Raw genomic sequence first — 57671 nt, 5'->3', positions numbered from 1 at the left:
ATCCGTGGAATTTGGACGCAGTGCCGGGTGGCTCTTCCGGTGGTTCAGCTGCAGCGGTAGCCGCACGCTTGGCCCCGATCGCTACAGGGACGGACACGGGTGGCTCCATTCGCCAGCCCGCCGCCCTGTGCGGCATAACGGGCCTGAAACCGACCTACGGGCGTGTTTCCCGTTACGGGATGATTGCTTTTGCTTCCAGTCTGGACCAAGCCGGTCCCATGGCACGCAGTGCTGAAGACGCCGCTTTGTTATTAACGGCGATGGCGGGGTTTGATACCCGAGACTCCACCAGTGTGGATCAGGCGGTGCCGGACTACAGTCAATCGTTGAACGATTCCATAGACGGGTTAACCATTGGCCTGCCCAAAGAGCATTTTGGTGAAGGTCTGGATTCCCAAGTTGAGCACGCCGTGCAAACTGCAGTGAAGCAATACGAATCCATGGGCGCCAAAGTGGTGGAGATATCTTTACCCAATACGGCTTTGTCCATTCCCACCTACTATGTGGTCGCGCCGGCCGAGTGTTCCTCCAATCTATCCCGCTTTGACGGAGTTCGGTTCGGCTACCGTTGTGAAAATCCTAAAGATCTGGAAGATTTCTACAAGCGCAGCCGTGGTGAAGGATTCGGCGAAGAAGTGAAGCGCCGTATCATGATAGGTACATATGCTTTATCGGCCGGTTATTACGATGCTTATTATCTAAAAGCACAAAAACTGCGGCGCTTGATCAGTGAAGATTTTAAGCAGGCATTTAAGCATGTGGATGTAATCATGGGGCCCACCACGCCCACACCGGCCTTTAATCTGGGTGAGAAAACCGATGACCCGGTCACCATGTATTTAAACGATATATATACCATTGCAGTGAATATGGCCGGGTTACCGGGTATGTCTATTCCTGCCGGCTTCGCCAACGGACGCCCGGTGGGATTGCAGATCATCGGTGATTATTTCTCAGAAGCGAGGCTTTTAAATGTGGCCCATCGGTTTCAATTGGAAACGGACTGGCATCAACGCATGCCGGCGGGTTTTGAATAAAACCGATTAGCCGCAAAAACAATAGCCGACAACAATTGAAAAGCGAAACGAATCTAAGAAGGGTATAACAATGCAATGGGAAGTGGTCATTGGCTTGGAAATTCACGCGCAGCTCGCCACCAAAAGTAAAATATTTTCCGGTGCGTCCACTGCCTACGGCGCACAACCCAACACGCAGGCCTGTGCAGTGGATCTGGGTTTGCCGGGGGTGTTGCCGGTATTAAATACCGAAGCGGTACGCATGGCGGCCAAGTTTGGTCTGGCCATTGGCGCCAAGGTGGCGCCGCGGTCGGTGTTTGCACGTAAAAACTATTTTTATCCCGATTTACCGAAGGGCTATCAAATCAGCCAATATGAGTTGCCCATTGTGGACGGTGGTCATATTGATATCGAACTGGAGGACGGTAGCGTCAAAACCATCGGTGTCACACGAGCCCATTTGGAAGAAGACGCGGGTAAGTCCTTACACGAGGACTTTCATGGCTTGACGGGTATTGATTTAAACCGGGCCGGCACTCCCTTACTGGAAATTGTTTCCGAGCCGGACATGCGATCCGCCGCCGAAGCTGTAGCCTACATGAAAAAAATTCATTCCCTGGTGCAATATTTGGAAATCTGCGATGGCAATATGCAGGAAGGCTCATTCCGTTGCGATGCCAATGTTTCGATTCGACCCAAAGGTCAAAAAGAATTTGGTACCCGAACCGAGTTAAAGAATATCAACTCCTTTCGCTTTGTTGAAAAAGCCATCAACTACGAGATTGAGCGTCAGATCGAACTGATCGAAGGTGGCGGCGTAGTCGTGCAACAAACCCGTCTGTACGATCCGGATGCGGATGTCACTCGGAAGATGCGTGAGAAAGAAGAAGCCAACGACTATCGTTACTTTCCCGACCCGGATCTATTACCCGTAGAGGTTAGTGAAGACTATTTACAGCAAGTCAAAGCAACCTTGCCCGAGTTGCCCGATGAAAAGAAAAACCGTTATATGGAACAACTGGGCTTGAGCGCCTATGACGCCGGGGTGATTACCGCCGGCCTGGCGCTGGCGAATTACTTTGAGGCGGTGGTTAAGGAAACCGACGAACCGAAGTTGTCGGCCAACTGGATCATCAGTGATTTAACCGGTGCATTAAACAAAAATAATCTCAGTATTCAGGACAGTCCGGTAAGTGCGCCTATGCTCAGTAGTATGATTCTAAAGATCAAGCAAGGCGATATCACTGGCAAAATGGCCAAACAGGTATTTCAGGCACTTTGGGATGGCGAAGGGGATGTGGACACCATTATTGAAAAACGCGGTTTGAAAGTGGCTGATTCCTCAGAGGTGGAAAAAATCATTGACGATATTATTGCCGCCAATCCCGGCCAGGTGGAGCAATATCGATCCGGCAAAGACAAACTGTTTGGCTTTTTCGTGGGTCAGGCCATGAAAGCGACCAAGGGGCAGGCTGATCCCCAGCAGGTTAACGAGTTGCTCAAGAAAAAGCTCTCCGGCGAATAGAGAAAGCCCTAAAATCAATGGGATGCTGTTGATTTGCTATAGTACATTTGTACTAGGGCCTTAGTTGTGTATAAAAACCGCTTTTTTCTGTGTACAGTTAAAATGTCCATGCAGAGCTTGCTGAATAACTCTGACCTGTGATTGTCTGGGTAGCTGAGACGAAAGAGGATAAACCGTTGAAAATTTTAGTTGCCGATGACCATGTATTGATCCGCGAGGGAATTCGCAACACCCTCCAGGAGATCTCCGCAGACGTTGCCATTACAGAAGCCGGTAATGGCAAAGAGGTTTTGGAGGCTCTACAGTCGTCGCCCGCATTTGATATTGTGTTGCTGGATCTGTACATGCCGGAGACAGACGGCTTTGAACTGTTGGGTCAGCTTGCAGAGAGTTATCCGGATACGCCGGTGGTAATTTTATCCGCATCCAATAAGAAATCCGATATGCGTCGTGCCTTGGATCGAGGTGCGTTCGGTTTCATACCTAAAACCACTCCACACGATGTTATGCTTAACGCCATCAAGTTGGTGATGTCCGGTGGTGTTTATGTGCCCCCCGATCTGATGAAAGCCGATGACGACGAAGACGAAGCAGAAGAAAACGCCACCAAGATCGATGACCACGAATTAAAAGAAACGCTCACGGATCGTCAATTTGACGTATTGGTACTGTTGGCCAAGGGAAAGCAAAATAAGGAAATCGCTCGCGCGCTGGGGGTGTCTCAGCATACGGTAAAAATTCACGTGACTGCTGTTTTTAAAGCACTGGGAGTGAATAATCGAACTCAGGCGGTGATTGCGGCCCAAAAGATGGGTTTGGCGGTTTAGCGGCTTTTCAGCTTTCATGCTATCTTAGCGCCTTTACGAATAATGGTTTGCGCCGGTGCCTATCAATGTTCCTCATAAGAAAGACCTCATGCCCTGCAAGTTGTTCGGTGAAAAATTATGTAGGAAACCAGTTCAGTCGGTGGCTGCTGGGAATGACTCTGGGGTTTTCCCAGGGGGCCATAGCCAACGAATTCAGCGAGGATGATTTTTTAGCGGATATACCCGTGGTGGTTTCGGCCAGTCGTCTATCGCAACCTAAGTCTGATTCTCCCGCATCGATTACCATCATCAATCGTGAAATCATCGACGCTTCCGGTGCGGTGGAGTTGGTGGATATTTTGCGATTAATCCCAGGGTTTCAAGTGGCACATGTCAGTGGTAACAGCTTTGCTGTCACTTATCATGGTCTTTCATTTGGCTTTCCCCGAAAGTTTCAAGTCATGGTGGACGGACGTTCCGTGTATCGACCCCTTTTATCCAATGTGGACTGGGCCAATTTGGGTGTGGCCTTGGAAAACGTGGATCGCATTGAGGTGGTACGAGGGCCGAACGCACCGGCCTATGGTTCCAACGCTTTTTTGGGCTCTATAAACATTGTAACGCGTCAGGCCTTTGAGGATCACGGTAGTTTGTTTAAAGTGATCCGCGGAACCCAGAGGACCGATAATGTGTTAATGCGTCATTCTGATAGTTTGGGTGATTTGGATTATCGAGTAACGGTCAGATCGCAGCGCGATGAAGGGTTTAACGCGGTGGTGGATGATAAAACCGTGAAGGACGTGGATATTCGCGGACAGTATACTCGCAGTCAACGGAATTTATTGGACTGGAGTCTGGGCTATGTGCATGGTCAGTTAGGTCTGGGGTTTGAAAATAACCCACTGGACCCGGCGCGAGAGAAGGATGTTAGAAGTTCTCATGCGCATTTACGTTGGACTCGAACTCAATCCAATACGGATGAGTTTTTCGTACAATTGTTTTATAACCGGCATGAGCAAAGGGATGAGTACACCGTGGATACCGCCGTTCTGGGTTTGCCAAGCGAGCTGGTTAATGTCGGTCAGCAGGATGGTTTGGCGGACCGAACCGAGTTGGAGGCGCAACACAATATTCGTCCTTTTGCCGGAATGCGGTTTGCCTGGGGTGGCAGCATGCGCCGCGATCGCATTAAAGGCCAATATATTTTGGACAAGGAAGGTTATATCAGCGCCCGCAGCGCCAATGTATTTTTTAACGGTGAGTGGCAATTGTGGGATCCTGTCTTGTTGAATTTTGGGTACATGGTAGAACAGTCCGACCATCGACGTCGTTTTAATTCACCACGTCTGGCATTAAATTACAAATTGAATTCCAATCATACGTTTCGTGTGAGTGGCTCACGGGCGCATCGAGCGCCATCTTTATTCGAAGCCAACCATCGTTGGGTAATCAGAGATAGCGCAGGGTCTGCCTATGTGCTCTATGCCAGCGATCCCAATTTACAACCGGAAAAGATTATTTCTTTAGAGGCGGCGTATCTGGCTGAACTGCCGCAATGGAATATTACCTTTGATATGAAGTTATTTAAGGAGGAACTGCGTAATCTGATTCTCGCACCGGAGGATTCCGGCGGGACTAAGGTATGGTCCAATAATGGTTACGCGGATACGGAGGGGGTGGAGTTTCAACTGGGGTACCAGCCCTGGTCACGGTTCAAAGTGGGCTTGCAGTATTCCTATGCTAAAACCCGCGGTGTTTTGATGAGTAAAATAAACCCGAATGTGGTCACTGATGCTGCCGACAATGTACCTAGGCATACCTTGAGTTTCAATCTGAGACACGATTTGAATTCAAACTGGTGGGGCAGTCTCAGTTTTTATCACGTATCCGATATGGAATGGGAAGGAGATGGTGACTACATAGATGGGTATTCGCGCTGGGATGCGCAGATCGTCAAAAAGCTGCGGTTCGGACTGGATTCCTCAAGTGCCCGTTTTATTATCCACAACGTCCTGGATGATGAATATGCAGAGTTCAGGAAGGAGAATACCTTTGGCCGACGTTTTTACATTAAGTTCAGTGCGGACTTCTAGTTCGTAGCGCCGGTGCGGCTATGGTCTTTTCACGCCTGATTCCTTGTTGCGTTTTAGTTTCCGGATTGTTTTTATCCGGCGCCATTTTTTTTGCGCACGCAGAGGAGCCGGGCAACGCAACCGTTCATGTGGTGTTTAGCAGCAATTCCAGTTCTTATGAGCGAGTGAAAGACGGGTTTGTTCGGGGTGTTCAAGACGGCAGCGCAGCCAAAATTCGCTATTACACATTGAGTGATATGGCGTCGTTAAGTCAGTCATTGGCTGTGCGTGACCTGGTAATTACAGTGGGTGTTAATGCCGCGGAGGTTGTGCTGGGTTCTGATTTGGCCGCTGCCGGTATTCTTTGTGTGTTTATTCCTAAGACCGCTTTTGAGTCTTTGGTACGTGCAGATCCGGCAAAACGTATATCCGCCATCTACCTCGACCAACCGTTTGAGCGGCAATTAAGTTTAGGGCGGCATTTATTGCCTCAGGCGACAACGGTGGGAGTCGCCTTTGGTGCTGTTTCTTCAGCGCGGCAGTCGGAAGTAGCACAGGCAGCACGTCAATTGAATTTGGAGTTACAGTCGGTTCACATTGGTCCGGGCAACTTCGTAAAGCAGATTCGGCCTTTGTTAAAGAGCAGTGATGTTTTTCTTGCTATACCCGATCCGCAAGTCAACTCGCCACGCCAGGCTAAATGGTTGCTCTATTCCGCCTATCGGCAAAAGGTGCCCGTGTTGGGGTTTTCTAAAGCCTATGTCACTGCCGGGGCTTTAGCCGCCGTATTCAGTACACCAGAGCAGATTGGTAAGCACTCCGCGGAATTGGCGCAGGCATTTCTCATTGGAGAATCTTGGTCCGAGTCCGTGTTTCCCAAATACTACAGTGTGGAGGTAAATCATTCGGTCGCTCGGTCTCTGGGAATAAAAATACCCGTAGGTATAGATGAGCCGGGGGTAAACAGTTATGAATAAATACCTGTTTAAGAAAATGGGTATCCGTTCCCGAGTATTGACGCTGGCCATATTCCCCGTGTTATTGATAGCCGTGTCCATGGCCTACTACACAGCAATAGAACGTTTCTCCGATTCCGAGCGGTACTTACGCTTGCGGGGCCAGGCATTGGTGAAACACTTGGCCTCAGCTGGTGAATTTGGTTTGTATTCGGGGAACAATAAAATGCTGCAAAGCTTGCTGGACTCCTCGGCACGGGACGCCGATGTGGAAAAGTTAGTGGTCTTTGATGCAGCCAATAAGGTGGTGGCACAAGCGGCGGGGGCGGCGGTTTCGAATGGTACATCTGATAGTCCATTTCACTACAGTCAGATCGTGTTTGAATCGGGAATTGATGTGACTGATTACGAATCGGACCTGTTTGCCGTTGCGCCGAAAACGGGGCAACCCCTGGGGAAAGTATTGGTGGTGATGTCTCCCGTGCATGTGCATCAGGAGCAACGGCAAATCCTGGTGAATTCGGTCATGTTGGTTTTATTTGGCTTAGGTGTCAGCGTGTTTTTGGCCTTATGGGTGGGTAACAGTGTTATTCGTCCCATCATGAATCTGTCCGCTGGTGAGAAACGCTTACGCAGTGGTGATTTTTGCGTCAGAGTGGAAGAGAGTTCCGGTGGCGAGTTGGGCGCTCTGGAATCCGGTTTCAATGCTTTGGCGGTCGCCTTGCAAGAGGCAACCCAGGATTTACAGCAACAGGTGGCCAAGGCCACTGAAGCCTTAACTCATACCGTGGCGCAATTGGAGCAACGTAATGTGGAACTGGACTCCGCCAGGAACGATGCCTTGTCGGCCAGTAAAGCCAAAGCGGATTTCCTTGCTAAAATGAGTCACGAAATACGCACGCCCATGAATGCGGTGTTGGGTTTTACCCGCTTGTTGCATAGGACTCAGCAGACGCCTGATCAGTGGGAATATACCCGCACGATTCAAAGAGCGGCACTACAACTGCTAACGGTTATTGACGATGTACTGAGTTTTTCGCGGTTGGAATCCGGTGCTATAGAGCTGGAGTCCGTCCCCTTTGAACTAACAGGCGTGTTGGAAGATGTTGTCAGTATGCTCAGCGCTACCGCGCACGATAAAAAGCTGGAATTGGTGTTGTTGGTACATTCGGACGTGCCTCGATATATCTTGGGTGATCCCGCTCGCATAAGCCAAATACTCACCAATCTGGTGAATAATGCGATTAAGTTTACTGAACAAGGCAGTGTTGTGGTGCAGGCAGAGCTGGAGTCAGAAAGCACGGATGGGCAAAAGGGTAACTTTAAGATCGCGGTATTGGATACCGGCATTGGCATAGACAGCGCTAATCTGGAACAGTTGTTTAAGGAGTTTTCCCAAGCGGATTCGTCCATTTCCAGAAAATTTGGGGGAACCGGTTTAGGCTTAACTATCGCGCGACGTTTTGTTGAAATGATGAACGGAACCATGGGGGTGGACAGCGTCCTGGGTGAAGGCAGTCGGTTTTGGTTTACACTGCCGTTTGAGGCGGTACAACCGGAGCGGGAGGATAGTTACGCAGAGGCCCAGCCTCTGCAGGGTAAGAATGTGATCATCTACGACGACCATTCTTTTTCCCGTCGTACCCTGAGAAACAATTTGATCTTTTTAGGGGCCGGTGTGTTCGTGGCACGTGATCAAAGTCATCTGCAAAAAATACTGGCAATGCAAGGGTCGACATGCGATCTGACTATGATTGGGTTGAGTAATGAGGAATTACATCAAGAGGAGTTATACCAAAATCATGATGTTGCTGCTACGAACAGCTTAATTGCACAAGTCCGGGCCGGTTTTTCCGGTCCGGTGGTGGTGTTAGCGAACCGCTCCGGAGATGAGCTGTTGTCTTGTGCGGGTTATGGTGGAGAAACGTTGTGTTTGTCCAAGCCGGTACGTCGGGACCGCATGCGCAGAGTGATCTCCAAATTGCTGGGAACTAGGTCGGATCCTCAAGTCAGTTTTCAGGATGACGGCGGAACGCTATCACTGGATGGTTTAAAAGTGCTGGTGGTGGAAGATAACCCCTTTAACCGAGACCTGATTCTGACTTTGTTGCGAGGCCAGAGTATTGAACCCGTTTTGGTGGATAACGGCTTGAAAGCGGTGGATGCTGCTGAAGCCCGGCTATTTGATGTTATTTTTATGGATATCCACCTACCGGGCATTGATGGGGTGGAAGCTGTTAAACGCATCAAAGCCGGAAAAGGCATTAACGAACAAACCCCGGTGGTGGCTTTAACCGCGGATGTATTTGCGGATTCGGAACAGAAACTGGCGCAAATGGGTTTTGAGGATGTTTTGTTAAAACCCATTATAGAAGAGCAGTTGTGGAATGTGTTGCTGGGCATAAAAAAAGGGTTGAACCCCAATGGTGTTGATCAATCAGAGCAAGAAGCGCAAAGTTCTCCTGCCACTCAATCGGCGGCAGTGGCTCAGGGTATGGAAAACAAGCTTACCGCGGAGTTGCAGCGACTGGGGCAATTATTACGAGCGGCATGTGACAAGCGCGATCCATTGCAGCTAAAGGATTATGTGCATCAGCTAAAAGGTGTGGCCGGTTATTTCGGTTTGCAAAGCATGACGGTATTGGCGACTCAAATGGAGGGGGCGCAGGGGGATTGGGATCAATTCCTGGGTTTGTTGGAGGAATTTGAACGCCACCTTGATTGAATGGATACGCAGGGTGAAACCCGTCTTTACGACGCGTCACGCGTTTCATCACCGGCATCAACAGCGGATTGCATTTTAATTTGATTTCTACCGTTCACTTTTGCTTGATACATGGCCTTATCGGAATGGAACAGTAAATAGGTAAGTGCTTTGTCAGAGGGAAGGTCTAACTTGGCGATGGCGACGCCGATGCTGGCGGTCAAAGGAATGATCAGGTCTTTATAGTGTACCTCGTGGGCTTCTATGGATTCTCGTATTTTCTCTGCGAGCACCATTCCGCCATTGTTCATTTCAGTACTACTCAGAATAAAAAACTCTTCACCACCGATACGAAAGACATAGTCGTTGGCGCGGGATATGTCACGTAACAGCTGGGCTACTTGGGTCAGGCATTGGTCGCCGCCCAAGTGGCCATAGCGGTCGTTGATTTGTTTGAAGTGATCCAAGTCCAGCAGGATACCGGTTAAATACTGCTTCTCCCGCTGTGCCTGACTTAATACCTTGGGGAACACCTCCTGTAAATAGCGGCGATTATATAAGGAAGTCAACGCATCGGTGATGGCGGATTCTTCCAGTTCTTTATGGATTCTATCGATTTCCGCCTGTTTGTGACGCAACGCAGCCAGCATTTCCACAAACATATTGGATAGCTCGCCGATTTCGTTTTTTAGGACAGATTTGTCCATATTAGGGAATTCACCTTTAGCGACAGCCTTAGTCATGCGCATGAGTTGATTCAAGGGCGAAGAAAAGTTTCTAAAAATGGCCAAGCCCATACCAAACACTGCCAAACTACCGGCGAAAATCACCAAAAGTACGAATCGAGTGAGACGGCCCAGTCCTTCCAACAAATCTTGTTCGGAGACACCATACCAGATTTGAGGTGCGGTACTGACCATTCTTGGTCCAATACGATTGACTCGGTAGACGTTGCCATCCACATGGGCTCTACCTTTTTCGTCTGTAACAAAGCGTTTGTTTATTGCTTGCTTTAGACTGCTGATTAATACTTTTTCCTGTTCCACCAGGAATAAGAAACCGCCACTGCGTTCACGAATATTTTCCAGCCAACGGTTGTTTAACAAATGGGTTAAGGCTACCAATCCCAGGCTGGTATTTTGATAAATGACCGGTGCCCACGATACCAACTCCATACCGTTGGCTCCATTGTAATAAAACACTTCTTCATTGGAGTTTTGACTGTGTTTGATCAAAGCCGGTGCCAGGGTGGAGTTTTTATTCCCTGAGATGATCTCGCCGGAATTACTGATGATAAGATGGTTTTCCACAGGTAACCATCCGAACTGTCGTTTGTAGAGCGTTTCCAGTGCCGAGGAGTCTGTACCCACTTTGGCAATCATGAACAAATATTCTTTAACTCGAATATCGTCTCGCACAATCTCCGTATAGTGCACCAACTCCTTTTCTTCCAGTTCCAGATTGGCTTGTAACACTTGCGCGGTAGCGTTTGCGCTTTCTTCTGCCTGTGTGAGGATAACTCCGCGTGTATAAATATAAGTTAACGATAGGGTGCCTGTCAGAAAAACCAACAGCCCTATGGTATAGATGGTCAGGCGAAATCGATAAGTGTGAATCATACCTTTAAACGGGTTCTCAGCGACCCTGGATTTTCCTACGGGTCCAGAGCTACCAGCCCTGCCGGAGCTTTATTAAACGGTAGTAAATTGTATTGTTTGGCAACCTGTTTGAATGCCGCACCGGTCTGGGCGCTTTTTATCAGCTTTACTACATCCGGTGATGGTTTGGCATCTGTAACCGCAGACAAACGACGAAAAAACGGATATTTTCCATTACGCAGATTCTCGGCGGTGGGAGCGATCCCGTCCACAGTGAGAACCTTTATTTTGTCGCTTTTCTTAAATTTCCAGGTGGAACCGGTGTGGCCGATAGCGCTTTTAAAATCGCTGACCCTTTGAACCATGGCGGCAGCGCTTTTCACATTGAGACGTTCCTGGCGGAATTGATCGGCATCAGGGAGTATGGTTTTCCAATGACCGGGGCGATCTTTGCAATGTAACCGGGTGACCACAACAATCGGGGTATCCGAGCCACCGATTTGTTTCCAATTGATAATGTCGCCCCGAAATACGGCTTGTACCTGTTTTTTGGTGATGTTCTTAACCGGATTATTGGAGTTGGTTAAAATCAGAATAGGTTCGTATGCCAGGGGATACACTTTGAGATTATTTTTGCTGATTTCCTCGGGGGATAAGGGGCAGCAGACGAAACCAAAGGTTTCCCGGGTAGGGCTATTTTGTTTGGCTGCCTTAATGCCTGCATTACAACCGACTCCCAGCATGGAGTTTTCGCCAAAGAGAATAATGTCTCGGCCAGTGGCCTTTTCCAGTTCAGGTTTTAACGCATCAAACACGATCCACGCAAAATGTGCTCCGGCCCCCATTAATGGGGTTTTATCAGTATTGCTATTGGCGCTGCCGGTGAACAGTAAGACTGCACAGATAGTAATAATACTGATAACGTAGGAATACCTGGTTTTCATCCTAGTGTGCCCTTAACAGTAATGATTTTATTTGATACTGCGGTGTTTGAATGATGGTGTTATAAACGGAATTATCGGTCCACATTTGCGAAACCTTTAATCCTATGTTATTGAAATGTACAATATTTTTTTGAAGACAAAATTCTTGGAAAAAGCGGTAAACAGTAGTCGATTGGAGGTTCGACGTTTTATTTGCAGACCGGGCAGGCGGGGTCTTTACGAAGTTTAATGCTACGCCATTCCATGGTGAACGCGTCCAATACTAATAAACGACCGTTTAGGTCTTGGCCCATATTTAGTAATACTTTAATGGTTTCAGTGGCTTGGATGCTGCCAATAATTCCGGTTAGCGGCGCTAAAACGCCTGTTTCGCTGCAGCGTTGTTCTAGTTCGGCATCTTCTACTTTGTACAGACAACGATAGCAAGGGCCTTCACCATCATTTCGAAATACAGTTACCTGTCCCTCCATCCGAATAGCCGCACCGGAGATTAGGGCAGTCCGGGTTTGTACGCATAGGCGATTCAGCAGAAAACGGGTTTCAAAATTGTCGCTGGCATCCACAACAGCATCCACCTGGGTAATGAGGTCGTGTAATTCCTCCGGGCTGAGTTTGTGTCCGTGTAAATGCAGTTTAACCTCAGGATTCAAAGCCTTGAGAGTTTTTGCGGCGGACTGGGTTTTGGGTTCACCCAGGCGTTCGCTGGTGTGAAGTAGCTGCCGTTGCAAATTACTCAAATCCACCGTATCAAAATCGCATAAATCCAACTGTCCTACACCGGCGGCGGCCAAATACATAGCAGCCGGAGAGCCCAGGCCGCCCATGCCAATAATGGCCACACGGGATTCCAGCAAGGTGGTTTGGCCCTGGAATTCCAGTTGCGGCAGCATAATCTGGCGCGCATAGCGCAATAGCTGTTCGTCATTCATAGTGATTAGAGTAAGTGGTTTACATCCTTGCGGCCCAGTGTATCAAGCTTTTAGTTGTAATTCCTATAATAAGGCGGTCGTTCGTCACGGCAACCGTGCTCCCGGTTGGCGTATTTACTGGTGAATATTTCTGTCGTGGATTTGGAATCGGAATGGTCATAGCCTAAGTTGGCCAGTTGGGTTTCCTCACAGTAATAAATCAGTGCCCGGCGAATTTTATTGAAAAGGCTGTTGTCCAGATGGTAGCCCACTTCCCTAAGAGCTTCTTCCAAGGCGCGCAAGGTGACATATTTTATATTGTATTCAATATGGAGCAGACGATTACTGAGAGGGCGTACTTGGGTAATTCCGGGTACATCCAGCAGCAACATTGCCGCTGACTTGGCCTGGTCCGAGTCCGGATGTATCGGGCAGAAAGGAATATCCCTTCTTTTTAACAATTCATCGTTCAGTATACCCATACATTTAGCATACTATCCGGGCAGGAATTATCAAGCCCCGAAACGTGACGGAATCAAAAAGTGTGGGCTTGTTAATACTCTCTACATCATTTCGGGTTCCCTGAATCTTGAGCGGAATACTGCGCCATACAAACCCGGTCGTTGCCGCTGTAGTCGCGTTCACATTGGATTGCCTGAAAACCGTGTTGGGTCAAACAGTCGCAGACATCGCGTGCCTGGTTATAACCGTGTTCCAGCAACAGCCAGGCTCCCGGTTTTAGGTGATTCCCCCCTTGTCTGATAATGGTGCTCAAATCTTGTAAGCCAAGATTGTCGGATCGAAGCGCGGTAGGAGGTTCGAAAATTAAATCGCCGCTGTGTAGATGCGGATCGTCCGGCGCTATATAGGGGGGGTTGGATACGATCAGGTCAAAACATCGAGATGCAAATGGGTTAAGCCAGTGGGCTTGTACAAAAGAAACATTTTTGATTCCCAAGCTGTGGGCATTACTTTGGGCGATTCTGAGTGCGGCGGCAGACGTATCCGTAGCAATAATATGGCAAGCGGAACGTTCCTTGGCCAAGGCCAGGCCAATAGCACCGCTGCCGCATCCCAGATCAGCAATCGTGTAGTGGGCGTCGTTGGGGATACGATCCAGGGCCAATTCTACCAGTCGTTCCGTTTCCGGTCTTGGAATTAAGGTGGCCTCGGACACCTGTAAATCCATAGACCAAAACTCTTTACGTCCCACAATATAGGCAATGGGTTTACCTTCGTGTCGCTGTTGAATCAGTCCCTGGTACTGTTGCCATTGTTGCGGCTCCAGCCGTCGTTCCGGCCAGGTTCTTAAATACGTTCGACTTTGCTGCAGGCAAAAAGCCAGCAAAATCTCCGCCTCCAGGCGGGCGCTGGTTTGATGCAGTTGTTCAACGGCGTGGTTTAAGGCGGTGGCTATACTGGGAGGGGCGCTGCGAATACAACTGCTGTTGTCATCAGTTTTCATCGCTCATAGACGCCAGCAGTTGCGCCTGATGTTCGGCGGTCAAAGGGTCGATCAGCATTTGCACCTGACCGTGCATAAGATCTTCCAGTTTGTACAGAGTGAGGTTAATACGGTGGTCGGTGACGCGTCCCTGAGGAAAATTATAGGTGCGAATACGTTCCGAACGATCTCCTGAGCCCACCAGAGATTTACGGGTTTGGGCTTGTTGCGCCGCTTGTTTTTCCTGTTCGACCGCATGAATACGAGCTTGTAACAACGACATGGCACGGGCACGGTTTTTATGTTGAGAGCGTTCGTCCTGACACTCCACCACAATGCCGGAGGGCAGGTGGGTAATGCGGATGGCCGAATCGGTTTTATTCACGTGTTGACCGCCGGCGCCGCTGGCTCGAAAGGTGTCCACTTTCAAATCGGCCGGACTGATGTCCGGTAGTTCCACTTCAGGGATTTCCGGCATCACGGCTACTGTGCAGGCGGATGTATGGATGCGGCCCTGAGACTCGGTTTCCGGTACCCGCTGAACCCGATGTCCGCCGGATTCAAACTTGAGTTGAGAATAGGCGCCCTGGCCAATGACACGGAGAATAAGTTCCTTGTGTCCGCCGTGTTCGCCGGGATTGTCATTGATGGTTTCCACTTGCCAGCGTTTGGTTTCAGCAAAACGGGCATACATTCGATACAAATCGCCGGCAAATAACGCAGCTTCATCGCCGCCGGTCCCGGCACGAATTTCCAGAAATATATTGTGCTCATCGTTAGGATCCCGGGGGAGCAGCAGTTTTTGCAGTTCCAATTCCAGTTCCGCTTGGCGGGTTTTACCGTGTTCTATTTCTTCCGCACCCAGCTTACGCATTTCCGGATCGCTGTCCTTGAGCATGCCCTGGGCCTCTTCAATGTTTTCCAGGGTTTCCTGATAACGCATAAAACACTCGACCACCGGGCCGATTTGCGCATGTTCTTTGGAGAGGTCCCGAAATTTATTTTGGTTGCTAATAGTTTCAGGGTCTGCCAACAGGGCATTGATTTCTTCAAGTCGGTCAACAAGCTTTTCCAGCTTGCTGCGTATGGACGCTTTCACTCTATTTTCCTTTGGGTTCCGAGATGCGGGTGCATCGAGGCGGTATTCTAGTCGGAGTTGCGTAGATTGAACAGTTCCTGAGCCGCTTTCAGCAACTCAAAACGGCCATCATAACCTGCCTGTTTTAATTGCGTGCTGGGTTCGTGGATCAGCTTATTGGTTAAGCGATTAGCCAGTTGTTCCATTACTTGTGCCGGGTCTTTACCGGATTGAATCAATTGTAAAGCTCGCTGCAATTCCTGGTCACGCTTGATCTCTGCTTGATCCCGCACTGCGCGAATAGTGCTGACAGACTCCAAAGATTGGATCCAGTTCATAAAATGGGATACTTGGGTGTCGATGATTTCCTCAGCTTGGGCGGCCGCTTCTTGCCGGGATTTGAGTCCTTCCTGAATGATTTCCTGGAGGTCATCCACGGTGTACAAAAATACATCGTCCAAATTACCCACTTCGGCTTCAATATCCCGGGGAACCGCAATATCCACCATGAGCATGGGGCGGTGTTTGCGTATTTTCAGGGCGCTTTCCACACTGCCTTTGCCCAAAATAGGTAGAGGACTGGCGGTAGAGGAAATAATCATGTCCGCTTCAGCCAAGTGACTGGGAATTTCCGGCAATGAAATGGCATAAGCATTAAATTCGGCTGCAACCGAGCGGGCTTTTTCCACCGTCCGATTGGCAATAATCATACGTCCTATGCCGCTCTCGTGCAGATGCCGGGCGGTGAGTTCTATGGTTTCGCCGGCACCGATAAGCAGGGCGGTATGATCCTGGAAATTGCTGAAAATTTGTTTGGACAGGTTGACTGCAGCAAAGGCGACAGATACCGGACTGGCGCCGATAGCGGTATCGGTTCGCACTTGCTTAGCAACAGAAAAAGTGTGCTGAAACAGACGGTCCAACAGGCTGCCTAAAGTTCCGGCATCGGATGCGGTGCTGTAGGCATCTTTCATTTGGCCCAGAATTTGGGGTTCGCCCAATACCAGTGAGTCCAGGCCGCTGGCAACTCTCAACGCATGCCGAACGGCAAGCTGGTCCGGGTGCGCGTAAATGTAGGGGTTGATGTCGTTTTCGCCCAGGTTATGGTAGTCGCTGAGCCAGCGGGTGATCAGGTCATGGTTTTGCTGGTCCATGCCGCAATATAATTCGGTACGATTGCAGGTGGATACAATAGCGGCTTCCTGGATATGCGGTCGGGATACCAGATCTTTGAGGGCGTCAACAACTTGACCCGGATCAAAAGCCACTTTTTCGCGAATAGCGACAGGCGCGGTTTTGTGGTTGATCCCAAATGCTAAAATCGACATTGCTGACTATATCTCTAACTCTAAAATGATCGAAATGATAATTCCGGGTTCTGGTTTGTTGCTAATGCAATCTGTTTGTGACTATCGGGCATTTTAAAGGAAAATGTAACCAGAAGTTGCTTTTCGAACGCCCAAATCGCACAATTTTTAGCAATTACACTAAAAATATAGTGGTTATTTTATAGTCTACTTAGTAAATTTCATCCTAATTACGTATATTCCTACGTAAGGGGGCGAAATTTAACAAAAAGTACCAGAATACCCGACGATTGGCGCCTATATTACATGTAATATGTACAATAGAAAACACCAAATAGTTATTACAAGTGGGGAAAGAATGTAGTATAAAAGAAGCTCTAAGCACTAATGAAAAATACCCTCCGGTTTTGGCATCCAATTTGTAGTAGATAAAAAAATGGTAGGGGGGCAGGAGTACAAGATGAAATTAAGTCGAAATCTAATCCTTTTAATCAATATTTCGGTTTTGACTGGATGTGGCGCCATGGCGCGGCAACCGGATACGGGGCAAGACCAAGATGTAGCTCAATTGAATCAAAAGGATTTGATTACCAGTGAAGCGAAAGTGGACGACATGCAGTTCGAGCCGGCTTTACTACCTAAACTTGAAACCAGAATTGCACCTCAACATCTATACCGACTGCTGTTGGCGGAGATTTCCGCGCAGCGAGGTCATCTGGATGTGGCCGTTCGTAATTATCTGGATGTTGCTACCGAAACTAAAGATCCCAAAGTAGCCGAACGGGCTGCCCAGGTGGCAAGCTACTCTCAGGATGTGAGCAAAATGTTGTCCGCCGCCCGCTTATGGGTAGAGTTGGATGCGGAGAATCCTCAGTCTTTTGCTACCTATGCGGGAGCTTTACTCAAAATTGGCAGAGCAGCCGAAGCAGTGGAGCAATATCAAAAAATGTTACAACACATAGACGATACGGCACGCGGGTTTAGCGCCATTGTCTCTCGCTTGTCGCGGGAACCCGATCGGTCCCTGGCTATCACTGTCATGGAAAAGGTTGTGGAAGACTATCGCGATAATTACGAAGCCTTGTTTGCCTATGCCCATCTGGCCATGCGTCATGTCAACTTCGATTTGGCCTTAACCACCTTGGACCAGGTTCTGAAATTGAAAGCCAACTGGGATAAGGCGGTTATCCTTCGAGCCAGAGTACTGGCTTTACAAGGGGAAGGTGATACGGCATTGAGCTTTCTGAAAACCTCTCTGGATGGGGATTTGGAAAAGAATGCTGACGTACGCATGTCCTATGCTCGTATGTTGTTTGAGGCGCGAAAGTATGACGCTGCCTTGGCGCAGTTCATTCGACTGTCCGAACTGCATCCCAAACATGCCGATGCAAACTATTTTAGCGGTGTACTGGCGGTGCAGCTGAAAAAGCCCAAACTGGCTAGCGAGCATTTGTTGAAAGTGCGTGAGTTGGGATTGCACCGAGCGGAAACCAGTTTTTATTTGGGGCAGGCTGCAGAGCAATTAAACGATTATAAAGACGCCATCAACTATTATCTGGGTGTTCGGCATGGGGAATACTATTTCAATGCGCAATTGAGAGTTATTTCTCTGATGAGCAAACAACAAGACTATGCATCCGCCAGGAACCACATCGGCACTGTGCGTGTTGAGAGTGAAAAACAACAAATTCAGTTATTCCTGGTAGAAGGCGATTTGCTGCGGGAAACTAAAAAGTATCCGGAAGCCAAGCAGTTTTACTCTGATATCTTGACCAAGTTCCCGAAAGAATCCAGCGTCCGCTATGCTCGAGCCTTGATTGCAGAGAAGCTGGGAGAATTGGCGCTGGTTGAAAGTGATTTGTTAGAGATTTTGAAAGAAGAGCCCGAAAATGCTCAAGTTCTGAATGCGCTGGGATACACGCTGGCGGATCGAACCAGTCGTTATGAGGAAGCGTTGACCTATATCAAGCGGGCATTTGAGTTGCAGCCCAATGATGCTGCTGTGATTGACAGCATGGGTTGGGTGCAATATCAAATGGGCAATTACAAAACTGCATTGAGTCATTTGCAACGAGCTAATGAACTAACCCAAGATCCGGAAATTGCCGCTCATTTGGGTGAGGTTCTGTGGGTTATGGGTAATAAGAGTCAGGCTCTGGAAACTTGGGAAAATTCTCTCAAGACCAATCCCGATCATGAGGCTTTGCGCAGTGTCATGAAGCGATTTGGTTTGTGAGATTCGTTTTATTGTTGTGCGCATCCCTGCTCAGTGGATGCGCCACTCTTTCCGGTTCAACTTCATCTTCTTCTGTAGACGTTCAATCCCTGCCGCAACTGTCGGCACGGCAACAACACCTGGAACAGATTCCCCAATGGTCTGTTAGCGCGAGACTTTCTGTACGGTATGAAACCCAAGCTTGGTCGGGGCAAATGCGCTGGCAACAAGGTGCGGAAGACTATCTGATCAATATCAACGCCCCCCTGGGGCAGGGCGCCATGCAGTTGAAAAGCAACCCGCAGTTTGGGGTGGAAATGCGCCTGGCCGATGGACATGTGTCCTATGCGGATAACCCGCAAACTTTACTGTATGATTTTACCGGTTGGCAGATTCCCATGTCGGGTCTGCAATATTGGCTGCGTGGCATCCCAATGGCCGGACGAGTTAAGGCCGTGGAGCTTGATGATTCGGGTCGCGTTTCACTGTTACAACAGGGCGATTGGCAGATACAATACAAGTCCTATACCGATACTCGGACTATTCCCATGCCGCGTAAACTGATACTGAAAAACGGTAAGTTGAAAATTATCGTTGTGGTGGATCACTGGAATCTTGAAGCGTGAGTCTGCTGCAATGCATTAATGAGGTGTCGATGTGGCCGGCGCCTGCAAAGGTCAACTGGTTTTTGCACATTACAGGGCGCAGGCCGGACGGTTATCATGAGCTGCAATCCCTGTTTCAGTTTCTCGATTTTGGCGATACATTGCAATTTCACGTTCGTGACGATGGCGTGATTAACCGGCTCAGTGAAATTGAGGGCGTTGCAGTCCAAGACGATCTGGTCGTCAAGGCTGCCGGCCGTCTACAGCAGGTTGCGTCCTCCGATTTCGGGGTGGATATTCAAGTCGAAAAACACATTCCCATGGGTGGTGGTCTGGGCGGTGGAAGTTCCGATGCAGCCACTGTGCTAGTGGCCTTGAATCAATTATGGGGCTTGAACTACAGCATTGATACTTTGGCGGATATAGGTTTGTCGCTGGGTGCCGATGTGCCCGTGTTTGTTCGGGCGCATGCTGCTTGGGCGGAAGGAGTGGGAGAAAAGCTCACTGAAGTGACCCTGGAGGAGCCTTGGCTTGTGGTGATCAGCCCAGGGGTTTCTGTGCCTACAGCCGAACTTTTTACAGACTCGGAATTGACACGAGATTCGCAAGCCATCACAATACGCGACTACCTTGGCGGAGCCGGGGGAAATGTTTTCGAGCCACTGGTACGGAGAAAATTCCCTGCAGTTGCTGCGGCATTAGATTGGCTCAATACGGTGCTTGGAACCGATTCCGCAAAAATGAGCGGTACCGGCAGTAGCGTATTTGTTGCGGTTCCGAGCGAGGAGCGGGCACAACAAGTGCTCGAACAAATGCCAACACAATGGTGTGGTGTTAAGGGGAGCGGATTTAAGGCAAAGGCTTTAAACGTTTCGCCACTGCAGACCAAATGCAGGAAAATGTTCGGCAAATTTTGAGTTTTACACTTTTATTGGGGTGTCGCCAAGCGGTAAGGCACAGGGTTTTGATCCCTGCATTCCCAGGTTCGAATCCTGGCACCCCAGCCAAATAATTGATTGGGCTGGCAGGTTTAACAAGTACGAGCTATTAGCACGCTGGATGAGAACCGTCAAAAGGTTCGACAAAATGCCCGCGCAGCGGGGATTTTGAACGGCGCAGCGGAGCTGACCCTAAGGCGCTGTGCGCCGATTCTGTTTCAGCCTAGGATAAGCTTGTTTAAGGTCACACTTTTTAAGAGGGTTTCAACCGTGTCTGACGGCAGAATGATGGTGTTTGCCGGAAACGCCAATTCTAACTTAGCCCAGGCTGTGGCCAATTACCTGAGCATTTCTCTGGGTAAGGTACAAATCGGCCGTTTCAGCGACGGCGAGGTGATGCTGGAGTTGATGGAAAATGTCCGTGGTCGGGATGTTTTCATTATTCAACCAACTTGCGCGCCTACCAACGATAACTTAATGGAATTGTTGGTGTTTATCGACGCGGTTCGCCGGGCTTCGGCTTATCGTATTACCGCGGTTATTCCCTATTTTGGTTATTCCCGTCAAGATCGCCGGCCTCGTTCGGCCAGAGTGCCGTTAACAGCAAAGGTCGTGGCGGACTTGATTACCACCACCGGTGCAGATCGGGTACTTACGGTTGATTTGCACGCTGACCAGATTCAGGGTTTTTTTGAAAAACCCATGGACAATATTTACGCATCCCCAATCTTGTTAGGTGATGTGTGGCGGCAGGAATATCCAAATTTGATTGTGGTATCCCCTGACGTGGGCGGGGTGGTACGAGCCAGAGCATTGGCGAAACGTTTGGACGATGCGGATTTGGCCATCATCGATAAACGACGTCCCCGGCCTAATGAAGCTAAAGTGATGAATATCATCGGTGACGTAGAAGGGCGACAATGCGTTTTGATTGATGACTTGGTAGATACCGCCGGGACTTTATGCATGGCGGCACAAGCATTAAAAGAACACGGCGCAGACAAAGTGGTGGCCTACTGTACTCATGCTGTCTTGTCGGGCAAGGCAGTGGCAAACATCACTGCATCAGAATTAGATGAGTTGGTGGTTACGGATACGATTCCACTGACCGATGCGGCCCAGGCTTGTGGCAAGATCCGCCAGCTCAGTATCGCCGGTTTACTGGCGGAAACGATGCGCCGCATCAGTAACGAAGAATCTGTCAGTTCATTGTTCATGGATTGAGTTTATGGACTGATTATCTGTTTTCAACACGGGATTTGGTCGCGAAATCCGGTGTTGAAGAGGCAATCTGCGGATTGCATGAGAGCGCAAGCCGATGTTTTTTTACACGGTTTCGCTGGTTGTTAATTGAGACTTGGAGACTGACAATGAGTATAAGTTTTACGGTGGAAGCCGAAGTTCGTACGGATGTGGGGAAGGGTGCGAGCCGCCGCCTGCGTCATGCGAATAAAGTACCTGGTGTTATGTATGGTGCGGGACAAGATGCAGTATCAATACTGATGAATCACAATGAAATGTTGCATCATCTGGAGCACGAAGCATTCTATTCTCATATCCTTACCATGAAGGTTGGTGGGAACAGCGAGAAAGTTGTGCTGAAAGATGTGCAACGGGATCCCAGTAAGCCGAAAATCCTGCACATGGATTTCCAACGGGTTAGCGAAACGGACAAAATTCACATGCATGTTCCTCTGCACTTTGTGGGTGAAGCCAATTCACCGGGCGTAAAGGCTGGTGGCAGCGTGTCCCATTCCATGACCAGCCTGGATGTGTTGTGTATGGCCAAGGATTTACCGGAGTTTATCGAAGTGGATTTATCCACATTGGAAACGGGGCAGGCTTTACATCTTTCCGATATTAAACTGCCCAGCGGTGTGACCATTCCTGCTTTAAGCCACGGAGCGGATCACGATACAGCGGTAGTTAGTTGTCATGCTCCTAAGGGTGGTGCTGCGGAAGAAGCCGCTGCCGAATAAAATCGGATAGCTCTCCTAAAACCGGCGTTTATGTCGACTATTGATCTCATTGTGGGGTTGGGAAATCCCGGTCCCCAATATGAGCTCACGCGGCATAACGCCGGTTTTTGGTTGGTAGATGAATTGGCTCGGCAAAAAGGTGTGCTGTTTCGTAATGAAAGTAAATTTCATGCTGATGTTTGCCTGTTGAGCCTTGATGGTTATCAAATCCGCCTGCTCAAACCCCATACTTATATGAACCGCAGTGGTCTTGCCGTAGCGGCTATTTCCCGGTTTTACAAAATTCCGGTGGAAAACATACTGGTGGTGCACGATGAGCTGGATCTTCCGCCTGGAGAGGTGCGTTTGAAAAAAGGCGGTGGCCATGGCGGTCATAACGGTCTTAGGGATATCGCGGCGCAATTGGGTAAGGAATTCTTGCGTCTACGTATAGGAATTGGACATCCGGGCAATAGCCGCGAGGTAGCGGATTACGTGCTGGGCAAAGCGGCCAAAGCGGATGCTGAGCGTATTGAAGACATCATTGACGAATCGATTCGCTATCTTCCCCAGCTACTGGACGGCAAATTGCAGATTGCCATGAATCATCTGCACAGTATTAAAATAGAACGTTAGCCGCTCGGCTTTGCAATGAGGATCGAATATGGGTATTAAGTGTGGAATTGTCGGATTGCCCAATGTAGGGAAATCCACCTTGTTTAACGCTTTGACCAAAGCCGGAATACAAGCGGAAAATTATCCTTTCTGTACTATAGAGCCCAATGTTGGGGTAGTGCCGGTGCCTGATCCGCGCTTGGATGAATTAGCAAAAATCGTCAAACCCCAAAAAGTGATACCCACCACGATTGAGTTTGTGGACATTGCCGGCTTGGTGGCAGGGGCTTCCAAAGGTGAAGGCTTGGGTAATCAATTTTTGGCTAACATTCGCGAGACGGATGCCGTAGCACATGTGGTGCGTTGTTTTGAAGATGACGATGTGGTGCATGTGGCCGGGAAGGTAAATCCAATCAATGATATTGAAATCATCAATACCGAATTGGCATTGGCGGATTTACAGTCCGTGGAAAAAGGCTTGATCAAAGCAAGTAAAGCCGCAAAAAGCGGCGACAAAGCGGCAATTGCACTACAAAAATTGCTGGAACGTATTCGTGACCACTTGGATCAAGGGGCACCGGTGCGCACCTTGGGGCTGGATGCGGCGGAATTGGAACAGTTGCGAGAGTTTCATTTTTTGACCGTGAAACCGACTTTGTATATTGCTAATGTGGCGGAGAGTGGATTTGAAAACAATCCCTTCCTGGAACAGGTGAAACAGCTGGCGGCAACGGAAGACGCGGAAGTGGTGCCGGTTTGCGCAGCTATTGAATCGGAGTTGGTGGAGTTGGCAGACGATGAAAGGCAGGAATTCTTGGACGAATTGGGGTTACAGGAACCGGGCCTGAATCGGGTCATACGGGCAGGATATAAATTGCTGAACTTGCATACGTATTTCACTGCTGGCGTGAAAGAGGTGCGGGCCTGGACGGTTCGGGTAGGGGCTACAGCACCACAAGCCGCAGGTGTGATTCATACGGATTTCGAAAAAGGGTTTATTCGTGCCGAAGTTGTTGCCTATTCAGACTTTATCACTCATGGTGGAGAGCAGGGTGCTAAAGAAGCCGGTAAGTGGCGTTTGGAAGGTAAGGAGTATGTAACTCATGACGGTGATGTGATGCACTTTCGGTTTAACGTCTAACTAAGAATTTGGTGTCGGGGGATTGGCCAGATGCCCCCAGTTACAATTTTTCCCAGCCTCATGCTATATTAATCACTCACTGCTGGAGTGATTTCATGCGGAAACCGTCCTTTCGAACACTATGGTTGATCCTGGTGCTGAGTTTCAGTGTCTCGGCATGCGGTGTTAGTATGATCTACAACCGCCTTGACTGGGTGGTGCCATTTTATGTTGATGATTTCGTCACCCTGGACGAAGATCAGCAAATAAAACTTCATAACAAACTCAATAGTCTACTCGCTTGGCACAGAAGTACGCAACTCAGCGTGTATTCCAAAATGTTGCGTAAGGCCCGCACCGATGTAAGTAACGGTCTGTCAGCGGAAAAAATCCAAGAAATATTTCAAGGTTTTGATCAAGGGTGGGAGGCGTTAATGGCAGCCGCAGCCCCGCCTATCGCGGACCTGTTGTTGACGATTTCGTCGGAGCAAAAAACGGAATTGTTCCAGAATCTCAAATCGCTGAATGCAGAATACCAGGAAAAATACATTGCTATCAGTGATGAGGAAAAACTGGAAAAAATTGTCGAAAAAATGCAGGACAATTTTTCTGACTGGCTGGGAGATCTATCCGAAGCCCAGGAAAAGATGATTTCCACATATGCGGCACAATTGGTACCTATCCATGCGGACCGGTATGCGTTTCGCTTGCAATGGCAAGAGCAGTTGAAGCAGATCCTATACCACGAAGCGCAACCTGAGGCTATGCGCAAACAGTTGATGGAACTGTTTGCACAGGCCAAGCGGTTGTATCCGCAAGCTTATAAGGACAAGTTGCAAGCTAACCGTCTAGTGGTGCAAAACATGCTATTGGCCATGAACAGTGGAATCAGTAAAGCGCAAATGGCGCATCTGGCAAACAAGCTGGAACATTACGCAGCCAGTTTTGATGAGCTTTCCCAAGGATAGCGGCTGGATTCAATGGCCGGGGAAAGAGTAAAGCGGGTTGCCGGGAGCAATCGGTAGTAGAGGCAAGGTGGATGTATGAGCAAAGAAATTGCAGCGCACGATGAAGAAGCGGATCCGCTCGAAGAAGATGCAGTTTACCATCGGGAAATCACCGCAAAAGGTAGCTCCGGCAATCGCTGGGACGGCTACCGGTTAAGTCCCTGGTTGTTTTTTATTGGGGTTGTCATTGCCGTGGCTTGTGTTCAGCTGGGTTATGTAGTGCAAGACACCCTGCAAAATACCAGTCTGGAAGCCATGCGAAACAAGCCGGCGGATATGGGTTTGTTTTTTGTATTCGCGTTTGGTACCCCTTTGGGTTTTGCGCTGATGGTGATCAGCGCTCTTTGGTTCAGCGCCAAGCGCTCTTCCAATTTAGGCTTGTATGTGGTGACGGCATTGTTTCTGCTAAGTTTCCCCGTGTTGGTGCCACATGCATTTGGGCGCAGTATCAGCGGCGCTTACTTCGGGACCGGCGGGTATATTATTCTCACATGTGTCATTATTTCGTTTTGGTTCTGGATGAAATATCGATCAGCCTTAACCACTTCATATAAAGCGGCGGCTGATTTGCAGGCTATGGGTTATTTGTGTTTTGCGCTGGCAGCATGGAATTTATGCGGGTTTGGAGCAGCCCCGAGTTTTGCTCTATACCCTGAGAAAATGCTGCAACACGGCAGTCAGCCCTTTGCTATAGGTCAACTGAAAGCCATCATGGCATATTTTGTCTGTGCTTGGGTGTTTACAGCTGCCGGTATGTACAAATCCTTTCGTTTAAAGCGCTACCGACAGCAAAAATAGTGAACCATTGGGTGGGATTCGTTCAGGCCGTTTCCGGCTTATGGGTTTTCTTTGAATTGCGGTATTGTTTGTTGTAGTTGGCGGCACGAAAATGTTGATCGTCGAATACCCGGTCAAATGGGATGAAGTGATGTTTTTTGCTGCAGGTTTTCAGTTCCGACATGACGTTAAATCCACAGCCGGTGAATATGCGTTTGGCCAGCGGAAACAATGGGTAGGCCGGGTACAGATTGCACTGGGATATATCCAGTTTAGCCAGTTCGGGGGTGGTTTCATACTCGCCCGGGCAGATCAGCACTATAGGTGGTCGGGCGTTTTCTATTTCCTGCACTTCTTTGACAAACAATAAAAGCTCGTGGATTTCATGTCTCGGGCCGCTGTGTACCACCAACCATGACTCCGATATTTCCCTTCTGAGGGCCTGACTCAGAGCCTGAGCGACTTTTTCATGACTGTATTTCATGTGGGTCAAAGGCAGTGGAAACACGTGATCGCTGTGACGGTTGAGCCAATGTAAGTGATCACTATGCAGCGTTTCTATGACATAGGTGGTTTGGAAGCGGTGTTGTGTTGCCGTGATGTATTTGGTGTAATTTTGCCACTTCAGAATCCGAGCAATATGGGTCAGTGGAATATGTTCCTGTAGAAAATCCAGCTCACCAAATATTCCCATGGGAAACGTGTCAACAAAAGCCTGACTGACGTCGTGATGCTCAATGATGTCTTGTATGAAAGCTTGTAATTTGAGTTTTTGAGAAAAATCGTAGTGAGGACAATCCAAGGGAATGACGTTCGACGGCAGTATTTTAAACGGTGTATCTTCCAGGGTGTGTTCCAAAGAAGTCAGTAGCAGCACTTCCTCTTTAATGCCCAGTGTATGAATCACAGACATGGCTCTGGTTATATGACCATAACCACCACCCAGTGCATAGTATAAAAGCATGCAAATCCGCCCCCTGGCCCGGACAGCTGTTGTTGAGTCAAAGTCTTAATCCGCTCTATTCAGTCTCTCTCGCCCGTCCATGGACGCATACTGTTTTCCGTGACAATAGCCTGCTTTGCGAGGCTTGAGCATACACCGGATTATGACTTTAAGATACTGATTTATCGAGGGAACCGCTGGTTCATTCCAGGAATGGCATTTATGCGAAACAAATCGTTTTTGCTCATCCAAGAATTAATCAGAGATCCCCGAGTTTCAGACGCCCATTTATGATCTTAGGCGCCGGTAAAAATTCTTTGTTTGAAACAGGGTTTGAAAAAGGATAAGAAAACGCGAATCTCGTAACGGGCATGTTACGTTGGCTCAAGCAGGGGTGGTACTGGTCAAATGGGTAGTGTTCGGGGAGCATCCCCAGGGTGCCGCGGATCTGAAATAGAAAGGAACTGAAAAAATTTATTATAAACATATTGATACAGTTTAACTGCTAAAACCCAGGAATCCAGTCAAAATTTCATCGAAATGGCTTAGAGTTGTCGGTTTGCTTCTATATGCAGATGATGGTCGAGTTTTTCCAAACCGGAGAAAATCGCTAACTAATTGATTAATAAGATGTAATACTAAGAGGCTCTTATTTGTGATCCATAGAAAACTTGACAGCATGACGCTTTCCCAGCAAAATTGCGCCCTTTCCGAAAAACGAAAGGCTACATAGCTCAGCTGGTTAGAGCACATCACTCATAATGATGGGGTCCCAGGTTCGAATCCCGGTGTAGCCACCATTTTCCCAAGCAAAATAGCCGCATTAGATGCGGCTATTTTGTTTCCAGCTCAAACACTTTCTTTTAGTAGAATCCGCAGAGAGGCTCATCCAGAACGATAAGCTGGGCGTTGGCTTGTGATGTACGCACACCGCTATGATTCGCGTAAGTGGATTCGCCGCAAAACTAAAAAATTGTTTGTCGATATTTTGCAAATAAAGGGCTTTGTTGCCGGTAGTAACGTCGTTGATCTTTCATCGGAGACTGAGTAAATTCGTAAACCTGATGATTTCCGTAAAGTTACTGCCTAACGACGTATGGATATATAAACAGAAAGTACCGCGGGTGAAAGTGGTCTCATTTGGAATTTTCTGTGTAGGAACGGCCGGATTGTTCTGATTGCGGACAATCGGGTCTTTCGTCTGTAAACCCCCTTAGTTTACACGATTATTTGTTACGACTGACAAGTTCCCCCCGAAGTGGATGAAATGTAATCGGGCGTCTTTTGGCAATCATCCTGTTCACGGTATTTACTATACTTATTAGAGTTCTTGTCGTTTTTTTTTGGTATTGGCAGTTGTTTATTTGGTGTTTAATTCATGGACTTCGTGGAAAGGACGGGTGGTGATGCGTGAATGCTTGAGTTTGTCTCTATTGCTGGGATTGCTTTTGGCCGGAGCCCATTCAGCCTTGGCGGACACGACATCACTGGAACGTACCCGCCAAATCCTGCGGCAAATCGACGACATGTGGCGTGGCGATTCATCGCATACGGTCATGACCATGGAAGTACGTACAGCCCACTATACCCGCAATATGACCATGGAAGGGTGGAGTAAGGGCAAGGACAAAACCCTGGTTCGCATTCTCAAGCCGCTGAAGGAAAAAGGGACGGCCAGTCTCAAATCCGGTAACAGTATTTACAGTTACTTACCCAAAACCAATCGCACGGTACGTCTGACCTCCAGCATGATGATGGGTTCCTGGATGGGCAGTCATTTTACCAATGATGACTTAGTGAAAGAGTCGCGCATGGAAGATGATTTTAACCCGGATATCAGTTTTGAAGGCGTGCGCGATGGGGTGCCGGTTATAGAGTTTACCCTGGTGCCCAAGCCCGATGCGGCGGTGGTGTGGGGTAAAGTGGTGGTAACGGTTCAAGCCAAAACGTTGTTGCCCATCACCCAGCTTTACTACGATGAAGACATGAAGGTGGCGCGTACCATCCGTTTCAGTGATATTCAAAAACTCGGGGGTCGGGAAATCCCGGTACAAATGCGCGTGGTTCCCGCGGATAAACCCGAAGAGTACACCCATCTGGTGTATAAGAAACTGGAGTTGAATATACCCCTGCAGGATGCTTTTTTCTCCCTAAGCCGGCTCAAACGGCAATGAATATCCTCTCGCTATCTTTACGTAATGTGGTTCGCAGTTGGCGTCGCTCCCTGGTGACTACACTGGCCATGGCTTTTGCAGGCTTAATCATGATTTTGTTTGCCGCCTTAATGGAGGGCATGCTGCAGGACAGTGAACGTAATGCCGTGAGTATGAATCTGGGGGATATACAAATCCATCGGCCCGGTTATCGCGACGATCCCGATTTATACAGCACCATTACCGATCATGAAGCTCTGCTGCAAAGTATTCGTGGCCAAGGGTTGTATGCCAGTTCCCGCCTGTACGGTTTCGGACTGGCGGCGGTAGGTACGGCATCAGCCGGGGTGCAACTTCGTGCCATTGAGCCGCAATACGAGCAAACGGTCACACAGATTCATCGTCATGTGTTGCAGGGTGAGTGGTTGCACGACTCACAGCCCAATGGGATTGTGCTGGGTCGGAAATTATCCCGAACCTTGGGCGTGAAGCCGGGGGATGAAGTGGTGTTTGTGGGCCAAGCTGCGGACGGTTCTATGGCCAATGATGTGTACTTCGTGCGAGGCATTCTTAAATCGGTCGCTGATGATGTGGATCGTGCCGGAGTGTATATGCTGCAAAGCAGCTACAGAGAGCTCATGGTGTTCCCTCAGGGAGTACATGAGATTGCAGTGATGCGTCCAGACCGCAGCACGGATCTGCAAGCAGCGGTGGCCGGTGTGCTTGCCCTGGCACCGCAACAGGAAACCCTAAGTTGGCGCGAACTCATGCCGGTATTAGCCAATATTCTGGAAATTGCCGATAGCCAGATGTTGGTGATGTTATTAATCACCTATGTGGCGGTGGCCACTGTGGTGTTGAACGCAATGTTGATGAGTGTGTTTGAACGTATTCAGGAGTTCGGGGTGATGAAAGCCGTGGGAGTAAGTCCCTGGCAATTGTTGCGGCTCATCTATGCAGAAAGCCTGATCCAGGTATTTATCGCCGGTACATTAGCCATCGTGTGTGGATGGCCGGTGGCGGCGTATTTTCAAGACAACGGCATAGATTTAACTGCATTCAGCAGCGGTGTCTCCTGGGGCGGTGTTGCACTGGAGCCGGTGATTCGCGCCCAGGTTAGCGCTGAAGCCTTGTTGCAGCCTGTTTTGGTGCTGGCGCTCGTGGCGGTGCTTGCTGTGCTCTACCCGGCAATCAAAGCCGCTGTGATCCAACCGGTTCAAGCCATACATCATCGATGAAACAGCAATGACGATTTTCATAGCAAAGAGAGATCGATCATGAATCTAAGCCAAACCGCCTGGCGTAATATCTGGCGGCGCAAACGTCGTACTTTGATTACGGCTTTTTCTATTGGTTTTGGTGTCATGTTGGCGGTGACTTTCACCGGTACCGGTGATTACGCTTACACCAAAATGATTGATACGGGAGCTCGCATGGGTTTGGGGCATGTCAGTATCCAACCTCCCGGATATCAACAAGCGCCGGCACTGGATAAGCGCATTAATGGAGTGAATAAAATGCGCCAACACATTATGTTCCTGAGCGGGGTGAACCATGTGGATGTACGCATTATGGGGCAGGCAATGTTCGCCAGCGCTCGTAAAAACATCGGCGGAATGTTTATGGCCATCGATCCGCGTACAGAACTGCCACAATACAATCTGTTGTTGGACTCCCTGGTGGAGGGAAGTTTGTTCGAAGGTGTGGATGGTCAGGGGATTGTCATTGGCCAAAAACTGGCGGAAAAACTCAAACTCAAATTGGGGAAAAAAATGGTCTACACCACCACAGATGTCAACGGTGAGATCGTCAGTGCCATCGCTCGGGTCAGTGGTATTTTTCGCACCGGCGTTACAGAGGTGGACGGAGCCATGGCTTTATTGCCCATCGACAGCGTTCGTGCGGTGTTGAACTATGCTGCTGATGAGGCCACATTAGCAGCGGTGGTGATCTCTGATCAACGACAGGCCGAGCCCATGCGCGATGCCATTAAGTCCAAACTACAAAATGCGCGCGCAGAAGTATTGAGTTGGAAACAAAGCCAACCGGATTTGGCCGGACTTATTGGTATGGATCGAGCCGGAAACTACATCAGCCAAATTCTCATCGGCTTACTGATAGCTGCCGGTATTCTCAATACCTTATTGATGAGCGTGCTGGAGCGCACACGTGAGTTTGGTGTCATGATGGCCGTAGGTATGTCGCCATTGACTTTGTTTCGTTTGGTCATGGTGGAGTCGTTTTATCTGGCTGTTATTGGTCTGATTATGGGGAGTGTGATTACAGCGCCCTGGTATGCTTATTTGGCTACAGTGGGACTGGATTTATCCGGCGCTTTGGATGGGGATTATGTCGCCGGGGGTGTGTTGATCGATCCCTTATTTAAAATTCGACTATTTAAAGAAAGTGTCATTGCCATTTTGGCTGCGGTGTTCACTCTGGCCCTGGTTTCCGGGCTTTATCCGGCCTGGCGTGCCGGGCGAGTACCGCCGGTGGAAAGTTTGAAAACTATTTGAGCGATAACGGACAACCATGGATACACAGTCTTTGTCAGCAAGCGATCATATTGTCAGCCTGAACTCAGTGTCCAAAGTTTATGTACAGGGCAAGGTGAAAGTAAAAGCACTGGATCAGGTTTCTTTGAATATCGAGCGAGGGGATTTTGCCGCGTTGTGCGGCCCATCCGGTTCGGGGAAAACCACGTTGCTCAATTTGATTGGTGGACTGGATAGCCCCAGTTCGGGATCGGTGTTTCTGGAACAGCTCGATCTGGCCCAGCTCAGTCGCTCGGAGTTGTCCACCGTACGGCGTGATCGTATTGGATTTGTGTTTCAAGCGTATAATCTCATTCCAGTCATGACTGCATTTGAAAACGCCGAGTTTGTGATGCGGTTGCAAAATCGGGAAAAAGGCCAGATTCACGAAAAAGTGATGCAGGTACTCAAGCAGGTGGGTTTGGAGGGTATGGAACACCGACGTCCCGATGAGATGTCGGGCGGTCAACAACAGCGGGTGGCCATAGCTCGCGCTATTGTGACGCAACCGGCGATTGTTTTGGCCGACGAACCTACGGCAAACGTGGATTCTGTGACTGCCGAAGCGTTACTGGACTTGATGCAACAGTTGAATCGGGACAGCGGCGTGACGTTTCTGTTTTCTACCCATGACCAAAGAGTGATGGACAGGGCGCGACGTCTGATTACCTTGCATGATGGTCGTATTGAATCGGATGAGGTGCGGGAGTAGGGCGGTGTTAACGGGTTTAACGTCTCGGCTTGGCAGATTACGGCTTGGTGGCGGGTATCTTGGATATAGAGGTTTTTGTCAGTTTTTTGTTGCGGTTCTGCTAATAACCACTATGCCACAACAATCCTTTGCGTTGTGGGAATGGCGCGATGCACAATCGTCCGCCGATGTACGGTTGGCTTTGCGGGTAATGGGTAACGCTTTGTATGCGCGCGATAACGCAGCAGATCAATCGGGGCTGTCTGCGGTCGGACGGTTATTGTTTCAGGGGCATCGTGGCGAAAACTGGGCTTTTGATTTCAATATGTATCATGCTCAGGTTCCCGCTTCATTACTGGGGACAGATCCTGTTGCAGATGTGGAGCGTAGTTCCTTACTGGATTACAGTTACAGTGATAACGCTTACGCCCATTCTACCGTGGATAGAATGAGCGTGCGCTGGTCACACCCCAACTTGGATGTGGTCGTGGGTCGACAGGCGGTAAATCTGGCCACTACCTTTTATTTTTCTCCCAATGATTTGTTCGGTTCTTTCAGAGCGCAAACGTTTTATCGGGAATACAAACCGGGGGTAGATGCATTACAGTTAACCTATGCTGTGAATCCGCTTTCGGTACTGTCCTGGTATTCGGTGTTGGCCTATCGCTCGGATACTTCCTCGTCTTCCGGGTGGTCGGATTCGCCAGAATGGTCACGCAGTTCGCATTTGGCCCGGTTGACCTTTGTAAGAGGAACCGCGGAATGGGGCTTTATCGGCGGTTCGGTGCGGGGTGATGAACTGGTGGCAGGCTCGGTTTCAGCAGAGGCGTTTCAGTGGCTGGGGCTGCGAGCAGAAGCGCAACTGCGTAGACACGAAACCGAGCGATTTACCCGTGTGTCCTTGGGGTTGGAGCACCGTTGGGAAAACAGTCTGGATGCCCGGCTGGAGTTGTTTTATAACGGTAATGGAGCCGGTCAGGTGTCACAATACAATCCTGCCGCGGTGGTGGACACTGTGTATCTGGCCCGGCGTTATGCGGCTGTGGGAGTTTCCTACGAATTTATGCCGCTGCTGTTGGGGCAATTGATGGTTCTGGTTAATCGGGATGATCACTCCTATTTACTGTCCGCCAACTCGGTTTACTCCCTGGATAATGAATCCGAATTGGCTTTTTCAATAGCATTGCCTGGAGGCAGACGGGCACAATCGGGGTTCCCTCAAAGTGAGTATGGTTCCGGTGCTTATTCCATCGCGCTGGAGTGGCGTATGTATCAATAGGATCAAAGCGAGAATGGGTCGAGGAGGAATGTGTCGAGGCGGTCACATTTTCCAATTTAGTCTATCAAAAAGCATCCTGGTTCTGCGATATAGAGTATGAAACTCATTTGTGCCTCATATTTTAACGCAAACCATAATCAGGCCCGGTTTAAACCATGGCTCAACAGGAACCCACGATGCAAGACCAGGGCAGGGCCAAGCGTCCATGGGAATCGCCTTGGACCAACCGCTCGTTGCTGGCTGTTTTTACTGCCTTACTCATTTTTGCAGCCATACCTTGGAAGACGCAGGATAGTGTACCAAGTACCGAAGTGGTGGATGAAACGCTCATCGAAATCGAACCCTTTTATACTGAAGCTGAGCCTATGGTTCCTGAGTTACCACAACCCATGGAACAGCAGACTCAGGTGATCGAAACAGTCCGGGTGATTGATACTGTTGTGTTGGCAGGCGGAGCTTTTGATGCGTCTGAATCCAATATTTTCAGAGATGCCAGTTTGTGGGGGTTGGCCCAAAAATATTATGGTGATCCTTACCTCTGGCCTTATATATATTCTTTTAATCGCGATGAAATCAATAATCCCAACTTGCTGGAGGCGGGCGCGCAAATAAAAATCCCGGCCCTGAAAAACAGGCCGGCCAAACTTTCTCTGGAGGATAAAGAGGAGCTCACCAAGGCTTATCGAGTCATGTACGATTACTTTAACAGTCGCCGCTCTGCCAAAGCCAAGGCTATTCAGTAGAATTATTTAAACAAACGCTACCGAATCAACAAATTCCGAAAATTACTTACTCAGCGTGGCAGAATTGCCGTGAATGGCCATTGCCGGCATTTCCATTTTTTGCACTTTAGCGGGCTTGCTGGGAACCGCCGCTAAAACCACAATGGATCCTACCACCAGCGTTAAAACGTATTTCCCCCATTGATAGTTGTCAGCCAGTACGGACTGAAGATATCCATCTGCGTCAGCTTCCTTCTTAACAAACGGGTTCTGGTAGTGGAGCTCCTGCAGATTTGGTACGGGCGAAATGGCCAAGTCGTCCAGTTCTGCGGTAAATTCGTAAGAGCTGCAATCGTAGACCTCTGATGATACTGCCTCTGTATTCATGTGAACTACCTCACTGCTGAATTAGGAACCTCTTCTCGTTTTTATCGAGAACTGTGCAATATCCGTGATCCCATAATTGGAAAACTGTGAACTGCGTCACACTTTTGGGGGTGAATTTTTGTTAACCAAATGTTAAGGCCACTAAAAAGATAGGGCGAATGCGGTATTGGGAGGGAAATGGCACACGGAGACGGGGGGCTCTAGTCAGAACCCCCCGCTTCTGTACACAATCGGGTTTACTGAATCTGCACGGTATAGTCGTCCACTTCGCCCCAATAAAAACTCCCGCAGGCGGAGGCTTGGCTTCCATAGCGCAGCGCCACCCGCATTCGGGTTTCGCCGCTAAGGCTATCGCCGGGTAGAGTGATAGAGGTACTAATGGCTGCAAAGGCAGTGCCGCTAAATACAGTTTCAATGGCGGAAAATTCTCCGTCCTGATTGCTGTCAATCCATACTGTCCAATATTCGGTATAGGCCCCATAGCGGTAGCCCGGCGTGAGTGTCAGGTTGTTGCTTGTGGTTTTATCCAAGGCAAATACGGTGGCGCCGGTATGATCGCCATAACCGCCATTGTCTCCCGATAGTTGGACAAAGCCGTTAACAGTCACTTTCTCGATCCATTCAAAATAGGTATTAATGCCATAGGCGCTACAATAGTTGGGCGTTAGTCCGACTCCGGTAACCAATACAGACACGGTATCTTCCGCCATGAATCCCTGATCATCGGTAACCGTGACCTTAAAGACCAATTCCTCCGTGGTTCCAACCGGTAATGGTGGCGCAGTGAATGCGGTCACTACGCTGTCCACGGGTTGAAAGTCTACAGGTGTTCCGCTGACCTGCTCCCATTGATAAGCCACCAGGGTACCGTCGTTATCAACAGAGGCCAGTGCATCCAGTTGAACCGACTCGCCGCCGGGCACTTGCTGATCTGCTCCGGCATTGGCAACCGGTATGCTCGGGTCGAGAAATTGGTAAACCACCTCTCCCCTGAGAGCGGACGGGCCTCCCTCGCAGTGTTGCTCAAAATCGCCGGCAAAGGAATTGACGCCGGTGGTGTCACGGCTTATATACCTAACAGTAAAGTTACCGGTGAGTGTGTTGCAACCACGTCCGGCTCCGCTCACGCTCAGCCCTGCTCCGGTTCCATGAAAAGGATAACGGGTCGCATCCAAATAGGTTCCTGCATTTAACCCGGTGCCATCCGGTGCCGCAAAACCAAAAGACCAATAATGGTTTCCACTAAAACTTACATTAAGTACATCCGGGTCAGTGGATGAGGTGCTGATGACGCCTTCATTGGGGCTGAAAAAATAGGAAATTCCTTGGCCAATATAATCACCCGGTTCACTGTCCATGCGAATATACGTTAATGGATCGCTTTTGCTTAGCACCTGAATCATGACCTCATCCGTGGCGCCGGCTCCGCTGCTGCTTAGGGTTTCCAATTGGATGACCAAGGTGTCGCCACCCAAGGGGACCGTGGGTGTAGTGAACGAAGCTAATGGAGTATCTGCATTGGTGATGGTGACGGGAGTTCCAGCGAGTTGGGTCCATAGGTAACTGACGATTAAACTGCCGTCATTACTGTGAGAACCGGAGCCGTCCAATTGAATCAGTTTATTTTCCAGGGTGCTACGGTCACTGCCTGCAACTGCAGTAACTTCCGGAATAGTTACATTGATCGGTATCTGGCTGTTGATCCGAATGGCGCCAAATAATGCCGGATCCAAACCTTCGCAGTGTTGTTCAAAATCCGCGGCAAATTGGGCCACGGTATTATCCGGGTTGTAGACCACCTCGAGCACCGTAAATCGACCGGTGAGGGTGTTGCATCCTCGGCCGTTACCGCCCACGGCCAAGCCGGGATCGGTGAGGCTTTGAAAAGGAAAGCGGGTGGCGTTTTCGTAATTTCCGGGGGTCAGTTGCACAGAACCCGCAGCGGCAAAGTCCAGATTCCAGAATGCCGTACCATTGATGGAAACGCTTACGCCTGCATCAAAATTCACCGATGCAGCAAATGAATGTGTTTCCGAGCTGATATCTGTGGTCAAGCCCTGGCCAATATAGTCGCTGGGTTGGCTTAGCATGTACAAGCGATCAGACCATGCCGGTGAGCTGGTAATGGCTAACAAATAGACTGCAACAATGAGTAAATATTTCTTCATGTTTCCTCCCTGGTTATCGGCGGCGTACGGACTAAGCGGGTACAGCGCGACTCGTATCCTTACGATGATTGCTAGATGAGCAATAAATGCCGTGTTTTTGAATTTTGATTACGAAATGAGCTTAAAATTCGAAATGCATGAACATCACTAAAAGCGTTATCTCATTCAGTATAGGCTATGTCGATTCAGTGTGAAGTTGGAGATCCCGGTTGGTTTTGATTGCCCGTTAAGTGAATTGTTTATCAAGTTACTGGGTTATTATTAGTATATTAAGAAATACTTAAATTATGTTGGAATGGCTAATCAATGTTTACGCATGGACGATGCAAAAGGTGTAGAGATGGTACGTATATTTGAAGGTGGAAAAAATGAACAAGAAAGGGTTTTCCTTGGTTTGCGCAACAGTGCTGGGAATGGCGAGCACTGCCTGCTTTGGTTTTAGTGTGTTTTCCCCAATGATTGAGGAAGGCGAGACTGGTGTTGAGCTGCGTTATGCCCGAGTGATGGCGGGAGAAGCGTTGGAGAAAGGCAGTCAAAACCTGGAGGCGGCGCTTGAATGGCATTTTAGCGAAAACTGGCGTATGGAGTTCACCTTGGAAAACGAACAACCCAAGGGAATGTCGATGGAAACTGAGATGGTGGAGCTGGAATTTATTCGCGGACTCACTGAACAAGAGGGCAGTGAAGGGTTTAGCAGTGCGGTGGTTCTGGGGTATGGATTGGCTCAGGAGGATTTGGCGGCTGATACAGTTTCCTTGGGTATGTATCTCATGCGCGGTTACGGCGTGGCCGGCAACGGACAAGAAAAAGAGGAAAACGAATCCTCCTATGCCTCTTCAGTATTGGTCAATGCTGTTTATGAGAGACAAGTGGGGAGTAACTCTACGGGCGAAACGGAGTTTTCTTACGGTATTCAGTACAAACATGCACTGGATGGGTTTTCTGCAGGATTGGAGCTCTTTGGTGAAATGAACGACGTGGCCAAGGAACATTATGCCGGTCCGGTACTGTTTGGAGAACTGCCTCTGGGTGAGGCGGGGGTGGCGTACCAGTTAGGTTATATGGTGGGTTTGAGCGAAGCCGCTGTGGATGGTGTATTGAAGCTAAACCTTGGGATGGAGTTCTAAGAGTGATGGGTTGTAATTAGGAATTTTCATATTGTGCTTGTTAGAGGTGATGTCATGAGTGGTTTGTCTAAATGGTTTTATGCGTTGGTCCTGTTGTTGGCTCCCGTTTCTTTGGTGTTGGCCGGTGAAGAAGGCGAAGAAGTACCGGCTTGGTTTCCTATGCTGGAAATGGGTGGAGTTGTACTGGGTTTGGTGATTTCCGCTTTGGTGGTAAAAGTCTACAACGGCCTGAAAGGCGGTATGATCGGCGCCGGATTCGGCAAAATACTGTTTGGTGTCATTGCCATCACACTGGGTATTGCCACCAACGGTCTTAACGAGTTAGTGGGTTTTATCAGCGAGTTTGGTGCTGAACTGGTGTTTGAATTGTTCATTTATGCCGGATTGATTTTCATCGGTATAGGCGTCAACAAAATCGCGCATGTGGCAGTATAGGCAGCAGTTGAAAGAATTTGTTTAACTTTGTGGAGTCATTATTATGAGTATGGCAGCGGTGTCTGTTCCACCGAAATTCTTAAACCTAATGGTCGATGCACGTGACAAGCAGGAGACCGGTAAACTCTACGCTTATTACAGGGACGAGGCGATCATTCACATAGGGATGTTGTTTTTCGATCATGGCAAATTAATAGGTTGCCGTTTCGATAAACAAACCGGCTTGGATGCCGTTAAGACCTTGTTTCATACCACTATTGGTACAGCGATGTTTGTTCGGGCCAATGAAAAGGAATTGGAACAACAAGCATCTATGCCGGATGTTAACGAAGTTATTTCAACCTTAAAACATGAGCGGGATGAAGCGGTGGCGCCTTGGGTTCTCAGCGGCCAGGAATTGATTCAGGCTGTCTCTGCAACCATGGCTGATATCCTTGGGGAAAAAGGCAGAACCATCGTGGAGAAAGTGGCTGCCGGCTATCCACCGCAGGAAAATGCCAAGCTGTTTGAGGAAGAGTGTATTCGTAATGTGGCTAATTTTCTTGGTTTAAAACGAGCAAAGGAAATCATAGAACCCATTTTTAGCTAGACCCTCCAAAATGTCCATAGTATCGGGCAAACCTAACCGGAGACAACGTTGTCTCCGGTTTATTTTTTCATTTGGAAACGCTACTTGCTGATTCTCCCCAAATCCCCATCTACGATCAGTTCTTCACCTTCTTCACACCAATGTAGTAGTCCCGCCACATTGACCACAGCCGGTATGCCGTATTCCCTCGCCACAATAGAACCGTGGGAGGTGTAGCCACCGGTTTCCAGAGCCAGGGCGCCGGTCTTAAGGAACAGGGGTGTCCAGGACGGATCGGTAGACGGAGCAATCAGTATGCTGTTATTCCCAAGTAAGGCGCTGGGGTCGGGCTTGGTAAGCTTAACCGCCTTACCCTGGAACACGCCGGAGGAGACAGCGATACCCTGCAGTGATTTTCCGTCTTCAGTGGGTTTGGCTGCAGTAAACTGTGCCTCGTCATCCACAATCAAATCCGGGGCCGCTTGGGCCTGTTGTTTCTGCCATTTGACTTTGCGTGTTTGGACCAATGCCTTCAGCATATTACCGTCCCAGTGGTGCAGTAACAGAGAATACATTTCTGCCGGACTGGTGTGAAATATATCTTGCGATTGCTCCAATATGCCGACTTGGCTAAAACGACGGCCGCATTCCAGCAAAAGCAGGCGTTCCGTAGAGCACAGGTGTACAAAGACGGATTTGGCCCATTCCCTTAACTCGGCGGCAACCACCCCTTTGTCGATCAATCCCAACAGAAATTTTCTGCGTACGACTCCTGTTTTGCTCTTTAATTGTTGTAAAGCAGCATCATAAGTTTGTTGTTGTTTGTTTTTTTGATCGTGCAAATTAACCTTTAAAAAAGAGGTAATGTTTTGCAGTAGGTAACCAGGGTCTTCCCGCCACCGGGCTTGGGTGGTATCCAGTTCATAAACGCCGCGGTGACCGTATTCCTGCATGTATTGCGCAAAAGCTCGTTTAAATGGTGAATGATCCGGTAATTCTTGCCAGTGATTTTGGTTAAAATCCTGTTTTGAGAGAAAAGGCAAAGCGTTCGGATCGTCTTTCGCTATAGCGGCCAATTGCAATAACTTGTAGCCCTGGTCGGCACTGGTGATACGACCACGTCCGGCCATTAAGGCATTGGCCATACTGAGGCCGCGCTGCGGAAACAGCCGGTTCAGTGTGTTAATGGCCATGAGTAAAGGGCCCACGTTGGCATTGAGTATCATATACATGGGACCGTATTCCATATAGAGACTACGTAAGCGTTGCAACTGTAGCAGCAGTTCAGCGTCACTCAGATTAAGCAATTGAGTTTGTTCCACCTCACGGCAGAAGCTCAGGCACCGATCAAATGCCTGTTGACGGTTCTTCGTAGTTTTGTTCATGATACGCATGTTTTTCAAAATGCGTAGGATACGTTTTATACCTGCTTTGCCCTTAAACGGTGAGCCGGGTGGAACCTCAATTTCCGCTTGATGCCCACCGGCTAAAAGATTGACCAACTCCGGTTCTGTCCCAAAGATGTCGTAGAGCAACCATTGATACAAGCTCAGGTTGAAATAAGCTCTTCCCTGGTACAATTTGTTGACGCTCAAACCCTGGGGGATTGGGTATCCTACCAGGCGCAAAGGCATCAGTATGGTCTGGTTAATAATGGCTAATAAGGTATGTTGCTGCATAAGCGTTTGCGCCATGGGAATAACATCACGGTAGTTGGCATTGGACCAAACGGACTTTTGGTTGAATCGAGCGGGTCTTAAGACCGGCAGTCGGGTCACGGGCCGGGCTTGTAAGATAAAGAATTCATCGTTTGCCATGGCCCATTCTATGTCCTGGTGTTGTTCTGTATTGCCAATGGCATCATGGATGCGTTGTACCAACATGGCGAGACGTGATCTTTGGGTTTCGTTGAGTACAGCCTGTTGGGCTACGGTTTGCGTGTGAGTTTCGGTGCCACCGAGAAGCGAGGGCACGGTTTTAGTGGTTTTTTTACCTGTCCATTGGCTTTGAGTGGTAAAGCCCTGGTTTTCTATAAAATAACAGTCCACATCCTCAGCACCGTTAACCACGGATTCCCCCAGGCCGAAATTGGCGCTGACTACATAGATATCCTCCCGTCCGGTTCCGGGGTCGCAACTAAATGCCACGCCGGCGGCGTCTGCTGAAACCAATTCCATAATGACCACGGCAGGTAATACTTGTTGATCATCGAATCCCATCTTGCGACGATAAGCCACCGCTTGAACCGTCCACAAAGAGGCATAGCATTGTTTGATTTTATCTATCACCACGTCAATACCACTGACATTGAGAAAAGATTGATGTATCCCGGCAAAGCTGGCGGAGTCCGAGTCTTCTGCAGATGCTGAGGAACGTACGGCCAATGCTTTATGCTGCAATTGCTGTTGTTGCAAAACGCGTTGGAGTTGCTCGGTAAATAGTGGTGGAAACCAACCTGTCAGTATCTGTTGTCGCAATTGTTCCAGCTGGTGTGCGCTGCTGTGATCCAGCACATTGTTCAGAGTGATCTTCGATGCCTCAGTGTAAAGCGCGTTTTGCAGGCTGTTGTGTTGTAAAAACTGCTGGTACACGCTAACAGGTACAACGCCACCGTTTGGGACATTGAAGCCAAAGTGATGTAACAATGCCAGGTTCCAACCTTTACCGCCGCTTTGAGCTTTGTCTTGGGTAAGCACTGCATCCCAGGGCAAAAATTCGCTTGTGGTGTTGCCTGAGTTCTGTTTTGTCATGGTGGGATTCATTTTCTTTTCGCCGCCCCATTCAGGAACAGCTCCACAATGGTGTCGCTGATACTTTCAGCGGAAAAGTCTTCCGGGTGGTACATCCAGATGACGGTTTGCATGAAAAACTTAAGTCCGATATCGGCGACCAAAATGCCTTGGGGAATATCGTTGCGAATCTCACCGTTTTTTTGACCTGCCTCAATAATTTGTGCAAACAACTTGTCATTGCCACTGCGAAGGGATTGGTTAATCTCCGGGTTGTGAATGTGTTGCATACGGTAGGCAATATAGATTTTGTATAGCTCCGGGTTATCCAGTACCGCATTCATGGATTGAATTAATAGTGTGCGTAAACGGTTACGGCTATCGGGGTGTTGCTCCAGCAATTGTTCCAGAGATCGGGACATCTCCTGCGTTGTCAGTTGCCAATACCGGGCAATAATGGATTCTTTCACAGGAAAGTATTTATACAGCGTAGCCTTGGCAATATCGCTCCGATCTGCAATTTGCTCCATGGTGGTGGTGTCTATCCCGTGTTTACGGAATAAGTCCATGGCCACGCTGACTATAAGGGCCTGGGTTTGCTGTTTTTTGCGACTGCGCCGGTCCTGGGTCATTTCAACACCTTTAAAGTATACGAAGTATAATAATATACGACGTATAGTTATTGTCAATATTGTGAGTCTATTTCCTGGAACAGATAGTGTATGGGTTAAATAAAGGTGAGGTGCAAAGTGCTTGAAATTGCACTAAATACCGACAAATCGCAATAATTTACCCGGAACGCGTATGGATAAAATGGTAAAACCGATTAGAATGAAAAGAAGCTGGGTGAACCTGTGCACCCGCGTAGTCGTCTTTGTAAGTCGAATCGTCAGAACCCGAAACAGTGCTTTCTCAAGATGTAATTCAGCAACGGGTGCCATTACCCATTTCATTTTTCCGGCCAATTGGCCCACTGACTGAAGAGGTGGTTGTATGAGTTCACTGCCTACCCATGACTACCAGCATTTACTGGCTATTTTAATTTTGGTTGCCCGTATCGGCGATATCGGGACAACCTTCATTTTAACTCCCAATATGAAACTGGAGGCTAACGCCCTAATGCGAAAAGGCAAATGGCCCTTCGCTTTAATGTCCTTATCCTTGTGTTTAGTGCCCTATATTTCACAGCCCGCTGCGGTGATGCTATTGGTGACATCTCTGATGTTGTCTGTGTCTAACAGTCTGCGCCTATGGCTGGTCCGTAGTGTGGGAGAAGAGGAATACCATCAATTTGTTGTCGCCGCTGCCGGTAAGGCCAATCCTAGAGAAACTCTGTTTCTGGTCTTTCTTCCCGGTGCGTTTATGATGCTGTTGGCCATTACCATGTTTCTTTTTTATCCCAGTGAGTCTGAATGGGGATATTGGATCGCCGGTGGGTTTCTGGCTTATGCCATGATCTTACTGGTACACATGCCGGCGGGTTTTGCACGGTATCGGCGCGAGGCGCTACAAGGGGAGTCCTTGGTTAAGGGGCAGGATTGCTAAAGTTTCGGCATCGAATGGTTCGCTTAGCGGTGAAAGGATTATTTTTTCAACGCATACCCAATGGGATATATCCAGGGAACCTCTGATTAACTCCATGAATGGCATTTATGAGGACTAAATAGTCAATTGCTTCGTTGCCTACATGGATGTAAGCAAGTAACGTGATCAGGGAGCGGAAGCTTTTCGCCTCGCACTTGACGATTTGGTCCTCATCTCTACTCATCCAGGAATTAATCAGAGGTTCCCTAGGCTTAACTTTGTGATTTGTAAATGGTTGTTTGTTGGTTGCACAAGTGAAAACTTGTTTCAGTGAATATTTTTGAAAATCTTGCTACTTCCCATTACATTGCCGACAATGCATGGTTTTACCGTACCGGTTAAACCTGTCGATCAACAGCCTGCCAATGTTGGCGAAATGGTAGTGATATAATATTGTTACGGTAGTACTGAAATGTTTTTAGTAGCTAACCGGTTGTCTTAAACGAAGTTGATACGGATTACCAAAGTTATTTGTTTAAGGGGGAGTAATGCGGCTTAGAGTATGGATCAATGCATTTATTCCGGGTCACGTAGCAGGTTACACGCAAACCATTTCGGCAGGAACTCACCGGGGCAAGACAGCAGTCCCGCTGCCTGGGGTCGCTCGCGCCAATCCAATGAATCTTTTTAAGAGTTTGGACGCAGGCTACTTAACAGACCAACGTAGCTTCAGTTCTTCTGCAACGGCGAGTCATCGAATGCAATCTTGGGTGGAATTTGAGTTATCGGGTACACCGCGGATCGTTGGTAAGGGGCATACCTCATCGGGAACCACAGAGGTCAATATGGATACCGGGGCTCAACTGGATTTTGCTTATGCGGATATGGGGCGGTGCTCGTTCTCTCCCTTGACTATGTATCAGGAGCTTGCAGGAAGACGGTGTGGTGCCACACAATATCGTGTCCCGTTGGGCGGATATGCCGCGGTTTGCTATCCATCGTCTGTACCCCCGCCACATCCGCTCTACCGGACACACTTAACAGCCGCCGCTGGAGATCCCCTGGTATCAGCAGCAGCAGACATTGATTACACTGGTATGTTCGAGCTATCGCTTGACCCAGCCAGGCCGGCGAAATGCACCATAACATTTAAAGGCAAAATCGATGAATTTCCAGCGTTTGAATGTTATGCGAAGCTGAATAACGTTGTGAAGACTCTATTTCACGCGCCACCACCATCTGGCAACACCGTCACTGATCTGTTGGGACAGGCAAAGCGACCAATAAGAGGTTCAGCATCATTTTGATCTGAAAACCGAAAAAAATATGAAAGAAAAATTTGATCGGAAATACAAATAAAGCAATTAGTGTAGCGAGGCCAAATTTCTCAATCCCAAATCTGATTTGGCTGCCAAAGAACGCGCGATAAACATAATTCGTAATTGGCGACGAATCTATAGTGAGTATGGTTATGAAAAACACAGATCCGCATGACATTCAAAGTCAGGCACAAAAGAAAATTGCCAACATCTATCAGATTGCACGCCAAAAGCATCCGTGGTTAGCGCATCAGAATTTTATTGGATTCACTATATTCAGTGTCTGCGTTTTGGGGGTTTTTCTCAACAGTTACTTTTACTTCTACGGTGAATTATCCGCGTGGGTTGTTGTTCCACTGTCCGCCATCTGGATGTCAATTTTGCATGAGCTGGAGCACGATCTTCTCCATGGATTGTACTTTAACAAAAATAGGACCATACACCATTTAATGTTGCTTGGTGGATACCTGTTACGACCTACAACCATCAACCCCTGGCTCAGGAGAAAGGTTCATATACGCCACCACAGGTTATCGGGAACGGCAGCCGACCTTGAAGAACGTGCGATTACCAATGGTGAGCGTTGGGGGGTTAGGCGTTTCTTAATGTTGACCGATAATATGCTTACCATGCTGCTACGCCCAATGGCGATATTTCGCGAAGTGAATAGGTTGTACCGGTTGGGGGAAATCACTCAACAGGATATTAGAAATTTTATCGCTATTGCATTGCTGGGATATGCCCCTATAGGAATTGCGGTACATTTGCTATGGTACTTCTTTGTTCTATATTACGTGGCTGCCGCCATCACTTCTCTGTTTGATATTCATTTGGTGCTTACCGTAGAGGATATTGCCTGGGTAAATTTACTGGTTGTTACACTGATAGCACCCAATATACTTCGTACCTTTTGCCTTCAATTTGTTTCTTCGAATATACATTACTATGGTGATATAGGATGTGGTGATTTAAGAAAGCAGTGTCAGGTGCTGGATGTCTGGTGGTTGTGGCCAGTTCAGGTATTCTGCTTTAATTTTGGTAAAACACATGCAATCCATCATTTTTGCCCACAAGAACCCTTCTATTTGAGGGAGATGAGGTCTGCGCAAGCTTGCGAAGTATTGAAACAGGCGGGTGTGCGCTTTAACGATATAGATTCATTTTTTCGTGCCAATCGGTATGCCTTGGAAACAAGGAATAAATAGAATCGGCTGTCCAATCAAGTTAATTGCTAATATGAAAGGAATCCGTTCGTTGAGCTTTTCCGGTGTGAGACGTGCAGATATGAGGAATTAGTGAGGATTTGGGACATTCATCCAGGTTACCTGAACCGGCAAAGTTTACTCGGTGAACATCGAGAACTTCATGGGATAGTATCCATTTTAGTGAATGGAAAGAAAGGCTACTCCAGACACCCGGAAACTTTGCGTTGGGTGGGTTTTGGTTGGGCACTCAAGCAAAGGCATCTTGAGTTGGCCTGCGAAATGAAACTAAGAGGTTACCAAGAAAAATCTCCGGTAAGAACGAAATCCAATCTGGGGATATGGCCGGCCGGTTACATCGATAACCCACAGGCTCAATTTAATCTGTTGAAAGAAAAATATAAAAAAAAAGAGCCGGGAAGAATAAAGCTTCCGCGGAATATACAAGAGCTGTGGAGTCATCACAAATATTCAGTATTGGCGAGAAACCCGCAGATATACAAAGAAATCGGTCGGAAGGTCTCCGGCAAATCTATCGATTTTGATACCCTGTCTATGGATCTGGTAAGCTGGTTAAGAACGCCTCCGCAGGCAAGCGGCATTCGAAACGCCTTGCAGCACATGTGGGGCTATGTATCGCAAGTGTCCAATGAAAACTGCAAGGGCAATATTAAATTTTGGTCACTAAAGAAGTTGCTTACGTTGACGCAGGAAAATGTGAAAATATCAAAAGATCCCTATCTTCTTAATTCTACCGCCCTAAGTGAGCTAATGGTGTGGCTTTAATGCAGTGTTGCACATGGCATCGGGATGCCGTCCCATATTTTATAAAAGTAGGGTGCGAATCGTGACCATACTATTGAAGACAGTTATAGGAAAGCTGCTGGGAAAAATGCGTTTAAAGAGTATGGATCGCAGGGTGCAGTCAGAGGAATATTGGAAGTTACAGGGGTTAAACGTTTTAAAATGTAAGTTCTCCTACAACAAGTATGGCGGTTACTGTGTTCCACTCTCGTCGCATCATCGGCCGGCAGCACAAAGAATTCTTCTGAACGATGTCTACGAGCCCGAAACAATCGAGTACATTCTGAATCATTGCAAGACCGGTGACGTCGTTCACGCAGGAACTTACTTCGGTGATTTTTTACCGGCCTTATCAAACGGAGTGGCTCCCAATGCCAAAATCTGGGCATTTGAACCCAACCTTGAAAATTATCGCTGCGCCGGCATTACCATGGCACTAAACAATATCACCAACACCGTATTGACCCATGCGGGTTTAGGGGCCAGGCAGGAGACGCGTTTAATGCAGACAATAGACGATGATGGACGGTCACTGGGCGGGGGAAGCCGGATAATAGCTGCAAGTACAAGTTCGCAGGCGAGTGCGGAGCCAGTCCCCATTGTTTCCATCGATGATTTTCTGAACTCAAATAGGGTCGTATCCATCATCCAGCTCGACGTAGAAGGTTTTGAAATAGAAGCACTAGCCGGCGCACTAAACACTATAAGAAAACACCGCCCGGTTATCATTCTCGAGGTTTTACCTGACAGTACGGTTCCTGGTGGTGAATGGTTTTGTAATAATATTTTGAGTTTAGGCTATATAAAAGTTCATACTGTTCACGGAAACTGGGTTTTTGCTGCAGACGAGAATACCCCGGTATCGTCGTGATTTCGGCAGGAGCCGGATGTTATGGAATACACGTTGCCGCTGTTCGATTGGAAAAAACCCTCTAACCCTTTTTTAAGTCCTTCTTTGCCGACTTGATGTATCGACCAAAGTCCCGATCCTTCTTTCTTTTCTCGGCATAGGACATGTCATTGAATTTGGATTCCTCCCTGAGTTTGTGAAAATTTCCAAGGGACTCCGGACTGATTTCGCCGGCTTGCATGGCGGCTAGCACAGCACAGCCTGGTTCATCGGTGTGGTTGCAGTTTCGGTAGCGGCAACGAGATGAAAGGGTGGATATCCTGGAATAGCTGTCTCCGATACCGCAATCCGCGCCGAGGATGCCAAATTCACGCATTCCAGGATTGTCAATAACCATTGCGCCCCCTTCGAGGCGAATTAGCTCCCGCCGAGTTGTGGTGTGACGTCCTTCACCCGTCCCGCTGACACTGCCGGTATCCAACCTGTGACGGCCAATCAGTTGGTTAATTAATGTACTCTTACCAACTCCAGATGAACCGACAAAGCAATAGGTTTTTCCTGGTAATAGCAGTCGTTTGAGATTGTCCAGTCCATCAAGAGTGACGTTGCTTAGCGGTAATATCGGTGCTGTGATACCGGCGGCCGTAATCTCAGTTAACTGCGAAGCCAGCACGTCTGGATCGACCAGGTCAGTTTTGGTCAGCAAAATATGCGGTTCCGCCCCGCCATCCAACACCATGACGAGATAGCGTTCCAAGCGGTTCAGATTAAAGTCGAACTGGCACGACTGCACGATCAGTACATAGTCTAGATTTGCTGCGATCATTTGGTGCTCAATGCCGGTTCCCGCTGACTTTCTACGCAGTGAAGTCCTGCGCTCCAGGCGACCGTAAATCAATCCAAAGTCATCACCACTGTGTCGTTCCACGCACACCCAGTCTCCCACGCAGGGGAGTTCCGGGGAATCGTGATGGTGGTGCAAATAGCTGCCGGACAACTTTGCCCGAAAATGGCCTGCCTGATCCACTAACAGTAAATGACTGCGGTCTACTGCGACAACACGAGCGATCGATTCTGACGGCTTGCATACCGCCCGTTGTTCAAACCAGTCGTTCCAACCCAATTCAACCAAATTCTCGTGCTGATTCTTCATTTGTCTATTGCCACCGGAGGTGCCACCTTATGACACGACGAGATTTTCCCTGTCCAGTCGCATCCTTTGGCTCCAAAGTAATTGCAGAAGTTTTCTAAGGGTGATTTGTACCTCATCGTGCTCTATGGTAAGTATAGCCAATGCAGCGAGTGTAATGATTAATTGTTAGCCATGAGTCGTATGGATTATTGCTCGATGCCGCTTATTCGTATATAGAATTATATTCTGCAACTACGTCATTAAGCGTGGGGTTTGCTTTACCCCTGCCATCGATCAAGACATGAGGCATGGGGCCGCCCATCACTGAATCGAGATTTTTCTTTAAGGAACGATCATAATTTTGAAAACTTATGCTGCTGGCACGAGTGTATGGAATTTTACGGAGCCTCAGCTCATCTGCTAAATGCTCCGCTTTTTGAGCAGCCTCTTTAGTGCAGTTTTTTGCGGCCAAAATTATTACAGTGTCAGTATCCAGGTTGCTAGGTTTTGGTAAAGTAACAAAACCATAATCGCTGGTGCCCGTTTGATTGCCAGAATAATTATTCTGCCAATAATTGTACCCATACCCAGCCAATCCTATTACAAGAAACAGCTTTATTATTTTCATATGGTATCCTCAATGCAGGAATGAATATCGCATGTCTTTTTTTAGTGTCAGCAGCAATGGCAAAAACAACAACGACTCTTTGTTTTGTGCGTCCCCTCCTGTAGCCGAAACGGTTGGTATGAACAGCGATGCACTTTGGGTTAACCACAGTCACTACTAATATTGCGATACCTGCCAAACACGAATGTCCTATGTGTTCCGCTGACTCTGCTTTACATGCACCGACATTACCCTGGGAATAGACGATGAAAGTGTTAAAGTGCAAAAGTTATTCCAGTTTTCTTCCATTTCCATTGTTGCGTTCTGCTTCGCGCGCCGGCGTAGCCCGTCAGAAACGGATGTTGGTAAGTTACTTTCTAACTTGGTAGATCAACAAGGTGTACATATCAAGCTCCATCAGTGCTTCATCGCTGATGGCTTGCATCCTTTTGCGTCGTGCGGCACGCAAATCGGGTTCTGTAGCACTGGGTGAAATTTCAACCATATTTCGTTTCAGCCAGTCGTGTATTTTCGTGGGGTCGTTTTTACGCATTTCCCCAATCTGCTCTGTCATTTCTTTAGCTCGCTTTTGTACTTCTGGTGGTGTCTGCTTGTTATTTCCAATCGAACGTATTGTATATTCAGATCTGGCCGTGGCTGCGTAGTATAGGGCAAGCAGCAGTGTTTTTAGCGCAGTTTCGTCTTTTTCGACTTTCGTCTTATCAATAATTTGTTCGACATATTTGCGTTCATCTTGAACAAGTAGCGGATAAACGAAAGCATAATCCTGTCCGAGTGTGAGTGCGTGGTGGGGAATAAACACCTGATACTTGGGTTTTGTCAGTATTCGAAACTGAAGTTCCATAGTATCCATTCCCGCTACTGCCTCTCTGTGCATAGTATAAAAATATGGAGTGTGTTGGATCTCAACAAGCGAACACTTCATGATTGATTTGAGCCCCAGTTTTTTGTCTGATTCCAGGCGGGCTTCCTGAAGAAAGAGCATGCCACCGTCGCAGTAAAGCATTTCCGATTGGCCATCCTTACCGAGAAGCTCGCGCATGGCAACCCGGTATGACTCTGGAGACTTGTGAAATCGCGACCAGAGCTTACCGAGTTCGGGAGCACGTTTGGCTTGTTCGTCAAAAGACATAGTAGTGGGATCAAAGGAGTACGTCGCAACAATGTCATTTGTTGCTATGGTGGCAGGTTTTTCTGCTTGAGTTACTCCGCAATAGGTAATCAGAACTACGAAAATAAAGAGTGTTGTCCTGTTCATGTTTTTCCCATGTTTTTCCGTCGCTTATGAGCCGTGCGTATTATGTGCCGGTTCTATTGTTAAAGCACGTCGAATCTCTGAAATGTCACTCACAGATTGCCTAACTCACCATTCATCACCAAGGCGCTACAATACAACCATGTTACCGACATCAGCCTGGCCTCCACGATACCATCCCAATTTTGCTTCGACAACATAGATCACCTTTTAGCCTTTTGTATATTTTTAATCGTATTACTCTTTCAACGCCACGAATGAGGAAGCCTTTTTGTCCAATTGGAAGTAAACGCGTTTCCAGTTCTGGAATTGAAATGCTTGTCACTCGACCAATATATACGTCTACAGATTTTTCGGCTCTATCGACAGTTGCCCATACCAATTCCCGGCACGCAATACGGTGTCGTGTGACAGAAAAAAGAAAAATAATAGCGATATTCAATACTATTCTCATATGTGTTGAATATCTCGCGTTTTACATAACCGGCTTTTTTATTTTAGAAGATTTTATGTATAAGTGTAAGGTAAACACAAAATCTCCGGATTTATGAGCGTAATTGAAGTGCTATAGTCTTTTAGTAATTTCTTTCCATCCTGATGACTTTACTAGCGATATATGCACTATCCCTCTAATTTGTTTCCAAATGCCGGGAGTTAAGTAATCATCTGGATTAGGTGATTTTTTCATTATAGCTTGTTTGAGCCATTCAGGATCGAAAGCTCCCCATTCGCCGGCTATACTGATGAGGTTACTTGACACTGCCGGCGCTACTTCGTATATGCAGATTTTGAGCAACTGTTCTTTTGTGTAGGGTGACGCTTTTAGTGTCGCTGCTATTCGTTCGTAATCAGTCTCGACCAAATCTCCATCAAGCCAGAACTCTGATAATACATCCCATACCGGAACGCGTTCTTGAACAATAGATTCTGTCCATGCCATAGACAATTTACTGCCTACTACTGTTTAACACACCGTGACGGCTTTTGGCGTCAGTTGGAGTGTCTTGTTAGTCTGGCCTTTTATCATTTCAATTCACAATATATCTGGATAGAACAAAAGTGGGGGATCGCCAATATTCTATTCATGAGTACACTCAGTGGGCCGGACCAGGAATGGCAGACACGTTTTTCGACAAAATATTAACCCGCATCTGCCTCAAAATAACAAAAATCACTCTGTGATAATTTGTCAGTCTCTACAAGAACCACCAGTTTGTCACCATCGTGACTCCAGGTGAACTTCTCGTATGGTTAAAATATTCGTTTCACCAGTGTCATTTAGTTTGCCTTGAAGGAGACAGCTCACGAACACCAAGAAACAATGGGAGTGCAACTGCCAGGCCAATACCAAAACATAGTACGATATACATTACCGGCCATTTGAGTCTATTGGTTTTTGCATCGACCAAAACCCAAATAGAAAAAACTATCGCAGAAATATATATATCAAAGGTTATCGCTGTTGTGAGGTTGTTGGCAAATGCCGTACCAAAAAATTGGGTTGGTGCAATGCTGCCTCCTCCGGCAAAATAAAGAATATTATAGTACCAAGTAACACACAAGCCAACGGCTGCGAAAGTAAAGTAAATAAATGGTAATGGTTTATCTATTTTCACGTGACACCCTCCTTGGGACAATATGAGGTGATAAGGCTCTGTGAGAGCAGGCCAAGTTACTAGAGGAGTCTTGGCCCTGACGGGCACGCTCCTTGCCGCTGATAAAGCTTTCAGTAATCAAAAAATATTTCAATTGGTTCATGTCAGTCTAGTTGAAAATACGCAACCTCTAAGCTGGGGCGCATGACTGCATATACGACCAACAGAAGAGCAATAATAAGGATAACACTAAACCAAAGCGGGGATTGCCATACCTTAATGTCACTATATGCCTAATCATGAAAAGCCTAGGCCAGAGACACCATTTTTACAACGCTACTAATAAGCGGGCCTGTGAGGCGTGCTTTTGTGCTGCACGCGCCCAACAAAAACACCGCGGAATGAGCTCTGATGAAGTGGCCTCCCTAAGCATCGACGGCCACACCTCTTATTACAGGCATATCACCCTCCAGGGTTTGCACAGAGAACGTCTCCTCAATCAAACTAGGAGTTAAGCCAATTTTTCTATATACACTCTCTATCTTGGTATGACTGAAACCAAAGTCGCTTTCGTCTGTATTAGACAACCAGTCCCACTGCAAAAAAATACCCCCAGGTTTCAATGCCGACTTTAATACCGATAGAGATCTTTCACAATTCGGTAAAAAACCACATACGGATGAAGACACAATAAGATAAAATTGATTAGTAAATACCGAATTATCTTTGACCAATGCCTCTGACAATTCCTCGGATACACTGATAACATTCGGTAGTTCTTTGCTATTCAAAATGGCTGCCATTCTTTCAGAGGTATCGAGAGCAACAACCTCATTCGCAAACCGGGAAATCTTTTCTGATAATAGTCCTGTACGGCAACCGAAATCAAGAACCCTAAGATTGCTTGTATCGATGATGGAAAGCAGAGTTGAGAACGCTTTCTCTAGGCACAGATAACGTATATATAGCGGCGAAAACGAAGATCAGCGTAGTTTGCGCCCTAACGATCGCCTTGCTAAGCATATTCTTGATTTCAATGTTCAAATGGTGAGCCTTTTCCAGTATCTAGATACTGTTTCAGACTGTTGGCAAAAAAGTAGTCCCATCCTTGCCCGCAGACGTCATAGCAATCTAACGAAGGTACAAGACCCTGATGGACGAAAACTATCTGGGTTTCGCGTCCTTGCTTTTTGATTTTCCATTGTAGTTTGGTTCCTTCCCATTCACCGAGAATTGTTGATGGGAGCCCCTCATGTACATGATGAGCTTCGATGCATTCCAATTCGACAAGACTGTCAGGAACCAGCCTATTGGCGCGCATCACCCAGCTAGTAGAACCAAAACGAAATGTAATTCGATCACCAGTTTGAGATATGGGATTACAGCCGGTAGTCCACCACTTACTAAAGCCAGCCGTCAAAGCACGATATGCCTCGCTTGGTGTGTTTGAAACAGTGATCTCGCGCGTGTAGCTATTGTTCATATTCATCTAGTTAAATGCCTATTCCACCTTATTTGGATAGAACCACATTACCAATGCCCAAGCCAACCAAATACACCTTTCCATCCTTGATGGTCATATCCTCTACTTGCCCATCATGAGAATTTATAGAATAAATATAATTTCCATTTTTATTGACCCACCACTCACGTGCAGTAAATGATGTGCCAGGTGAGTAGAATAATGTGTATACATTTCCATCTAAGTATTAAAGTTTTAATTGGTTTTTCGGTAACATTTAATGATTCTCCTATATCTTCATATGTTTTTCCTAGATCTATTAAAAATAAATAATACAGTAGCGAAGTTAAAACAGTCACTAATAATGTTGCCGAGAGTATCTTTTTGTGCATCATATTGTCTTCACATAACGAATAGCTAAAGGAGCTCTTTACAGGCCCATTGTTGAGCGTATTATTATAGGAAACCATAAACATCAATTATTACCAATTTTAGAGTTTTGCGCACCGCCACTATTGAGCTTGTACATATCAAGTTCACTTTCTATACTAGGGCTCCAAAGCGCTGCAGTTGTCCGTCCGAGTTGAGCAGCTGGTTATAATCCGAATACATTTATTCATATATATAAGAAAAACATAAGCACGAATATAATAAACGCTGCCATTATCATAGCTTTACCGACTCTTACGCGTTTTTTGATCCTTATAGCAAGGCCTCGCCGTAGTTCTTCGTCACCGATGCCGGTACAGTGCGGGCAGTCGTTATTTGACTTGTCATACAGTAGTCTGCACCGTGCACACGTAGTTTGATTTTTTCTTTTCCTTAAGGATTCCCTTGCTCTGCTTTCATGCCAACTATTCATTTTCCATGCTACCGATAACGTTGCGATGTGTGTGTGGCAGCCCAGAGCGAAGCTGCGGGTTGGTGGTCACACACGATTGTGTTATATGATTTTAAAACTCAATTGTAAATGCATCTCCGCCACTATCGACATCGACTTTCCCACTTACTTTTGTTGCGCCATACAACTTAATCCATGTTATTACATCCTGCTCCTCTGTTCCTGATGGTGAGCCAGCAAACTCAGCAGTTATTACATTGTCATTCAACCCTGCTATTTCAGGATACCACCATGAGTCAAAGTTTATCCCCTTCGTTTCCCCAAATTCTTTTAGCGCGTGATGAAGAGCTGCTTCTTCTGAAGAATTGTTAATAAACTCTAAAGCTCTATCTAAAATTGATTTAACTTTTCGCGCAGCGGCTTCATCACTAAATTCTGCTCTAAATTCTATTATGCTAGTTGACATGTATTTATCCTTGAACATACATATTACTTATAAGATGTGGGGCGCGCAGCGAAGCAAGCGCCTGACCTTACCCCGAAATAATTGACACCCATTTTACGCCATCATTTGTTCGCACTCTACTGGTGTCAGGTAACCCAGTGTGGAGTGGATTCGTTGGTTATTGTAAAAATAAATATAGTCAATAATATACGCCATTGCCTCTTCAAGAGTAGCAAAATGCTGGAAATAGATCATCTCGGTTTTCAGTGTATGGAAGAATGATTCCATATGTGCATTATCCCAACAATGCCCCTTGCGACTCATGCTCTTTTTGATTTTTCGTATCTGTAACGGCTGCCATCACAGGCGACAAACTCGTGGCGAAGCGGAGATTTTGACGTCCTTGTGCATGGCATTGTTAGCTTATTTATAACGTTTACTTCGACCATATTCTTACAAAAAATCGACCATTCCAGCTTGAAGCAATTTCGCGCAAATAAATATTTTTGATTCATCAGTGTAACAATCCGGCAAGTCATCGCAACTAAAGTGCGTGTCGGCCTCGCTAATATAGTCTATCGCCATGATCAATTTTGATGACACGCACAAAGATGGCCTGCCATTCATAATAATGACAACTTCATCGCTTGAACTTCTTCGAACTATATTTATGGGATTGCTTGACGATCTTTGTAATTTTGTATGAAGTTCTAGTTTTCTGTCCGCATAATTGAAATTTGGGTTCCACGCTTCATCAAGGTAAGAAATCGAATCGGAAGCGTACTCATCAATTAGAGCATCACGAAAGTCCTGATCTTCTAAACCATATTTACGGAATACCGTAGCCGTTACTTTATCGATAGACATACTATTCAGATTTTTCCTCCACCGGAAAGGCAAAGGAATTCTGTTTTTTAATTCGCCATAAAGATCCTTTTCGAGCTTCTTCAATAAAGCGGTTGTAAATATCTGGGAGTATGTTTTAGGAATCACCACATATGATACTGAAAGGCTTGTAGAGCCTTCCGAAACTACACGATGGGGGAGGTCTGCTGGAATATATAATACATCTCCCGGAGTGATCTGAAATATATTAATTCTGCCATCAAGTTCCTTGATCTCCCACTTCTTTTCTCCTTCGATTTGCATAGTAAACACATGGTCAGAGTCTGTGTGCCAGTCGAAAGTTTTGCTATAAGGAGGTGTAAGGAATGCTGCAACCACTAACTCTTCTCTTACGCATCCGGTTAATTCTAATAAATAATTATAGATAATTCTAAGCTTATGCTTTAATGGTAAAAACCTTTCCAACCTATGAGCCAAGATGCCTCTTCCGTCATCAAAACAGGACTTTGCATCGTACAGGCTTTCTATGATATGAAGTTTTTCCAATTCTTTAAGTTTACTAACATCAAAACTTGATACATAAGGTTGAAATAAGTCACTCTTTTCTTTTCCTACACTTGTCGCTCCATATCGAATTACTCCGCTTTCTCTAAGGATGTCAGTTAGCTCCCTAATTGAAAAATAATCCTTCGGAGAGAAACAGTCTTTTGAATGGAATGGGGTAGCCCCCCAGATTTGTTCTGCAAACTGATCTTCAGGGATTCCCCCCAGAATGACATTCTCAATTTTCTGTTTCATACAATATATCTTTGATGAATTTGTGCTCAAATTGCTTGTTAAAGCCGTGGGTTAGACTCCAATAAACGGGTTGAGCGACAGGGCTCGAAACGAGCACTGTCGCGCAATATATATAGACTACATTGACGCTAAGTTAGCCATCGCCCCAGTTATCAGGACAATGAGACGTATTAGTGCCATGTGATTCTGAACTGCCTTTTGAATTAGGCTCTCGATATAGAGAATCACGAGGCCGTTCTTCGGAAACTTTCGCATCCTTCTCTTCTACTTCGATCTTCTCAGGCTCGTCTTTTTCATTGGTCATATCAATCCTCCTTTGGACTTAAGAACTAACATAATAAAAGCCTCCATGTTTTCGTGAAGCACTTCCTGCCATTCAGAAAAAAGTGGAATAAAAATATTGCATTTGTAGACATATCGGTGTTACGCGACATAATTCACACTCATATTCCGAATTGTGTTGTTGGTCTTTCGTTAGAAAGCCCAACATTAATAAGCCGAACGTTGTCTTACATTCCCCTTATTTTACATAAATTCGTATCAACTTTCTTTCTGTTAAAAAATCTCTTATTGCACTACGACCATGTAAGACTTTCCAGTTATCTATGATTACTGCTTTGCTGCCTGTCCATTGTAATGTGTTGGGTGTTGTACACCTTAAAGCATGGTCAAACGCTACTAAGAAACTTTTGGCGGTTACATTGGCTGGCGTCATGCAACATGCATTGAAGCGAAACCCAATTTCCCCCGATTCTTCAAAGATTGCGGACGCATCAAAATCCCCTAACGGGGTATGGACCTTAAACACTGCGTCTCGCGCCGCTTTCCGAACATCGTGGTCAAGCGATTCAAAAACTTTGTTCGCGTTTACAACATTACTGCTATAACTATTCTTATTGAGCATAGCTAAAACAAGATATCTGGCGGGCACAGGCCAGAAAGCAGTATCAGTATGGAGGGGGAATTCGTCGAAACCGTGTAGATTGCTTAACGTTCCGGGGTAAGCAGCATTTTTTTGCTTTGGAGTAACAATATTGAAATCCTTCCCATCCGGATGAGGAATGATCTCACCGAATTCTCTAGCGAGGCACACAACGGACTGTATTGAAGGGATGTCATTAAATTCCACCCAACCGTCTGCGCGTAAAATATTTTCGTAGTTATGACTCATAATCACTTATAGCTAACGTTGAGTTGTGGGCAGGCGCGTTCTCTGCGCCTGTCACACACGAACGAATTGTTAGAAACTGATGCTAGCACTGACCAAAGGACGAGAAAACAACCTTTTGGCACGCTACCGCCCTGGGGAGGGAAAAGTGGTGAAAAACTAGACGATCCACTGGCCTTGCCCCCACCAATGTTCATTTTTGATTGTTTTTAAACCACCTTGGGTGGTTTGCTTTTAGGCTTTGAAAAAGCCTAAATCCATTTTCATTCCTGCTCGTTACTTGCCGAACTCATGGCAAGTGAAAAGTGAAACCGTTTTTATTCTTCTTATATTTATTTTGGGTTTCTAACGACGCAAATCACCGGGCCAAAAAAGCAGAGCGACGAGGTACGAGGAGCGCCGCTTTTTTGGGTCCGAGTGTATTTGCTTTGTTAGATCTTGTAATTTTCAAAGCACTGCTCTCCCAGCTTGCA

General features: G+C 47.4%; 52 protein-coding genes, 2 tRNA genes and 1 pseudogene (1 of these 55 running past the window's edge). 31 read left to right on the top strand and 24 right to left on the bottom strand.

Annotation, left to right across the window (positions count from 1 at the left end; all coding sequences use genetic code 11):
• The 6 genes from gatA to OEY58_16200 all read left to right on the top strand — a co-directional run.
• Window positions 1-1037 carry the 3' portion of an Asp-tRNA(Asn)/Glu-tRNA(Gln) amidotransferase subunit GatA gene (gene gatA, locus OEY58_16225; GenBank protein ID MDH5327003.1) on the top strand. Its footprint begins 418 nt before the window's first position, so only the last 1037 of its 1455 coding nucleotides appear in the window; the start codon falls outside the window, past its left edge; its stop codon occupies window positions 1035-1037.
• 64 nt (window positions 1038-1101) lie between these two features.
• Window positions 1102-2541: an Asp-tRNA(Asn)/Glu-tRNA(Gln) amidotransferase subunit GatB gene (gatB, locus tag OEY58_16220; GenBank protein MDH5327002.1), complete on the top strand. Its 1440-nt coding sequence runs from the start codon at window positions 1102-1104 to the stop codon at window positions 2539-2541.
• Window positions 2542-2717: 176 nt separating this feature from the next.
• Complete coding sequence (locus OEY58_16215) at window positions 2718-3368, top strand: response regulator transcription factor (protein MDH5327001.1); 651 nt, start codon at window positions 2718-2720, stop codon at window positions 3366-3368.
• Window positions 3369-3475: 107 nt separating this feature from the next.
• The gene (locus tag OEY58_16210) at window positions 3476-5440 is read left to right on the top strand and encodes a TonB-dependent receptor (GenBank protein MDH5327000.1); all 1965 of its coding nucleotides are present in this window, start codon (window positions 3476-3478) and stop codon (window positions 5438-5440) included.
• 20 nt (window positions 5441-5460) lie between these two features.
• A complete protein-coding gene (locus tag OEY58_16205; protein MDH5326999.1) occupies window positions 5461-6396 on the top strand; it encodes a hypothetical protein in 936 nt (311 codons plus the stop codon).
• Window positions 6389-9100 carry an ATP-binding protein gene (locus OEY58_16200; protein ID MDH5326998.1) on the top strand — a complete coding sequence of 904 codons (2712 nt, stop codon included), beginning with the start codon at window positions 6389-6391 and terminating at the stop codon, window positions 9098-9100. The genes OEY58_16205 and OEY58_16200 overlap by 8 nt, the downstream gene beginning before the upstream one ends.
• Window positions 9101-9126: 26 nt before the next feature.
• On the opposite strand, the gene OEY58_16195 is transcribed toward OEY58_16200, so the two are convergent.
• From OEY58_16195 to hemA, 7 genes are all read right to left on the bottom strand, one after another.
• Window positions 9127-10698: a diguanylate cyclase gene (locus tag OEY58_16195; GenBank protein MDH5326997.1), complete on the bottom strand. Its 1572-nt coding sequence runs from the start codon at window positions 10696-10698 to the stop codon at window positions 9127-9129.
• Window positions 10699-10733: 35 nt separating this feature from the next.
• Window positions 10734-11621, bottom strand: a complete 888-nt coding sequence (locus tag OEY58_16190; GenBank protein MDH5326996.1) for a substrate-binding domain-containing protein — start codon at window positions 11619-11621, stop codon at window positions 10734-10736.
• 188 nt (window positions 11622-11809) lie between these two features.
• The gene (gene moeB, locus OEY58_16185) at window positions 11810-12550 is read right to left on the bottom strand and encodes a molybdopterin-synthase adenylyltransferase MoeB (GenBank protein MDH5326995.1); all 741 of its coding nucleotides are present in this window, start codon (window positions 12548-12550) and stop codon (window positions 11810-11812) included.
• Between the two features lie 50 nt (window positions 12551-12600).
• The gene (locus OEY58_16180) at window positions 12601-13011 is read right to left on the bottom strand and encodes a hypothetical protein (GenBank protein ID MDH5326994.1); all 411 of its coding nucleotides are present in this window, start codon (window positions 13009-13011) and stop codon (window positions 12601-12603) included.
• Between the two features lie 86 nt (window positions 13012-13097).
• Window positions 13098-13994 carry a peptide chain release factor N(5)-glutamine methyltransferase gene (gene prmC, locus OEY58_16175; GenBank protein ID MDH5326993.1) on the bottom strand — a complete coding sequence of 299 codons (897 nt, stop codon included), beginning with the start codon at window positions 13992-13994 and terminating at the stop codon, window positions 13098-13100.
• A complete protein-coding gene (gene prfA, locus OEY58_16170; GenBank protein ID MDH5326992.1) occupies window positions 13984-15072 on the bottom strand; it encodes a peptide chain release factor 1 in 1089 nt (362 codons plus the stop codon). Before prfA ends, prmC begins: the two co-directional genes overlap by 11 nt.
• 47 nt (window positions 15073-15119) lie before the next feature.
• Window positions 15120-16379 (bottom strand): glutamyl-tRNA reductase, encoded by a 1260-nt coding sequence (hemA, locus tag OEY58_16165; GenBank protein ID MDH5326991.1) that lies wholly within the window; start codon window positions 16377-16379, stop codon window positions 15120-15122.
• A gap of 439 nt (window positions 16380-16818) precedes the next feature.
• Between hemA and OEY58_16160 the strand changes: the two genes are divergently transcribed.
• The 10 genes from OEY58_16160 (at window position 16819) to OEY58_16115 (ending at window position 25614) form a co-directional block, all read left to right on the top strand.
• Window positions 16819-18594 carry a tetratricopeptide repeat protein gene (locus OEY58_16160; protein ID MDH5326990.1) on the top strand — a complete coding sequence of 592 codons (1776 nt, stop codon included), beginning with the start codon at window positions 16819-16821 and terminating at the stop codon, window positions 18592-18594.
• Window positions 18591-19199, top strand: a complete 609-nt coding sequence (gene lolB / locus OEY58_16155; protein ID MDH5326989.1) for a lipoprotein insertase outer membrane protein LolB — start codon at window positions 18591-18593, stop codon at window positions 19197-19199. Before OEY58_16160 ends, lolB begins: the two co-directional genes overlap by 4 nt.
• On the top strand, window positions 19196-20095 hold the full coding sequence (gene ispE, locus OEY58_16150) for a 4-(cytidine 5'-diphospho)-2-C-methyl-D-erythritol kinase (protein MDH5326988.1): 900 nt from the start codon (window positions 19196-19198) through the stop codon (window positions 20093-20095). Before lolB ends, ispE begins: the two co-directional genes overlap by 4 nt.
• A 15-nt stretch (window positions 20096-20110) precedes the next feature.
• A tRNA-Gln gene (locus tag OEY58_16145) sits at window positions 20111-20185 on the top strand.
• A gap of 216 nt (window positions 20186-20401) precedes the next feature.
• Window positions 20402-21340 (top strand): ribose-phosphate diphosphokinase, encoded by a 939-nt coding sequence (locus tag OEY58_16140; protein ID MDH5326987.1) that lies wholly within the window; start codon window positions 20402-20404, stop codon window positions 21338-21340.
• Between the two features lie 146 nt (window positions 21341-21486).
• On the top strand, window positions 21487-22095 hold the full coding sequence (locus OEY58_16135) for a 50S ribosomal protein L25/general stress protein Ctc (GenBank protein ID MDH5326986.1): 609 nt from the start codon (window positions 21487-21489) through the stop codon (window positions 22093-22095).
• Between the two features lie 30 nt (window positions 22096-22125).
• Complete coding sequence (pth, locus tag OEY58_16130) at window positions 22126-22710, top strand: aminoacyl-tRNA hydrolase (GenBank protein MDH5326985.1); 585 nt, start codon at window positions 22126-22128, stop codon at window positions 22708-22710.
• Window positions 22711-22738: 28 nt separating this feature from the next.
• On the top strand, window positions 22739-23830 hold the full coding sequence (gene ychF / locus OEY58_16125; protein ID MDH5326984.1) for a redox-regulated ATPase YchF: 1092 nt from the start codon (window positions 22739-22741) through the stop codon (window positions 23828-23830).
• A 95-nt stretch (window positions 23831-23925) separates the two neighbouring features.
• Window positions 23926-24777: a DUF6279 family lipoprotein gene (locus OEY58_16120; protein ID MDH5326983.1), complete on the top strand. Its 852-nt coding sequence runs from the start codon at window positions 23926-23928 to the stop codon at window positions 24775-24777.
• Window positions 24778-24852: 75 nt separating this feature from the next.
• Complete coding sequence (locus OEY58_16115; GenBank protein ID MDH5326982.1) at window positions 24853-25614, top strand: hypothetical protein; 762 nt, start codon at window positions 24853-24855, stop codon at window positions 25612-25614.
• A 22-nt stretch (window positions 25615-25636) separates the two neighbouring features.
• Here the strand turns inward: OEY58_16115 and OEY58_16110 are convergent, their stop codons facing one another.
• Window positions 25637-26557, bottom strand: coding sequence for a hypothetical protein (locus OEY58_16110; protein ID MDH5326981.1), 921 nt, complete (start codon window positions 26555-26557; stop codon window positions 25637-25639).
• Window positions 26558-27259: 702 nt separating this feature from the next.
• On the opposite strand from OEY58_16110, the gene OEY58_16105 reads away from it, so the two are divergent.
• From OEY58_16105 to OEY58_16075, 7 genes are all read left to right on the top strand, one after another.
• Window positions 27260-27336: transfer RNA gene (locus OEY58_16105), tRNA-Met, on the top strand.
• A 606-nt stretch (window positions 27337-27942) separates the two neighbouring features.
• Window positions 27943-28710 carry an outer membrane lipoprotein-sorting protein gene (locus OEY58_16100; protein MDH5326980.1) on the top strand — a complete coding sequence of 256 codons (768 nt, stop codon included), beginning with the start codon at window positions 27943-27945 and terminating at the stop codon, window positions 28708-28710.
• Window positions 28707-29927 carry an ABC transporter permease gene (locus OEY58_16095; protein ID MDH5326979.1) on the top strand — a complete coding sequence of 407 codons (1221 nt, stop codon included), beginning with the start codon at window positions 28707-28709 and terminating at the stop codon, window positions 29925-29927. Before OEY58_16100 ends, OEY58_16095 begins: the two co-directional genes overlap by 4 nt.
• A 39-nt stretch (window positions 29928-29966) precedes the next feature.
• Window positions 29967-31205, top strand: coding sequence for an FtsX-like permease family protein (locus OEY58_16090; protein ID MDH5326978.1), 1239 nt, complete (start codon window positions 29967-29969; stop codon window positions 31203-31205).
• Window positions 31206-31221: 16 nt separating this feature from the next.
• Window positions 31222-31935 carry an ABC transporter ATP-binding protein gene (locus tag OEY58_16085; protein ID MDH5326977.1) on the top strand — a complete coding sequence of 238 codons (714 nt, stop codon included), beginning with the start codon at window positions 31222-31224 and terminating at the stop codon, window positions 31933-31935.
• A 112-nt stretch (window positions 31936-32047) separates the two neighbouring features.
• A complete protein-coding gene (locus tag OEY58_16080; protein MDH5326976.1) occupies window positions 32048-33193 on the top strand; it encodes a hypothetical protein in 1146 nt (381 codons plus the stop codon).
• A gap of 155 nt (window positions 33194-33348) precedes the next feature.
• Window positions 33349-33936, top strand: coding sequence for a hypothetical protein (locus OEY58_16075; protein ID MDH5326975.1), 588 nt, complete (start codon window positions 33349-33351; stop codon window positions 33934-33936).
• A gap of 42 nt (window positions 33937-33978) precedes the next feature.
• Here OEY58_16075 and OEY58_16070 read toward each other — a convergent pair whose 3' ends face one another.
• Complete coding sequence (locus tag OEY58_16070; protein MDH5326974.1) at window positions 33979-34302, bottom strand: hypothetical protein; 324 nt, start codon at window positions 34300-34302, stop codon at window positions 33979-33981.
• A gap of 236 nt (window positions 34303-34538) precedes the next feature.
• Window positions 34539-36470 (bottom strand): GEVED domain-containing protein, encoded by a 1932-nt coding sequence (locus OEY58_16065; GenBank protein ID MDH5326973.1) that lies wholly within the window; start codon window positions 36468-36470, stop codon window positions 34539-34541.
• Window positions 36471-36838: 368 nt separating this feature from the next.
• Between OEY58_16065 and OEY58_16060 the strand changes: the two genes are divergently transcribed.
• The 3 genes from OEY58_16060 to OEY58_16050 are packed head-to-tail and all read left to right on the top strand — an operon-like array spanning window position 36839 to window position 38621.
• Complete coding sequence (locus OEY58_16060) at window positions 36839-37597, top strand: hypothetical protein (protein ID MDH5326972.1); 759 nt, start codon at window positions 36839-36841, stop codon at window positions 37595-37597.
• A gap of 54 nt (window positions 37598-37651) precedes the next feature.
• The gene (locus tag OEY58_16055; protein ID MDH5326971.1) at window positions 37652-38032 is read left to right on the top strand and encodes a hypothetical protein; all 381 of its coding nucleotides are present in this window, start codon (window positions 37652-37654) and stop codon (window positions 38030-38032) included.
• A gap of 43 nt (window positions 38033-38075) precedes the next feature.
• Window positions 38076-38621: a hypothetical protein gene (locus OEY58_16050; GenBank protein ID MDH5326970.1), complete on the top strand. Its 546-nt coding sequence runs from the start codon at window positions 38076-38078 to the stop codon at window positions 38619-38621.
• A gap of 80 nt (window positions 38622-38701) precedes the next feature.
• Here the strand turns inward: OEY58_16050 and OEY58_16045 are convergent, their stop codons facing one another.
• Entirely contained in the window at window positions 38702-41350 is a 2649-nt protein-coding gene (locus tag OEY58_16045) for a PEP-utilizing enzyme (GenBank protein MDH5326969.1), read from the bottom strand.
• An 8-nt stretch (window positions 41351-41358) separates the two neighbouring features.
• Window positions 41359-41961 (bottom strand): TetR/AcrR family transcriptional regulator, encoded by a 603-nt coding sequence (locus OEY58_16040; GenBank protein ID MDH5326968.1) that lies wholly within the window; start codon window positions 41959-41961, stop codon window positions 41359-41361.
• Window positions 41962-42322: 361 nt separating this feature from the next.
• Between OEY58_16040 and OEY58_16035 the strand changes: the two genes are divergently transcribed.
• The 5 genes from OEY58_16035 to OEY58_16015 all read left to right on the top strand — a co-directional run bounded on the left by OEY58_16035 (window position 42323) and on the right by OEY58_16015 (window position 47049).
• Window positions 42323-42874, top strand: coding sequence for a hypothetical protein (locus tag OEY58_16035; GenBank protein ID MDH5326967.1), 552 nt, complete (start codon window positions 42323-42325; stop codon window positions 42872-42874).
• Window positions 42875-43401: 527 nt separating this feature from the next.
• A complete protein-coding gene (locus tag OEY58_16030) occupies window positions 43402-44160 on the top strand; it encodes a hypothetical protein (GenBank protein MDH5326966.1) in 759 nt (252 codons plus the stop codon).
• A gap of 164 nt (window positions 44161-44324) precedes the next feature.
• Complete coding sequence (locus tag OEY58_16025) at window positions 44325-45377, top strand: fatty acid desaturase (protein ID MDH5326965.1); 1053 nt, start codon at window positions 44325-44327, stop codon at window positions 45375-45377.
• A 90-nt stretch (window positions 45378-45467) separates the two neighbouring features.
• Window positions 45468-46160, top strand: a complete 693-nt coding sequence (locus OEY58_16020) for a DUF1722 domain-containing protein (protein MDH5326964.1) — start codon at window positions 45468-45470, stop codon at window positions 46158-46160.
• 61 nt (window positions 46161-46221) lie between these two features.
• Window positions 46222-47049 carry an FkbM family methyltransferase gene (locus OEY58_16015; protein MDH5326963.1) on the top strand — a complete coding sequence of 276 codons (828 nt, stop codon included), beginning with the start codon at window positions 46222-46224 and terminating at the stop codon, window positions 47047-47049.
• A 61-nt stretch (window positions 47050-47110) separates the two neighbouring features.
• Here the strand turns inward: OEY58_16015 and rsgA are convergent, their stop codons facing one another.
• The 12 genes and pseudogenes from rsgA to OEY58_15955 form a co-directional block, all read right to left on the bottom strand.
• Window positions 47111-48181 (bottom strand): ribosome small subunit-dependent GTPase A, encoded by a 1071-nt coding sequence (gene rsgA, locus OEY58_16010; protein MDH5326962.1) that lies wholly within the window; start codon window positions 48179-48181, stop codon window positions 47111-47113.
• A gap of 202 nt (window positions 48182-48383) precedes the next feature.
• A complete protein-coding gene (locus tag OEY58_16005) occupies window positions 48384-48788 on the bottom strand; it encodes a hypothetical protein (protein ID MDH5326961.1) in 405 nt (134 codons plus the stop codon).
• Between the two features lie 349 nt (window positions 48789-49137).
• Window positions 49138-50046 carry a hypothetical protein gene (locus OEY58_16000; protein ID MDH5326960.1) on the bottom strand — a complete coding sequence of 303 codons (909 nt, stop codon included), beginning with the start codon at window positions 50044-50046 and terminating at the stop codon, window positions 49138-49140.
• 562 nt (window positions 50047-50608) lie between these two features.
• Window positions 50609-50983: a hypothetical protein gene (locus OEY58_15995; protein ID MDH5326959.1), complete on the bottom strand. Its 375-nt coding sequence runs from the start codon at window positions 50981-50983 to the stop codon at window positions 50609-50611.
• Window positions 50984-51317: 334 nt separating this feature from the next.
• On the bottom strand, window positions 51318-51659 hold the full coding sequence (locus tag OEY58_15990) for a DUF2834 domain-containing protein (GenBank protein ID MDH5326958.1): 342 nt from the start codon (window positions 51657-51659) through the stop codon (window positions 51318-51320).
• Between the two features lie 404 nt (window positions 51660-52063).
• Complete coding sequence (locus OEY58_15985; protein MDH5326957.1) at window positions 52064-52552, bottom strand: methyltransferase domain-containing protein; 489 nt, start codon at window positions 52550-52552, stop codon at window positions 52064-52066.
• A gap of 119 nt (window positions 52553-52671) precedes the next feature.
• Entirely contained in the window at window positions 52672-53127 is a 456-nt protein-coding gene (locus OEY58_15980) for an SRPBCC domain-containing protein (GenBank protein ID MDH5326956.1), read from the bottom strand.
• Between the two features lie 926 nt (window positions 53128-54053).
• Complete coding sequence (locus tag OEY58_15975) at window positions 54054-54407, bottom strand: hypothetical protein (protein MDH5326955.1); 354 nt, start codon at window positions 54405-54407, stop codon at window positions 54054-54056.
• A 93-nt stretch (window positions 54408-54500) separates the two neighbouring features.
• A pseudogene (locus OEY58_15970) lies at window positions 54501-54713 on the bottom strand (IS3 family transposase).
• A gap of 126 nt (window positions 54714-54839) precedes the next feature.
• A complete protein-coding gene (locus OEY58_15965; GenBank protein ID MDH5326954.1) occupies window positions 54840-56030 on the bottom strand; it encodes a cupin domain-containing protein in 1191 nt (396 codons plus the stop codon).
• A gap of 133 nt (window positions 56031-56163) precedes the next feature.
• Window positions 56164-56334 carry a hypothetical protein gene (locus OEY58_15960; GenBank protein MDH5326953.1) on the bottom strand — a complete coding sequence of 57 codons (171 nt, stop codon included), beginning with the start codon at window positions 56332-56334 and terminating at the stop codon, window positions 56164-56166.
• Between the two features lie 216 nt (window positions 56335-56550).
• Window positions 56551-57201, bottom strand: a complete 651-nt coding sequence (locus tag OEY58_15955; protein ID MDH5326952.1) for a hypothetical protein — start codon at window positions 57199-57201, stop codon at window positions 56551-56553.
• Window positions 57202-57671 lie beyond the last annotated feature (470 nt).

This window comes from Gammaproteobacteria bacterium (genome assembly GCA_029882975.1).
GTDB lineage: Bacteria > Pseudomonadota > Gammaproteobacteria > SZUA-152 > SZUA-152 > JAJDNG01.
Note: the sequence above shows the minus strand (reverse complement) of the source record. Positions and strands in the feature narration are given on the sequence as shown.

Coding starts and splice junctions, on each gene's coding strand:
- OEY58_16205 (MDH5326999.1), top strand. CDS start 5,461: ATGGTCTTTTCACGCCTGATTCCTTGTTGCGTTTTAGTTTCCGGATTG.
- OEY58_16200 (MDH5326998.1), top strand. CDS start 6,389: ATGAATAAATACCTGTTTAAGAAAATGGGTATCCGTTCCCGAGTATTG.
- OEY58_16195 (MDH5326997.1), bottom strand. CDS start 10,698: ATGATTCACACTTATCGATTTCGCCTGACCATCTATACCATAGGGCTG.
- OEY58_16190 (MDH5326996.1), bottom strand. CDS start 11,621: ATGAAAACCAGGTATTCCTACGTTATCAGTATTATTACTATCTGTGCA.
- moeB (MDH5326995.1), bottom strand. CDS start 12,550: ATGAATGACGAACAGCTATTGCGCTATGCGCGCCAGATTATGCTGCCG.
- OEY58_16180 (MDH5326994.1), bottom strand. CDS start 13,011: ATGGGTATACTGAACGATGAATTGTTAAAAAGAAGGGATATTCCTTTC.
- prmC (MDH5326993.1), bottom strand. CDS start 13,994: ATGAAAACTGATGACAACAGCAGTTGTATTCGCAGCGCCCCTCCCAGT.
- hemA (MDH5326991.1), bottom strand. CDS start 16,379: ATGTCGATTTTAGCATTTGGGATCAACCACAAAACCGCGCCTGTCGCT.
- OEY58_16160 (MDH5326990.1), top strand. CDS start 16,819: ATGAAATTAAGTCGAAATCTAATCCTTTTAATCAATATTTCGGTTTTG.
- OEY58_16140 (MDH5326987.1), top strand. CDS start 20,402: ATGATGGTGTTTGCCGGAAACGCCAATTCTAACTTAGCCCAGGCTGTG.
- OEY58_16135 (MDH5326986.1), top strand. CDS start 21,487: ATGAGTATAAGTTTTACGGTGGAAGCCGAAGTTCGTACGGATGTGGGG.
- pth (MDH5326985.1), top strand. CDS start 22,126: ATGTCGACTATTGATCTCATTGTGGGGTTGGGAAATCCCGGTCCCCAA.
- ychF (MDH5326984.1), top strand. CDS start 22,739: ATGGGTATTAAGTGTGGAATTGTCGGATTGCCCAATGTAGGGAAATCC.
- OEY58_16120 (MDH5326983.1), top strand. CDS start 23,926: ATGCGGAAACCGTCCTTTCGAACACTATGGTTGATCCTGGTGCTGAGT.
- OEY58_16115 (MDH5326982.1), top strand. CDS start 24,853: ATGAGCAAAGAAATTGCAGCGCACGATGAAGAAGCGGATCCGCTCGAA.
- OEY58_16110 (MDH5326981.1), bottom strand. CDS start 26,557: ATGCTTTTATACTATGCACTGGGTGGTGGTTATGGTCATATAACCAGA.
- OEY58_16100 (MDH5326980.1), top strand. CDS start 27,943: ATGCGTGAATGCTTGAGTTTGTCTCTATTGCTGGGATTGCTTTTGGCC.
- OEY58_16095 (MDH5326979.1), top strand. CDS start 28,707: ATGAATATCCTCTCGCTATCTTTACGTAATGTGGTTCGCAGTTGGCGT.
- OEY58_16090 (MDH5326978.1), top strand. CDS start 29,967: ATGAATCTAAGCCAAACCGCCTGGCGTAATATCTGGCGGCGCAAACGT.
- OEY58_16085 (MDH5326977.1), top strand. CDS start 31,222: ATGGATACACAGTCTTTGTCAGCAAGCGATCATATTGTCAGCCTGAAC.
- OEY58_16080 (MDH5326976.1), top strand. CDS start 32,048: ATGCCACAACAATCCTTTGCGTTGTGGGAATGGCGCGATGCACAATCG.
- OEY58_16075 (MDH5326975.1), top strand. CDS start 33,349: ATGGCTCAACAGGAACCCACGATGCAAGACCAGGGCAGGGCCAAGCGT.
- OEY58_16070 (MDH5326974.1), bottom strand. CDS start 34,302: ATGAATACAGAGGCAGTATCATCAGAGGTCTACGATTGCAGCTCTTAC.
- OEY58_16065 (MDH5326973.1), bottom strand. CDS start 36,470: ATGAAGAAATATTTACTCATTGTTGCAGTCTATTTGTTAGCCATTACC.
- OEY58_16060 (MDH5326972.1), top strand. CDS start 36,839: ATGAACAAGAAAGGGTTTTCCTTGGTTTGCGCAACAGTGCTGGGAATG.
- OEY58_16055 (MDH5326971.1), top strand. CDS start 37,652: ATGAGTGGTTTGTCTAAATGGTTTTATGCGTTGGTCCTGTTGTTGGCT.
- OEY58_16050 (MDH5326970.1), top strand. CDS start 38,076: ATGAGTATGGCAGCGGTGTCTGTTCCACCGAAATTCTTAAACCTAATG.
- OEY58_16045 (MDH5326969.1), bottom strand. CDS start 41,350: ATGACAAAACAGAACTCAGGCAACACCACAAGCGAATTTTTGCCCTGG.
- OEY58_16040 (MDH5326968.1), bottom strand. CDS start 41,961: ATGACCCAGGACCGGCGCAGTCGCAAAAAACAGCAAACCCAGGCCCTT.
- OEY58_16035 (MDH5326967.1), top strand. CDS start 42,323: ATGAGTTCACTGCCTACCCATGACTACCAGCATTTACTGGCTATTTTA.
- OEY58_16030 (MDH5326966.1), top strand. CDS start 43,402: ATGCGGCTTAGAGTATGGATCAATGCATTTATTCCGGGTCACGTAGCA.
- OEY58_16025 (MDH5326965.1), top strand. CDS start 44,325: ATGAAAAACACAGATCCGCATGACATTCAAAGTCAGGCACAAAAGAAA.
- rsgA (MDH5326962.1), bottom strand. CDS start 48,181: ATGAAGAATCAGCACGAGAATTTGGTTGAATTGGGTTGGAACGACTGG.
- OEY58_16005 (MDH5326961.1), bottom strand. CDS start 48,788: ATGAAAATAATAAAGCTGTTTCTTGTAATAGGATTGGCTGGGTATGGG.
- OEY58_16000 (MDH5326960.1), bottom strand. CDS start 50,046: ATGAACAGGACAACACTCTTTATTTTCGTAGTTCTGATTACCTATTGC.
- OEY58_15995 (MDH5326959.1), bottom strand. CDS start 50,983: ATGGCATGGACAGAATCTATTGTTCAAGAACGCGTTCCGGTATGGGAT.
- OEY58_15980 (MDH5326956.1), bottom strand. CDS start 53,127: ATGAATATGAACAATAGCTACACGCGCGAGATCACTGTTTCAAACACA.
- OEY58_15975 (MDH5326955.1), bottom strand. CDS start 54,407: ATGTCAACTAGCATAATAGAATTTAGAGCAGAATTTAGTGATGAAGCC.
- OEY58_15965 (MDH5326954.1), bottom strand. CDS start 56,030: ATGAAACAGAAAATTGAGAATGTCATTCTGGGGGGAATCCCTGAAGAT.
- OEY58_15960 (MDH5326953.1), bottom strand. CDS start 56,334: ATGACCAATGAAAAAGACGAGCCTGAGAAGATCGAAGTAGAAGAGAAG.
- OEY58_15955 (MDH5326952.1), bottom strand. CDS start 57,201: ATGAGTCATAACTACGAAAATATTTTACGCGCAGACGGTTGGGTGGAA.